The organism is Comamonas brasiliensis (genome assembly GCF_018292285.1).
Classification (GTDB): domain Bacteria; phylum Pseudomonadota; class Gammaproteobacteria; order Burkholderiales; family Burkholderiaceae_C; genus Comamonas; species Comamonas brasiliensis.
Genome location: NZ_JAANES010000005.1, coordinates 114,672 through 170,220, shown reverse-complemented (window position 1 = coordinate 170,220; position 55,549 = coordinate 114,672). Strand labels below are relative to the sequence as shown.

Here is a 55,549-nt window from a genome sequence, read left to right as displayed (position 1 = left end):
TCACCGCCGGCAGCGGAGATGATGCCCGCATAGGGCGCGCCACTGGCAAAACCCACCATGCCGTCTCCGAGGATCAGATGCACATTGGACAGGCGCATGGGACGCAGATGGCTGCGTGCCTTCTCGTGCAGGCCACGCAGCCGCTCTATCGAATAAACCTCTTTGGTGAGCATGGACAGCACCGCGGCCTGATAGCCACAACCGGTGCCGATTTCCAGCACGCGCCCTTGCCCGTTGCGGGCCGCATCGGAGTCGAGCAGCAGCTCGATCATGCGGGCCACGATGCTGGGCTTGGAGATGGTCTGACCCAGGCCGATAGGCAGACTGGTGTCTTCATAGGCCTGGTTGACCAGAGCACTGTCGACAAAGCGGTGGCGCTCCACCGTGGCCATGGCCTGCAGCACGGCGGGATTGCTGACGCCGGCCGCACCGATGCGCTGGGCCATGCGGGAGCGCACCGTGGAGGAATCCAGCCCCACCCCCACGGGCGAAGCGGCCACACGCAAGGGATTGATGGGTTTGGGGGCAACGGGCGGCCGCGCCGCACTGGTGCCTGTCTGCACGGAACGTGCAATCCAGCCCGGCACCTGAGGCGGACGACGCTCGCTCACGATGCCGCCGTTGGTGGTGTGGACGAACCCGCCAGCTTGCTGGCTGTCTGCGCCCAGTAGCCCAGGTTTTCATGATCGGTGAGATCGACCTTGAGCGGCGTCATGGACACATGGCCATGGGCCGTGGCATGAAAATCCGTGCCTTCGGAATCATCCTTGGCAGCGCCGGCGCTGCCGATCCAGTACATGGTCTCGCCGCGCGGACTTTGCTGTTGAATGGCCTGCTCGGCCGCATGGCGGCGCCCCAGGCGGCACAGCTTGACGCTTTTGAGTGCATCCAGCGGCATATTGGGAATGTTCACATTGAGCAGCCACGGCAAGACACCAATCAGTTGCTGGGACTGCATCTCCTGGACCATCTGACGCGCCGTGGCGGCCGCTGCTTCGAGCTCGGCCCAGCCTTTGTCCACCTGCGAGAAGGCAATCGACGGAATGCCGAACAGATAGCCTTCCATGGCCGCCCCCACGGTGCCCGAGTAAATCGTGTCGTCGCCCATGTTGGCGCCGTTGTTGATGCCCGAGACCACCAGATCGGGCCGGTAGCCCAGCAAGCCGGTCAGCGCGATATGCACGCAGTCTGCAGGCGTGCCGTTCACGTAGCGAAAGCCGTTATAGGCCTGGTGCACATACAGCGGCGCGTTCAGCGTCAACGCATTGGACTTGGCGCTGTTGTTGTGCTCGGGCGCCACCACTTCGACGTCTGCCACGGTGCGCAGCGCATCGTGCAAAGCCACGATGCCTGGGGCCTGGAAGCCGTCGTCATTGCAAATAAGAATCTTCATGGATGAGGCGGATTGTAGGCGGCTCCAAGGTCACGACAGAGACACGCGGCATTCGCACCACACTTCTATCATCTGCGAGCCGATTCCCCCCAATCTCACCTCAAGAAGATCAGGAGACAAGATATGCACGCATGGCTTTGCACCACCCCCACCGGCGTCGAGACCCTGAAATGGACCGAGCAGCCCACACCACAGCCAGGCCCGGGCCAGGTGCTGCTGGAAGTCAAGGCAGCCAGCCTGAACTTTCCCGATCTGCTGATCGTGCAGAACAAATACCAAATCAAGCCGGCCCTGCCCTTTGTGCCGGGCTCGGAATATGCCGGCGTGGTGCAGGCCGTGGGCGAAGGCGTCAAACATCTCAAGGTGGGCCAGCATGTGGCCTGTCTTTCGGGCACGGGCGGGTTCGCCACGCATACGCTGGCACCAGCCGCCATGTGCATGCCGCTTCCGGTCGACTTCCCCTTTGTCGATGCCGCCGCCTTCATCATGACCTATGCCACCTCCCACCATGCGCTGATCGACCGCGGTCAGCTCAAGGCCGGCGAGACCGTGCTCGTGCTGGGCGCCGCGGGCGGCGTTGGCACGGCAGCCATACAGATCGCCAAGGCGGCCGGCGCACGGGTGATTGCAGCGGCCTCCACCGACGAGAAATGTGCGCTGTGCAAGGCGCAAGGTGCGGACGTCACCATCAACTACAGCCAGGGTGATCTGCGGGAAGCCATCAAGGCCGCGACCGACGGCAAGGGTCCCGACGTGATCTACGATCCCGTGGGCGGCGAGTTTGCCGAGCCGGCCTTCCGCTCCATTGCCTGGCGCGGCCGCTATCTGATCATCGGCTTTGCCTCCGGCCCCATCCCCTCGCTGCCGCTGAACCTGCCTCTGCTCAAGGGCGCTTCCCTGGTCGGCGTGTTCTGGGGTGACTTCGCCAAGCGCGAGCCTCAGAACAATGCAGCCATGATGCAGGAGCTGTCTCAATGGTGGGCCCAGGGCAGGATCAAGCCCGTGATCGACCGCACCATGCCCATGAGCGAGCTCTTCGCCGCCTATGAGCGCATGGGCTCGCGCCAGGTACAGGGAAAGCTGGTGCTGGTCAACGCGTAAAGCTGCGGTAAACCGCGGCGATGCCTGTGGAGTCGGGGAGATACTTCCAGCCACTGGCTACAAAAACCCCACACCACAGCATCGCCATGTTTTCTCGTCTATACACGCCCGTGCCGGAGCGCCGGCGCTTTCTGATTGCCTCCAGCCTTGCCACGGCCGTGGGCGCCCTGCCTGCCTGGGCCCGTGCCACGGAATCGCTGGCCCACAACCCGTTCACCCTGGGGGTGGCCAGCGGCGACCCGGAGCCCGACAACATCCTGATCTGGACCCGGCTGACAGCACCTCTGGACTATCTGGGCACAGCGGCCGCTCCAGACCTGGCAGCACAGACCGTGCATTGGGAAGTGGCCCATGATGCCCAGTTCCGCCAGACCGTGGCCCATGGGCAGACCCAGGCCAGGGCCGAATGCGGCCATGCCGTCCATGTGCAGGTCAACGGCCTGAGCCCTGACCGCTGGTATTTCTACCGCTTCCGCTGTGGCAACGCCTTCAGCACCACCGCACGCTGCCGCACCGCCCCGGCGGCCGGAGCCGATGTGCGCAAGCTGCGCCTGGCCGTGGCCTCCTGCCAACGCTGGGAGCATGGCTTCTACAGCGCCTGGGCCGATGCCGCGCAGGCCTCGCCCGATCTGGTGCTGTTTCTCGGCGACTACATCTATGAATATGCGCAACCGGCCAAGCCCGATGGACTGGCGCGTGCGCAGCCGCTGCGTACTGCCCAGACCTTGCAGGACTACCGCGACCGCTATGCACTGCACAAGAGCGACCCCCATCTGCAGGCCGCCCATGCCGCGTGCAACTGGTCCGTCATCTGGGACGATCATGAGGTTGAAAACGACTATGTCGCCCAGTACGGACGCGGTGACAGCGCTCACTTTTTAGCAAGGCGCATGGCAGCCTGGCAGGCTTTTTATGAAAACATGCCGCTGCGTGACAGCGCATTGCAGCGCAACTTTCAAGGCCTGGCGCTGTACCGCAGCCTGCAGTGGGGCAAGCTGGCCAGACTGCATCTGCTGGACGGCCGCCAGTACCGCGATCTGCAGGCCTGCCGCCCCGAGGGCAAGGCCAGCACTGGCACCGTGGACCCAGCCGAATGCCCTGCCCTGCAAGATCCGGCACGCAGCTTCCTGGGCTGGGATCAGGAGCGCTGGCTGGCCCGGCGGCTGCAGGACGATGCTCGCCAGAGGGCCGAGGCCACCCGCTGGAGCACCGTGGTGCAGACCACCTTGTTCGCGGCCCGCAAGCATCCCAATGGCCGGCAATCGACCGACAGCTGGGACGGCTACCCTCAGGCCCGCCAACGCCTGGTGCGCCAGATTGCCGAGAGCCAGCCGCGCAACAGCGTGCTGCTCGGTGGAGACATTCACCAGAACTATGTCTGCGCCATTGCAACCCAGGCCGATCAGGCTCCGGACAAGGCCAATCCGGTGATCGCCAGCGAATTCTGCGGCACCTCCATCAGCTCGCACAGCGGCACGACGCAGGCCAGGGTAGATGCCATCGTGGCCCACAACCCCCAGGTGGTTTTCGCACGCTGCGAGGAGCGCGGCTACAGCCTCATGGAGATCACGCCGCAGTCCATGAGCACCGAGCTGCGCGCCGTGAGCAACCCGCTCCAGGCCGACAGCAGCCTCTATACGCTGGCACGCTTTGTGGTGGAAGATCGCCGCCCCGGCCCTGTGAAGATCGCCTGATGCGCTGCGGCATACTCGGGTCATGCAAAACACACAGGCCTCGAGACCCGAAATTCCCCTGTGGCGCGGCACGGCGGCAACCCTGTTGATTGCGGGATTGCTCGCAGGCTGCGGCCTGCCGCCCATGCCGGATCGCACTGCCACACAGGCGCTGAGTGCCGAACAGGCCCTGCAAACCCGGCTCGGCCAGGCTCTCGAGCCGCTGCAGCAGGCGCATCCGGGGCAAAGCGGCATTCACATGCTGGCCGATGCCCATGACGCCTATGCTGCCCGCGCCCTGCTGGCCCGAGCCGCGCAGCGCACCCTCGATGTGCAGTACTACATCTGGCGCAACGACACCACGGGCCATTTGCTGCTCGACGAGCTGCTGCTTGCGGCAGACCGCGGCGTGCGTGTGCGCCTGCTGCTGGACGATGGCGGCACCGGCGGCATGGACGCCATGCTGGCAGCCCTGGACCAGCATCCGCTGATCGAGGTGAGGCTGTTCAACCCTTTCGCTTTGCGTACACCCAAGGTGATCGGCTATGTGACGGACTTCGCGCGCACCCAGCGGCGCATGCACAACAAGAGCTACACGGCCGACTCCGCCGCCACCATCGTGGGCGGACGCAATATCGGTGACGAGTACTTTGCTGCCTCCGATGGCGTGCTGTTCGCCGACCTCGATGTGGTGGCCACGGGCTCGGTGGTCAGTGAGGTGGCAGCGGAATTCGACCGTTACTGGAACAGCCCCTCCGCCTACCCGGTAGCCAGCCTGCTGCCCGCCATGCCGCAGCAGGCCGTGGACAAAGTCTATGCAGGCCTGCACGCCGATGTGAACCGCCCGGAGTCCCAATCCTATGTGCAGGCCGTGGGCCGCAGCCGCTTCAGCACCGACTTGCTGGCGGGTCGACTGCCGCTGCAATGGGCCGAGACCTCCCTGGTCAGCGACGACCCGGCCAAGGTCCTGCGCGAAGCAGCGCCCGAGGACTTGCTGCTGTCCCAGCTCCAGCCGGTGATTGGCAAGCCGCAGCAGTTGCTGGAAGTGGTGTCGCCCTATTTCGTGCCCACCCAGGCTGGGGTCGACGCCTTTGGACTCCTGCGCCAGCAAGGGGTGCGGGTGCGCATTCTGACCAACAGCCTGGAGGCGACCGATGTGGCCGTGGTGCACGCAGGCTACGAGAAATATCGCAAGCCGCTGCTGAAGATGGGCGTGGAACTCTACGAGATGCGCCGCCAGATCGATCTGCGCAGCCAGCCCGCAGCTACCGGGCCGGACAAGACGCCAAAGAGCGAGCCTGCCGAAAAGACTCCCAAGCGCGAAGCACCGTCACCTGCCGCGCTGAGCGGCAGCTCTGCCACCACGGGCAGCTCCGGCGCCAGCCTGCATGCCAAAACCTTCGCCGTCGACGGCAAGCAGCTCTTTGTCGGCTCCTTCAACTTCGATCCGCGCTCGGCCGTGCTCAATACCGAAATGGGCGTGGTCATCCAAGACCCGGCTCTGAGCCAGCAGGTCAGCACCAGCCTGGATCAGCATCTGCCGCGCATGGCCTACAAGGTGCAGCTGGACGCGCAGGGCAGGCTGAGCTGGACGGGCCAGAATCCGCAGCCGCCCCATGAAACCCAGGTTTTCAGTGCGGACCCCGGCACCAGCTGGTGGCAACGCTTCATGGTGCGGGTGCTGAGCTGGCTGCCCATCGAAGGGCTTTTGTAGCTCAGTCCAGACGGATGGAGGGGCGCAGCCGCGCATTCATCAGGTCGATCAGCCACAGCAGGCCACCGCGCCAGAAGCCGTAGAGCCGCGCCTGGTGCGAGCGGTACAGCATGATGTGGCTGAGCATGGCCATGCGGCCACGGATCACGCCGCCATTGAACAGGCCGAACTTTCCCAGCGAGCCATAGGCGTCGTAATGCGCGAGGGACACCAGGGCGCCAAAGTCGCGGTAGGCAAAGCCTACGGGTTTGGCACCGGGACGCTCCAGCACATGAGGCAGGGTCTCGATCAGATAGCGGGCCTGCTGGTGGGCCACCTGGGCTGTGGGAGGCAGGGCCTCCTGCTTGCCCGGCAAGGTATAGCTGGCACAGTCGCCCAGGGCATAGATATCGGGGTCGCTGGTCTGCATCTCGTCATTGACCAGCAGCTGATTGCTGCGCGTGGTCTGCAAACCCAGTTGCATCAGGAATTCCGGCGCCTTGACCCCGGCTGCCCAGACACGCAGGCTGGCGGGAATCAACTCGCCATTGGCCAGCTCGAAACCCTGCTCGGTCGCACGGCTGACGCGGCCACCGACGATCACGGAAACGCCCAGGGCCTGCAGCCGCACTCGCGTGGCTTCGGAGATTTCTTCAGGAAAGCTGGGCAGCAAGCGCGAGCCTGCCTCTATCAGCACGATGCGGAACTTGGCCGCCTCACCCAATGCGCCGTAGGCCGTGGCACTTTCTGCAAGCTGGACAAGCTCTGCCGCCAGCTCAACCCCCGTGGCACCGCCGCCCACGATGGCAACCTGCAACTGCTCCCCGCTGGTCATGCAGCGCACCATGCGCAGCCGGATTTCCTGGTTGAAGGCATCGGCCTTGCGCCGCGAGTCGATCATGAAGCAATGCTCATGCACGCCGGGCGTGCCGAAGTCGTTGGCGCCGCTGCCCACCGCAATCACCAGCTTGTCATAGGCAAGACGCCGACCCGCTACCAGTTCGCGGCCATCGGGGGCATAGATGGGGGCCAGCAGAATCTCGCGTGCCTCACGGTCCAGGCCGCACATCTCGCCGGGCTGGTAGGCAAAGTCGGCATCGGTGGCCTGGGCAAGATAAGTGGTCTGCTGCTGGGCCAGATCACGGGTGCCGGCGGCAATCGTGTGCAGCATGGGCTTCCAGACATGTGCGGAGTCGCTGTCCACCAGCGTCACCGTGTCGATGCTTTCGCTCTTGAGCTTGCCCAGGGCCGTGGCCACTTCCAGCCCCGCCACGCCACCGCCCACGACCACGATGCGGGCCCCATTTCCATCGCGTGGAGGCTGTGGCTTTCGAGCTTGCTGCTCCCGGGATTCGATGACGGGCTGCTCGCCCTGTTCTGCTTGATTGACTGCGTTTTCCATGAACGACCCTGACTCTGCGTCTGTTGTGACCGGACGCCAGAACATCCCAAGATATCTGGCACGCATTGATTGTTCTTCAATTTTTATAGCAGGAAACTCAATATGGACAAGGCAAATACTAATGATATATATCTTTTATAAGACTTGAGCTGTACGAATGCAAGGTCTGCCTTGAAAGCTTTCAATTTTCTGAATAGCTCTGGCTGCAAGCAATGCCAATCAAGCGTGGAGCGCTATCAACTTCTTGAGCGCCATGTCGTACGACGTGGCCTTAAAGCTCCATTCGACGAACAGCGCTTGTCAAGCAACGGCAAAACCGCTGCTCCAACCATGCAATTTGCGTTTGTCAATATACGAAACGTATACAGACCTTATGATGCTCGACCATGGGAATCGTCAAAATTTCAGACCAGTTGCACGACCAGATTCGTGTCTCCAGCGCGGCCCTCGGCCGCTCCATCAATGCCCAGGCCGAGCACTGGCTGCGTGTAGGCCAGTTGGCCGAGCATCACCCCCAGCTCAATTACGAAGGCATCTGCGCCCTGCTGCTGCAACAAGCCGAGCGCGAGCTGCAGCCTGTCAGTGCGCATGAAGCCGACGCCGTCGTGCGCCGCCCTCGTCCAGTGCGCCTGGTGGGAGGCATGCAATGAAGCGCGGCAAGCAGAAAGTCGTGCCCATTCATGACGCGACCGACATCTACCTCTCGCGCAAGGCAGGCGGCCTGGCGGCCAAGGTGCTGGCCATGCTCACGCCTCATGTGCAGCCCGGCGTAAGCACCGAGGAGCTGGACAAGATCTGTCACGACTACATCGTCAACGAGCTGAAATGCACGCCCACCAATGTGGGCTATTACGGCTTCCCCAAGACCGTGTGCACCTCCGTCAACCACGTGGTCTGCCATGGCATCCCCGATGCCAAGCAGGTCCTCAAGGACGGAGACATCGTCAATGTCGACGTCGCAGTGACCACGCCCGAAGGCTGGATCGGCGACACCAGCCGCATGTACTACGTGGGCCAGCCCAGCAATCTGGCCAGGCGCCTGGTCAACACCACCTATGAAGCCCTGGTGGCCGGCATCCGCGCGGTCAAACCCGGAGCCACGCTGGGCGATGTGGGCCATGCCATCCAGACCGTGGCCCAGCGTGAGCGCTTCTCCATCGTGCGCGAGTACTGCGGTCACGGCATCGGCAAGGTCTATCACGACGAACCTCAGGTGCTGCACTACGGCACGCCCGGCCAGGGACTGGTGCTGCAGCCCGGCATGATCTTCACCATCGAACCCATGCTCAACGCCGGCAAGGCCGCCACACGCGAACTGTCTGACGGCTGGACCGTGATCACCAACGACAAATCGCTGTCCGCCCAGTGGGAGCATATGGTGCTAGTGACGGAGACCGGGTTTGAGGTGCTGACCCCCTGGCCCGAGGGCACAGGCGACTACCCCGCCATCTGATCAAGTGCGGCAAACCGGGCGTATTGCCTTCGGCGAGGTGCGCACAGCTGCCGGATTTTGGCAATAACGGCCAGAAGCGGTTCGGGGTCTTGGAACCAGCCTGGAAACAGCCCGGCCCCAGCCGCACTAAAGTGCCCGGCATGACAAATTACCTGTATCTGGGCCTGGCCATCATCTGCGAGGTGATTGCTACCTCCTTCCTCGCCAGGTCGGAAGGCTTCTCCAGGCTCGGCCCCACTGCTGTTGCCCTGGTGGGCTATGCGATTTCGTTCTATCTGCTGTCGCTGACGCTGCGCACCGTTCCCACAGGCGTGGCTTATGCGATCTGGTCCGGCGTGGGCATCGTGCTGGTCTCAGCCGTTGCCTATTTCTGGCAGGGCCAGAAGCTCGATGCCCCCGCCCTGGCCGGCATGGCCATGATTGTGGGCGGCGTGCTGGTGATCAATCTGTTTTCAAAGACCGCCGGTCACTGATCGCCCTCGCCGCCGACGTCCTCCACTGACTGCGTCAGATCCTGCAGCCACTGCATGCTGGCGCGCAGTTCCTCGGGCCGGATCTCATGGGCGCCTGGATACTCGTGATAGCTCAGCTGCAAGGGCAAGGAGGCCAGGCGATCACGCACGGCATGGGCGCTGGTCAGCGGAATCACATTGTCATAAGTGCCGTGGCTGACCCAGGCCGACTTGCCCTCGAATGCGGCAGCGGGCGCGTGCAGCGACGCGATCTCGGGCAATAGACGGCTGTGCCAGACCAGTGCGGCACGCAAGGTCTGGGGCTGGGTCAGCAACTGGCTCAGACTCATGATGCCGCCCTGGCTGAAACCTCCCAGCACCACCCGCTCGGGCGGGATGTCCAGTTGCTGCGCGGCCTGCTCCACCGTCTGCTGCAGCAAGATACGCGCCTGCTGCTCCTGCGGCACATTGATATGGCGCGTGCCATCGGCATCCACAGTGAACTGAAACCAGGCATAAGCGCCCATGCCCATGGCAAAGGGCGCACGCAGACTGAGCACATGAAATTGCGGCGGCACATAGGGCACCAGGCCGAACAGATCCTGCTCATTGCTGCCCACGCCATGCATGAGCACCAGCAGCCAGGCAGGCCGGCCGGCGTCAAGCTGCGCGGGCCGCTCCAGATAAGTCAAAGGCAATGTGCTCATGGACAACTCCCGAAGGCAGCACGGAATTTGATGGGAAACAGGCTGTAGCGCTTTTGCATTCTGCGACTGCAGCTATCAAAACAATATAGCGCAGACCCGCAGCCGACTGACCGATCCGCACTCGGCCCGACAGAGTACGCGCATGCCTTTTGATACAGTTGACTGACCTGAGCGTGGCTTTGCCGCTACACAAGCTCAGTCATGCACCCGCCCGCGCAATGCCTTGATGCCGGCGCGCAGGCTTTTACCCTGCAAGCGCCTTTGCTGCGAGCCCCAGGTCGGCTTGGTGGGCTTGCGCGGGCGCGGCGGCCTGGCAACCATGGCCACCAGCGCATTGAGGCGCTGCAGCCCATCCCACAGGTTGTGCTCCTGGGTGCGGTATTTTTGCGCCTTGATGACCACCACCCCATCGGTGGTGATGCGCGAATCGCCCAAAGCCAGCAAGCGCTGCTGCACATCGGGCGGCAGACGCGAGGCCCGGACATCAAAGCGCAGATGTACGGCGCTGGCCACCTTGTTCACATTCTGGCCGCCCGGGCCTTGAGCGCGCACGGCGCTCCATTGCACATCGGCCTCGGTCAGCTCGAAGACGGCGGCATTGCTCACGACAGAGCCTCCTGCAGCGCGGCGCAGAAGGTGGCCGGATCCTCGTGCTGCACCCAATGGCCGACATTCCGCATCACATGCCAGTCCAGCGCCCCCCCGCACTGGCGCTGCATCAGCAGTTGCAGCTCGGCCAGGCAGCCCGCATACAGAGGGTCATGCTCACCATAGATCGCCGCCACCGGCACTTTGATACGGGTCAGAGCCCGGGCCAGCACATCGGTGCGCGACAGCCGTCTGCGCGGCAGCCGGTCACGAGCCACATTGAGCGCATGCAGCGCCAGCGTTTCCTCATCGATCAGCGCCGCGTCATGCAGCATGAGGGCCGCGATATTGTGGCGATGGGCCTGCATCTGTGCCTCCTGCCCCTGCAGGTGGCGCCAGCCCAGCAGGCGCACGCTGCGGCCTTCGGTCATTCCCATGCCGGGAGCGCCTACCACCACCAGCCTGCGGGCCAGCTCCGGATGCTCGGCGGCCAGCAGACCGGCGGTCATGCCGCCAAAGGAAAAGCCGACCAGATCGCAGACCGGCCCCATATCGGCATTGCCCAGCAGTTGCCGGATGCCACAGGCCAGAGGCTCCAGCATGGTGTCCACATCCATGCCGCCGGGCACGCCATCGGATTCGCCAAAACCCGGCAGATCGGCCAGCCACAGGCTGTAGCCCGCCTCGGTCAGCGGCTCAATCACGCGCAACCAATGCGTCCAGCTGCCACTGCCGCCATGCAGCAGCACCAGCGGCAAGCCGCGCTGCGCCACCCCGGCCGGGGGCTGCCAGCCATGCCAGACCATCAAGCCGCTGTCGGCAGCATCTCCAAGCCGGGTCTGCACGCGCTGCGCCGTGGCCTGCAGCCGGGCAATCGTTGGCGGTACGTCGACACCCAGCTCCTGCGAGACCTGCTCCAGGGAACAGGCTGCTTCAACCGCCGATATCACCACTGCGCCACCGCATCGATGGCCAGGCCGTAACCGGCCACGCCAAAACCGCACATCACGGCACGCGCCGTGGCCGACAGATAGGAATGATGGCGAAAGCTTTCGCGTGCATGGACATTGCTGATGTGCAGTTCCACCAGTGGCACGGCCGTGCCCTTGACGGCATCGAGAATCGCCACACTGGTATGGGTATAGGCTGCGGCGTTCATGATCAGGGCCTGCAACTCTCCCTTGGCGTGCATCCGGCCTGCCTCGTGAATCCAGTCCACCAGCTCGCCCTCATGGTTGCTCTGGCGGAACTCAAGCTTCAGGCCATGGCGCAGGCAAGTTTCCTCGCAGAGCTTCTGGACATCGGCCAACGTGGCCGAGCCATAGATGGCGGGTTCGCGCATGCCCAGCAGATTGAGATTCGGGCCATTGAGGACATAGACGGTTTTCACGGAAGCACTCTCCTGATTTTTGAGGACTGCCCCGGATTATGCGAGCGCGGCACCCGGCCTGCAGGCATAAAAAACGGCTGCCTGGGCAGCCGTCTGTGGTGCAGAGTCTTTCAAGGCTCTGCCATCGATGCCATCAACGATAGTGATGATGGTGATGACCACGCCAGCGCGGGCCGCCACCGTAGTAGATCGGGCCGGGCACGACCATCACGGGTGCGGGACGATACACGGGCGGCGGCGGCGCATAGTAGACCGGTGCCGGAGGCGCATAGTAGACGGGGCGTGGCGGCATATAGACCGGAGCCGGTGCCACATAGGGCGTGGCGTAAACGGGAGCGCCGACACCCACAGCCACGCCGGGCACGCCGATGCCGACCGACAGGCTGACGCCGCCATGCGCCTGGGCGCCTGCAGCAGCCATCAGGCCTGCCACAACGATAGAGCCAGCGGCAAGCAGCTTGGCCATGCGGGGGGAAGTTGTTCTGGACATCACAATCTCTCCTCTGTTTATGAGTCACCGAGGGCAAGCCTGCAGATCTGTGCAGCGCCTTCGGCCCTTGGGGATATAACGTTTCAGAGTCCCGTCAGGATGGCACGGTTCCTCAAAAACATTGTGTCCAAATGCACACGAGGCAAAGCTGCAGTGTCCGCAGATCGACATGAGGTCATGGCAGCCGGCCTAAAATGGTGCAATGAGCTCTGCTGACGCCTCCAAATCCAACAACTCCGCCCCTGAAGCGGTCAAGCCCACCAACTTCCTGCGCCAGATTATCGAATCGGATCTGGACAAAGGCACTTATGCCACCCGTCACTGGGGTGGCGCGCCCGGCGATGCCCAGCATCACCAGAGCGGCCAGGTCGACGAAGCCAAGATCCGCACCCGCTTTCCGCCAGAGCCCAACGGCTATCTGCACGTGGGTCATGCCAAGTCCATTTGCCTGAACTTCGGTCTGGCACGCGACTTCGGCGGCGTCTGCCATCTGCGCTTCGACGACACCAATCCGGAAAAGGAAGATCAGGAATATGTGGACGGCATCATCGATGCCGTGCGCTGGCTGGGCTTTGACTGGAAGGATGCCGACGGGCACGAGAACCTCTATTTCGCCAGCAATTACTTCGACTTCATGTACCGCTGCGCGGTCTACCTGATCGAGCAGGGTCTGGCCTATGTGGACGAGCAATCGGCCGACGAAATGAAGGCCAACCGCGGCGACTTCACCCGTCCCGGCGTGAACAGCCCCTTCCGCGACCGCTCCGTGGCCGAAAACCTGCAGCGCTTTGCCGACATGAAGGACGGCAAGCTTGCCGATGGCGCCGCTGTGCTGCGCGCCAAGATCGATATGACCGCGCCCAATATCAATCTGCGCGACCCGGCCATCTATCGTGTGCGCCATGCCGAGCACCACAACACCGGCAACCAGTGGTGCATCTACCCGATGTATACCTTTGCGCACCCCATCGAGGATGCCTACGAGCACATCACCCACTCCATCTGCACACTGGAGTTCGAGGATCAGCGCCCCTTCTATGACTGGCTGCTGAACCATCTGCGCGAAGGCGGTCTGATCGACGCTCCCCAGCCCCGCCAGTACGAGTTCTCGCGCCTGAACCTGACCTATGTGATCACCAGCAAGCGCAAGCTCAAGCATCTGGTGGACAACCAATTCGTCACCGGCTGGGACGACCCGCGCATGCCCACCGTGGTCGGCCTGCGCCGCCGCGGCTACACGCCTGAGTCCATTCGCAACTTCTGCGAACGCATCGGCGTGACCAAGGACTACGCCTGGATCGACTACGGCACGCTGGACGGCTGCCTGCGCGAAGACTTGGAAAACAAGGCCCACCGCGCCATGGTCGTGCTGGACCCGGTCAAGCTAGAACTCAGCAACTGGGCCGAGGTGTTTGGCAGCGCCGAACATCTGGAGAACTGCCACCTGCCCGCCCTGCCCCACGCTGCAGAAGGTGAAACCGTGCCGGAGCGCCGTTTCACCCTTGGCCGTGAAGTGTGGATCGAGCGCGAAGACTTTGCCGAAGTGCCGCCCAAGGGCTACAAGCGCCTGTTCCCCGGCAACAAGGTCCGTCTCAAGGGCGGCTATGTGATCGAATGCACGGGCGCCGAAAAGGATGCCGACGGCAATGTGACCAAGGTGCTGGCCACCTTGGTGCCCGACACCAAGAGCGGCACACCGGGCGCCGACAGCGTCAAGGTCAAGGCCGCCATCACCTGGGTGGGCGTGGCCGACGGCCTGCAGGCCGAAGTGCGCATGTACGACCGTCTGTTCACCGACCCGCAACCCGATGCCGGCGGCAAGGATTTCCTGAGCCTGCTGAACCCCGACAGCCTGAAGGTGGTCACCGCTTATGTGGAGCCTTCGCTCAAGGCCGCCCAGGCTGATGACAAGTTCCAGTTCGAGCGTTTTGGCTATTTTGTGGCCGACCGCAAGGATCACCGCAGCGACAAGCCCGTGTTCAACAAGATCACCGGACTCAAGGACAGCTGGGGCAAGTAAACGCTCCAGCCAGTTTCAGCAAGGCTGCCAGGATTCACTGGCGGCCTTTTTTTATGGCGCAAACCGCTGCGGCATTTATACCGAGAACAGCCATTCGGTTCTCCGATCGGGAAATGGATGGCGCCCCCAAATAATTGTTACATATTGAAATAAATACCATCGGTATTGATTTTCAATACTCGATGAACATTTTCCTAAAATGTTCTGAAATTCAGAGCATTTGATTATTTTCTTTCTAAAATCCTGCTCACCGCAACATTACCAATCCGCAATTCATTCGCGGATTTTTTATTTTCATCAAAGGTCAAGAATGAACAGAAAAGCAGGAGCAGGCATTGCAGCGGCCGTCGCCGTGATCGTGGCAGGAACACTGGGCACCAGCTATTACATGGGCGGCAAGCTGCAGCAAAGCTTTACCGAAGGCCTGGACAAATGGAGCGAGCATGGCGTGAAGATTCAGGTCACCAGCTATGACCGCGGCGCTTTTTCTTCCACTGCCAAAACGGTATGGACCCTGGACAGCGGCGACGAGCCAGTCCAATTCACCGCCGAGCACAAGATCAGCCACGGCCCGCTGCCCCTGGGCCATGCCGCCGAGATTCACACCAGCTTCAATCTGCCAGAGAATGCGGACCCGGAGCTGAAGACCGCGCTCAATGGACGCTCTCCGCTGGAAGTCGACACCAAGGTCGGCTGGGGCCGCAGCAGCTCCAACGTCATGACATCGCCAGCCGTGAGCAGCAAGATCAAGGACAGCGAAATGAGCTGGGGCGGCATGAAGATCGTCTGGGACATGCCCGCCGACATGAAGGCCGCCAAGGGCACGGGCAGCTTCGCCGGCCTGCAGTTCAAGGACGAGGAAGGCAGCGTGACGCTGGACAAGGCCGATATGCGCTTCGACATGAAGCAGCCCCCGGGCCAGCAGTTCTGGACCGGCCCGTTTGCCATGACGATTGCCAAGATTGCCGCCACCAAGCAGGAAGAGGAAGGCAAGAGCTCTGCCAGCCACTTTGAGGGCATCACCATGGATTCGGACACCATCCTCAAAGGCGAGGTTGTGGAAATGACGCTCAAGACCGGCATCAAGACCGCCAAGCTCGAAGACAAGCAGGCTGATGACCTGGTGCTGGACATGGCGTTCAACAATGTCGATGCCAACTGGATCAACCAGGTCGTGGAAATGAGCAAACGCAAGAACCCGCTGCTCGGTGCCGCAGGCGAGGCCGGGGACGATGAAGGCGCTGACGAGCAGCAAAGCGGCGATCTGCGCGAGAAAATGCTCAAGTCGCTGACACAGGCGCTGGCACGCCAGCCGGCGATCGAACTCAAACGCCTGTCCATGCGCACCCCCGATGGCGTAAGCGAGTTCGCGGCTGCCATTCAATATCTGGGCGATGGCGAGAAGATGGGCACGCTGCTGCAGGACCTGAAGGTCAGCCTCAAGGCCGATATGCCCAAGCCCTTCATGGAAAACATGATGCTCTCGCGCAGGCGCTCCAGCCTGCTGGCCGTGTTTGAAAGCGAGAGCGAGTACAAGCCCGAAGATATCGAGGAAGCCGCCAAAGCCCAGACTCAAGCCAGCCTGGACATGCTCAAGGAGCAAGGCATCTTCGAAGACAAGGACGGCAAGATGCGCACCGAGATCGTCTATGCCAAGGGTGAATTCCAGGTCAACGGCAAGCCGCTGGACGCCATGGGCACGAGCACACTCATGGGCACCATGACCGAATGATGTGACCGGCGTACTGCGTCACGGATCGCTCCAGGGCCTGCCTCGCGCAGGCCTTTTTCATGGAAAAAAATCGCCCCGAGCGTGGAGATACAGGCGAGAAACCGCCCTCTGCATGCTTTGCCCAAAATTTTTGTTATTTCAGCCTTTAAGCCTTACCCACACTACGAAAGAAGCTATCAAAATCTACATTTTCTCCTGGAGCATGGCCTGCAGTCACTCGCTTTATTTGCTTACAACACTCTGTCAACAACGGCTCAAAACTGGCGTTAAAACAGCATCCGCCAAAGCACCGTGATTTTCACGGCGCGGCGCAAGGAGCGTCAGATGTCGCATTTCCCCAGGACCCGGCCCCAACAGCCGGAACTGCAGCCAAACACGGTCGCCCGCCTATGGCATCCGGGCATGATTGCCCTGGCCGCCGCCATGGCGCTGAGCGCCTGCAACGACAAGGATTCGCCGATCAAGGCGGACAGTGCGCCCTCGGCCTCGGCATCGGCCGCCATGTCCGATGCCCCACAGCCTCAGCCCGCAGCCTATGTGCCACCCGGTGCTGACGCGCTCTACCGGATGGTGGCGCCGATTGCGCTTTACCCGGACAAGCTGGTGGCCCAGATCCTGGCCGGTGCCACCTATCCAGACCAGATCAGCGCCGCCGAAACCTGGTTGGGGCAGAACCCCGGACTGCAGAAGACGGCGCTGAGCAACGCCGTCAACGCCCAAAACTGGGACCCTTCCGTCAAATCACTGACCCAGTTTCCCAACGTGCTGGAACAGCTGGCTTCCAACCTGCCCTGGACCACGGCGCTCGGCAAAGCCTATTACAACGATCCCTCGGATGTAATGAACGCCATACAGGTCATGCGCAACCGGGCCTACAAGGCCGGCACGCTCAAGACCTCCAGCCAGCTCAAGGTCAACCTGGCGTCCACGCCTGCCGCCGTGGCCTATACGCCAGGAGCCGTGGTCACACCGCTGCCCGACCCTGTCATAGAGCCACCGGAGCAGTTTATTGAAATCAGCCCCTCCCAAGTTGATACGGTCTACGTTCCTCAGTACGACCCGGCTGCGGTCTACGGTGAGCCGCTGCCCGTATATGGCGGCTACCGCTATGTGGAGGTGCCGCCTTCGGCTCCCGTGGCCGGCGTGCCCGTGATGGCCGGCCTCATGGGCTTTGGCACCGCCATCGTGCTGGCCGGGTCCATGGACAGGCATCCGTCCTGGGGCTGGAATGCCTGGAATATGCACTGGGGCGATCCTGAAAGGCCCTGGCGTCACGGCGAGCGTCCCCCGCCCCCGCAGGCCCGTCCGGCCGTGGTCTACAACAACACCACCTATATATCGCAGTCGCGAACCGTGGTGCAGAACATCCATCGCACGGACAACACCTATATCAACAGCATCCATGAAAATGCCACAGGCGAGCGCCGCGAGCCGGCCATGCAGCCCCAGTCGGCAGGCGTCCTTGCGGGGCCGGGGACAATGGCTGCGGGCGCAGCCGTCGGTGCCGCCGCCATGGCAGCCGGTGGCCATGGCCTGAACCAGCGCCAGCCAGCACAGAGCCCCCTGGCTACACAGCTACCGGGCAGGCCGGGCTTTGCCCAGGGACCAAACCAGGCTCCAAACCAGGCTCCAGGCGGGCCGCGCGCGTCCAATGGCAATGCCTTGATGCCACCCCAAGACCCGCATGATCGCCATCCACCGCAGGCACCGCAGATGCAGGCTGCCATGGCCGAGAAAGCCATGCAGCAACGTCCACAGGAGCCAACCCAGCGCCAGCAAGCAATGCAGCAAGTCCGCGAGCAGCAGGAGCGCCAGCGACAAGCCCAGATGCAGCAGCAGCGCGCCCAGGAGCAGGCTCAACGCCAGCAGCAAATGCAGCAAGGCCGTGATCAGCAAGAGCATCGGCAGCAGGCACAAATGCAGCAGATGCAACAGCAGCNCGCCCANGAGCAGGCNCAGCGCCAGCAGCAAATGCAGCAAGCCCGAGAGCAGCAGGAGCGCCAGCANCAAGCCCAGATGCAACAGCAGCGCGCCCAGGAGCAGGCCCNGCGCCANCAGCAAATGCAGCAAGCCCGTGAACAGCAAGAGCATCGGCAACAGGCACAAATGCAGCAGATGCAACAGCAGCGTGCCCAGGAGCAGGCTCAGCGCCAGCAGCAGATGCAGCAAGAGCGCCAGCAGCAAGCCCAGATGCAGCAACAGCGGGTGCAGGAACAGGCCCAACGCCAGCAGGCACAGATACAGGCTCAACAGCACCAGGCCGAGCAGCAGGCCCGCATGCAGGCGGCGCGCGCCGAGGGCCGCTCACGCGGGGATCGCGAGCACCGCTGAAACGTCGCTCGCCCTCATGCCAGGCCGCCTTTCACGCAGGCGGCTTGTGAGTGCGCGGCCTGCACGGCTGTATAAACAAGGCCATGCGTTTTTGCGCCACTCACTGCAGCAGGTCTTCATGTACAACCCCAGCCATTTCAAGGTCGACGACCCCACCGCCCTGCATGCCCTTATCCAGGCTCACCCGCTGGGTTGCCTGGTCACCCAGTCCGACGCGGGACTGGATGCCAATCACCTGCCGTTCGAGTTGCTGCAGGACGAGGATGGCTTGCTACGCCTGATCGCCCACGTGGCGCGCGCCAATCCTGTGTGGCAGCAGATCAGGGACGACAGCTCCGTGCTGGTGATCTTCCGTGCCGAGCAGGCCTATATCTCTCCCAGCTGGTATCCCAGCAAGCACGAGACCCACGAGCAGGTCCCGACCTGGAACTACCGTGTGGTCCATGCCCATGGCCGCATCAGCGTGCGCGACGATGAGAAGTTCGTGCGCGGCGTGGTGGGCCGGCTCACCCGCCGCCACGAGGCCAGCAACAATGCCCAGGCCCCATGGAAGATGAGCGACGCTGCGCCCGACTATCTGCAGCGCATGCTCGGCGCCATCGTGGGCCTGGAAATTAGCGTTGACCGCCTGGAAGCCAAGTTCAAGCTGAGCCAGAACAAGCAGCAGCGCGACCGGCTCGGTGCAGTCCAGGCCCTGGAGCAGCGGGGACAGCTGGACCTGGCCCGGAACATGCGCCAGCCCTGATCGCGCTGCCGGTCTTCAAGGCACAGCCAGCGTAAAGCTCACGTGTCTGTATCGCCTTTAGCTCCGCTATCGATAGCAATACAGCACAATGCCTGCACAACACGATAAGCACCATGCCGACCGAGAAACTTACCAGCCCCTCTCTCCCGCCCGAACGCCGTCGCCTGCTGCAATGGATGGCGCAAACAGCGCTGTTTACCGCCGCACCGGCCTGGGCAGCACGCAGCACCAGCTCGGACAGCGCGCTCTGGCCGCAGGACAGCAGGGTTCCCGGTGGCGTCGCGCGCCTGTCGCTGGGCCCGGCTTCCGCACGCCCCCTGGTCACAACCGCAGAGTCCGAGGTTCTGGTGGTGGGCGACATGATCGAGTGGACCGCACTGGTGGGCATACCGCTTGCCACCACACCGGGCGAGCAAAGCGTTGGCGTGAAGACCGATGGCCGTTCGCGCAGCATGAGCTTTACGGTGCGCGACAAACAGTATGTGGAGCAGCGCCTCAAGGTCTCACCCAAGACGGTGGATCTGTCTGCCGAAGACAATGCCCGCTACGAACGCGAGGCCGCCCACCTGAAGACCGTGATGGCCACCTTCACCGAGCCGCCACCTTCCGGCAGCCTGCACATGCGCGTGCCGGTGCCGGGCCGCCGCTCCAGCAGCTTCGGCCTGCGCCGTGTCTTCAACGGCCAGTCACGCAATCCGCACAGCGGTATGGACATTGCCGCCCCTACGGGCACGCCAGTGCGCGCACCGCTGCCCGGCAAGGTGATCGATGTGGGCGACTATTTCTTCAACGGCGGCACGGTCTGGCTGGACCACGGCGGCGGCCTGCTCACCATGTACTGCCACCTGAGCCAGGTGGATTGCAAACCGGGCGACCAGTTGCAGACGGGCGATGCCTTTTGCAAGGTCGGAGCCACCGGCCGCGTGACCGGACCCCACCTGCACTGGAGCGTGATGCTGAACCGCGCCATGGTGGATCCGGCGCTGTTCATCTGAACGGATCTCGCCGACAAAAAAGCGGCTCCCCGAGCCGCTTTTGACTATATTGCTATCAAATAAGGACCTCAAACTCATACCCATCAAGCGCTACAGGCCGATTTAATCGAAACTATGGCGCATCCTGATCCTGCTTCAGATAGTTCTCCACCAGCTCGAAAAAACTATCGTAGAAGCTGCGTTTGGAAATGGTCTCGCTGCCGACCTTGACCAGTGAATCGTTGCTGGAAGAAAAGGGCAGCGACAGCGACCCCAGAGCACTCACACCCACGCTGGCCGAGGTCGCGCTCTTCTTGAGCGAATAGCGATCCTGCAGCGCCGTCGCGAAACCCAGGCTGACCATGCCGTCGCTGGTCTGCGGCACACAGACCACACGGAAATTGATTTCCAGGTTGGTCTCTGTATTGGGCTGGAAGTTCTTGCGCCCTTCGATCAGCTCCTGCGTCCTGGCCGTGGCGATATAGCCCTGGCTCAGCAAGGCGCGGCGCGCGGCCTCGCAGGTCTGTGCCGGTGTCGCATCAAAGCCGCGAGAGAAGGTGGAACTGGAGTCGAAAGTCTCCTGCACCGGCATCTGCTGCGGTGCAGTGGCCGAGCAGGCGCCCAGCAATCCCGCCAACATGCCAACAGCACCCAACCGCCCCCAATTCAGACCGAACAAAGCAACACCACCTAAGCGCACAGAAACTCCTTGATGCCCGGACCATATTCTCTTCCACAGCCCTAGCTTCGAAGCGTAGCAGCTTGGCAAAGGCTAATTTGACGAAGCGCTGTCTGGCCGTACGGATTTTTGCGATCTTTACCGGTCTTTCATCCTTCTGGTTTTGCCACGCCCGTCAGCGAGCTGCATTTGTTGACACTCTGAGGCCATGGAACGTCAAAACAATGACCAAGGTTGGGTTAAGGTCAGATACAACCCGCAGGGAACTGATATGGTCAGCCAGACTCTTTTTGTGCTGACACGGTTTGCCGTATTCCTCCATTCCCCCAAAAGGAAACTCTATGAAATTTCGCTGGACCTGGTGCCTTCCCCTTGTTGCTTCCATGACGCTGGCCGCCTGCGGTACGACAGGCGGCGGTGCAGACAAGCCCGGCCCCTCCGGCCCTACAGGCCCCGCAGGTGATGCCGCATCGCTGACCGCCTATCACTGGAAGCTGCAGCAGGCCTACACGCCTGCCGGCAATGAGGACCAGAGCTGGTTCCTGAGCTCCAGCCAGGCCCCCATCGAGCTGGACTTTGTGGACCAGCGCGTCGTCGTCAAGAATCTGTGCAACGTCATCTCGTCGGCCTACAGCATCGAAGGCCAGCGCATCAATCTGCAACGCGGCATGAGCACCTTGCGTGCCTGCAACGACAACCAGCTGATGATGCTGGAGCAGCAGGTCGCGCGCATTCTGCCAACGGCCAAGCAGTGGAAAGTGCAGCTCGCCGGCTCCGCCGCAGAGCAGCCTCGCCTGACGCTGCAGTTCATCGACGGCACGCGCTGGCAGCTCAACGGCAAGCCCACCGCCCAGACCCAGTACGGCAGCGCGCCCGAGCGCATCTTTCTGGAGGTGGCCCCCGAGCGCAAGGCCTGCAGCCACGGCGTGATCAAGGACTACCAATGCCTGCAGGTGCGTGAAATTCGCTATGGCGACAACGGCGTCAAGACCTATACCGGTCAGTGGGAAAACTTCTACAGCGAGATCGAAGGCTACAAGCATGAAGCCGGCGTGAGCAATGTGCTGCGCATCAACCGCTTCAAGCGCCAGAACGTGCCCGCCGACGCATCGAGCTATGTCTATGTGCTGGACATGGTGGTGTCTTCGGCCATCGCCGACAAGCGCAAATAAGCCAGCACCCTGGCACCGAAAAGCCGGCCATGGTGCCGGCTTTTTTGCATTCTCATGCGCCGATGTTTCACGCCCGCGCGCGCATCCGTCACGGTTTGCTGCCGGATGCGATTTCCGTTTGGCCATAGCCACTTAGAGTGGCATTGCCTGAACGCAACCGCTCGGCAAGCACGATGGCAGGTTATGCCCAGCGACTGTGGAGCCGCCTGTGGACAAACCTCGGGAAAACGGAGCAAAGCCGCACCGGTGCTAGCTTGGGCCGCAGCGATCAAAAAATACGCAGCGTCCGGTGGTCCTTTGATGTTTCACGGACAAAAAACCGACATCGTTCGGATGTCGGCAAGAGAGGAAGACACTGACCTCTCACACACACTCTTTGCGCTGACCCCTGCCTGCGCTGCATGCCGGGCAGGAGCCGGCAGATTCAACGCAGGCGGAAGCGGCCTTCGACAAACATGGAGGAACGATGACCGGTTTCGCACTGGTTGTCGGCATAGGACCAGAAGGCCTGCACAGTACCTTTGGCCGAATCGATGACCTGGCTTACCGTGAAGCCGGTTTTCTCGATCCAGTTCAGAAAGTGCAGATGGTCGCTGAGTTGCAGATAGCTGAGGTTCTCGCAGCCCTCGGAGATATGCCCCTGCGAGTCCACCACGCGCCAGCGCATCTGCCCGCTGGCGGTATAGCGGACCTGGGCCTGACTGTCCGGGAATTCAATGACTGCTTCGCGGCCCAGAAGAGTTCCTGCGTATTGCATCGAAAGCATGGACATGATGTCACTCCTTGAGAGAAAGCTTCGCTATTCATAAAGCCAAACCGTTTGCGTGAAGCTATGATGAATCCGCGCCGTTTTTTTGCGTGTGGGAAAGTGACTCATGCCTTCGTCGGTAAACATTTTTTGACAAACAAGGCTTCTCTCCTGCACGGCTTGACGGCCAATCCGCAGCCTGCTTGCCGGATACGAACTGCAGCAGAAGTGAATGCTCATGGCGGCCACAAGTTGTGCAGAAAACAAGGCGATCGCGCATACTCGGCCCTCTGACCTTTCAGGTCGCCGAGGCAGAAGGCCAGCCCAGGCCTTCCCCAGCCTCCCCGGCCGCATTCACGGATCTCACCTTGTCCAGCCCCGTCCCACCCAGCGCCCCCCAGGCCTCCACTGTTGCGCCCTTGCGCGACCCCGCTTTTGTCAATTTCGTGCTGGCACGCATGCTGGCCATGTTTGCCCAGCAGATGCAGGCCGTGGTGGTGGCCTGGCAGGTCTACGACATCACACGCGAGCCGCTGTCTCTGGCCTATGTGGGGCTGGCGCAGTTCCTGCCCATGGCGGGCCTGCTGATTCCCGCCGGTGATCTCAGTGACCGCATGAGCCGCAAACGCCTGCTCGGCATCAGCTGGCTGGTGGCCGCGGTGTGCTCGGGACTGCTGTGGCTGCTGGCCGAGAGCGGAGCGCACGATGTGCACTGGATCTATGCCGTGCTGGTGCTGTTTGGCTGCAGCCGGGCGTTCAGCGGACCGGCGCTGCAAAGCCTGCTGCCGCAGATCGTCGCCCGCGAGCAACTGGCCAAGGCCCTGGCCACCAACAGCATGCTGATGCGCATCTCGGCGATTGCCGCTCCCGTGCTGGGCGGCCTGCTCTATGCACTCGGTGGCGGCGTGCTGACCTATGCGGTCTGCGGCATCGCCCTGATTCTGGGAGCGGTCCTGCTGAGCCAGGTCCCCGTGCGCTTTGCCAGCCCCATGATCGGTATCGACGGGCAAACCACCATGTGGCAGCGTTTTGCCGAAGGTCTGCATTTCATGCGCACCCGCCCCATCATCCTGGGCACCATCTCGCTCGATCTGTTTGCCGTGCTGCTGGGCGGCGTGGTGGCATTGCTGCCCGTCTATGCACACGAGGTGCTGCAGGTCGGCCCGCAAGGCCTGGGCCTGCTGCGCTCCTCCATGGCCGCGGGTGAGGTCTGCATGGGCCTGTGGCTGGCGTCTCGCCCCATCAACCGCCACGTGGGCAAGGTGATGTTTGCGGCCGTGGCCGTGTTCGGACTGGCCAACCTGGTGTTTGCGCTATCGCACTGGTTTGTGCTGTCCATGCTGGCCTTGGCCGTGGCCGGTGCAGCCGATATGGTCAGCGTCTATATCCGGGGCGCACTGGTGCAGTTTTCCACACCCGACCATATGCGCGGCCGCGTGAATGCGGTGAACATGCTGTTCATCGGCTCTTCCAACGAGCTCGGCGAGTTCCGCGCGGGCAGCAGCGCCTCCTGGTTCGGTGCGGTTCCCGCCGCCATTCTGGGCAGTCTGTGCACGCTGGGCGTGGTGGGCGGCTGGATGACGCTGTTCAAGCCGCTGCGCGATGTGGACAGGCTGGAGGATGCCGCACGCGTGAGCGGTGTCGCCGCCCCCGCAGCCACTTGAGCCAGCCTGGCTGACGGCGATTCATCGATCGACGCTGCAGCCTGTTCCCATCCAAAAAGCCTCGCCGGTGTCGCGAGGCTTTTTTTCATGGCTGCAGGGGTTTACAGCAGCTCGGCGCGCAGCTGGTCGGCGCTCTTGGGCGAGAGCAGGCCGGGGGCCACGTCAAACACGGTCTTGCCGCCGTGCTGGCCGCTCTGGGCCATGCGGTGCACGGCACGGGCATAGGCCACCAGCACGCTGGAAGTGAACTCGGGGTTGCTGTCCAGCTGCAGACGGTATTCGATGACCTGCCTGTTCTCGGCACTGGTGTTGCCGCTGCGGATCACAAACCCGCCATGGGGCATGCGGGCATGGTCGCGGGCCAGTTCCTCGGCACTGATGAAATGGACCGTGGTGTCGTACTGGTCGAAGTAGTGAGGCATTTCCACGATGGTCTTGCGCACGGCCTCGGCATCGGCCCCCTGCTTGAGCACCACATGGCATTCACGCTGGTGCTTTTCGCGGGTGGACAATTCAGGGCGCACGCCGGAGCGCACCTTGTCGACAGCCTCCTGCACGGGGATGGTGTACTGCACGCCGCCGGCCACGCCTTCCACGCGGCGGATGGCATCGGAATGGCCCTGGCTCAGGCCCTTGCCCCAGAAGGTGTGGGTGGTGCCGTCAGGCAGCAGGGCTTCGCCGAGCACGCGGTTGATGGAGAACATGCCCGGGTCCCAGCCCGCCGAGATCAGGGCCGTGCACTGTCCGCCCCGGGCGGCCTTGTCCACATTGGCAAAGTGCTCGGGGATGCGGGCATGGGTGTCAAAGCTGTCGACCAGATTGAAATGGGCCGCCAGCTCGGGCGCCTGCGTGGGCAGATCGTCCTTGGAGCCGCCGCAGAGAATCAGCACGTCGACCTGGCCTTTGTGCGACAGCAAGGCGTCCATGGAGTGCACGGACGTGCCGGCATCCAGGGGCTTGAGTCCGGAAGGGTCGCGACGGGTGTAAATCCCCTTGAGCTGCATGTCGGGGTTCCTGGCGACAGCAGCTTCCACGCCGCGGCCCAGATTGCCGTAACCGACGATAGCAACGCGGATAGGGGATGGGGTCGATGCCATGACGAGCAGTTCCTTCAAAGAAAACAAAGTTTCCATTATTGCCCTGCGACGCACCAATCTGGGGCAACAACTCCGGCACTCTCAGTCCGATGTGTGTGAACGCCCACGCCATGAATGCAGCAGGCCGTCGAGGATCAGCAGGCCCACGGCGGCAAAGATCAGCGCGTAGCTGGTCTGCTGCTGCGGCTCCATGCTCTCGCCCAGCAGCCAGGCCACCACGACCAACAGGACGGGTTCCACATAGGACAGCAGTCCGAACAGACCCAGCTGCAGCCAGCGACTGGCAATCATGTACAGCGCCAGCGCCACGGCGCTGACCATACCCAGCAAGGGCAGCAGGGCCCATAGCATCGGATGGCCCGCCACCAGCGGCCAGCTGCCGGGCGCGCGCAATGTGAAGCCGACGGCCACCGGCACCAGCATGGCCATGTCGATCCAGTGACCGGCCAAGGTATCGGTCTGCAGCCAGCGACGCAGCGAGAAATACACCGTGTAACCCAACGCCACCACCCAGGTCTCCCAGGACATCCCGCCCGCCTGCCAGAGCTCATGTGCCACGCCCGCAGCCGCCACCAGTGTGGCCAGGCCCTGGCCGGGGGTCAGGCGCTCGGCAAACAGCAAGCGCCCGGCCACGACCATCACCAGCGGCAGCAGAAAATAACCAAGCGACACCGGCAGCGCACGCCCGTTCATGGGGGCCCACATGAAAATCCAGAGCTGCACGCCCAGCAGCGCCGAGCTCAGCACCAGCAGCAGTCCAAAGCGGGGCTGGGCCAGGGCTCGCGCCAGCAAGGTGCGCACCGCCGCTACCTCTTTGAGAGCGAACAGCAGGGCCGTTGTGAAAGGCAGCGTCACCAACACGCGCCAGCCAAAGATCTGCTCGCCATCGAGCGGGGTGAGAAAAGGCGATAGGTAATACAGCGAAGCGAACAGCATGGACGCGAGTACCGAAACCACCACGCCCTTGAACATCACAGACACGAGATCAAGCCTCCAAATGGCTGCCAGCCTTGATCCGTCATGCGCTGGCAGCAGTCTCCCACAATGGGCCGACGTCGAGCGGCCCGCACCGATTCTCGGCGACAGCGCGGCCTGCCGGCAGGCAGACCCTGGTCAGCAAAGCTTTGCACTGTGCGCTAGAGTGCGGCTCGCCCTGTACTGCCTGCCCACTTCATGCCCGACGCCGCCCACAATCCCTTTTTGCATATCCTCTGGCAGGACGAGCATCTGGTCGCGGTCTACAAACCCGCCGGCTGGCTGGTGCACCGCACAGGGCTGGATGCGCACGAGACCCGCTTTGTCATGCAGACGCTGCGTGACCAGCTGGGCCGCCACGTCTGGCCCGTGCACCGGCTGGACAAGGGCACTTGCGGTGTGCTGCTCATGGCGCTGAACAAGGAAGCGGCCCAGGCCCTGGCGGCCCGCTTTGCAGCCCATGAAACCCGCAAGGAATATCGGGCCCTGGTGCGCGGCTGGCTGCCCGAAGCGGTGGAAGTCGATCACCCCCTCAAGCCCGACGATGCGCCCGAGGATGCTCCGGTGCAGGAGGCGCACACGCGCCTGCGCTGTCTGGCACGCCTGTCCTGGCCCGAAAGCTGGGACGGCCGGCACCCCGAGACCCGCATCAGCCTGGTCGAGGCCCTGCCCACTACGGGCCGCCGACACCAGATCCGCCGCCACCTCAAGCATGTGGCCCACCCCATCATCGGCGACGCCACCCACGGCAAGGGGCCGCTGAACCGCTGGTGGGCCGAGCGCCTGGGTCAGCAGCGGCTGTGGCTGCATGCCAGGGCACTGGAGATCGCCCACCCCGTGAGCGGCCAGCTCCTGCGCTTCGAGGCCGACTGGTCTGCCCTGCCCCAGGTGCAGGAAGCGCAGGACTGGCAAAAGCTGCTGGCCCTGCCGGGCTGGCAGCCTACCCCATAAAAATAGCTTCCAGCCCTTTTATATAAAGCGCTGAAAGCTATGATTTTTAAAATCAGACGGACTTGGGCGTGGCACGAACCCACTTGCCTTCCTCGTCGAACTGCAGGCTGGGTGCGGCCGCAAACTCGTATTGCGCCTCGGGATCGGCCTTGAGCTCGCCCTGCAGCAATTCCACCAGACGCTCGTTGCCCATTTTGAAGCCACAAGCTTGGGCGTGACCGCCGCCTCCAAAGCTCTCGGCCAGAGGAATGCAGTTGAACTCCGAGCGCGAGCGCAGGCCCACCTTGGTGCCCTTGTGATTGGCATGCCACATCAGGGCAAAGCTGCCGCTCTGGCGTGCCAGCAGGTCGCCCACCTGGCTGTGGAACATGCCGGGGCAGTTGACCATCAGGCCCTGCCTGCCGTTGAACACCAACACCTGGGCGCCGTCGGCGATATCGACGCATAGCTTCTGGAATTTTTCGTCCATGGCACCGCCGCGGGCCATGTAGACGGCTTCCTGCTCAGGCGTGAAAGCTGCGATCTCGGCCCAGCGCTCGAAGCTGCGCACGGGCTCCATGTCCAGTGCCGCCAGAAAGGCCGCGCTTTCGGGGAACTCCCATTTCCAGATGTCGCGGTCCTCGATGTAGCGAATCAGGCCGGGCACGGGCTTGTCGGCCTGGAAAAACTCCCAGGCCAGGCGTGCGCCGGACTTGTTCATATCGAAATGGATCACGCCGCACTGGCACTGGTAGCCGCTGAGCTTCTCGGCCGCGCTCTTGTGGTGGTCCAGCACCACGAGCTTGGCCACGCGCGACTCGATCTCGGCCATCAGTGCGGGCTCGAAGGCAAAGTCCAGCACATAGACGGCGCGACCGGCCAGCTCGCCCAGATCGTCGGCCGTCTGAATCTCGCCGTGGTCCAGGCCGCGAAACTCGGCCTGGCCTTCATAGAACAGCCAGGCCGCGAGCGCCGCGCCAAAACCGTCGGGGCAGCGACGACCATGGTAGAGGATGAGGGGCTTGGGATCGTTGCGATCGGGACGCACCAGCAGTTGCTGGAACAGGGAGATTTTGGCGTTCTGTGCGGTCATAAGCTCGTATTTTCGCCGTTTGCGCCGCAGCAAGCTGGTGCGCAGGACATTGCCGCAGCATCAGACCGTTGCCAGAGCCACTGCCCGGGCCCGCAAAAACATGACTGACGGGACATTCGCCTCCGAGCGCTACAGAGATCGGGCCTGGTGAGTCACCGCTTGCTTTTTTCTCGGTTAGCACAAACGCTGAAATCCCTGATTTCGGTATCTACCTAAGCCCCCACTCCTCGCGTACGCCTATGATGGGGGTCTTGCTATTGAAATGCTGCGGTCACCGGCAGGCCCGCGACGCTTGCCTGCCACGACAGTTACAGCGCTGGGTGCTCCGCGGCCCCTGTATGCGATCTACACCCGATATCACTCCTCACCTCGGTACGCTGCTCAGTTTTCGCCGCGACCTGCATGCCAATCCTGAGCTCAAGTACGAAGAGCACCGCACCGGCGACAAGGTCGCCGCATACCTCACGGCCCTGGGCCTGACCGTGCATCGTGGCCTGGGCCAGACTGGCGTCGTCGCCAGCATCTACGGCAAGGGCCGCAGCAAGGACAACCCCGGTCGCAGCATCGGCATCCGCGCCGACATGGATGCCCTGCCCGTCACGGAAATCAACACCTTCGAGCACATCAGCCAGAACAAGGGCCGCATGCACGCCTGCGGCCACGACGGCCACACCACCATGCTGCTGGGAGCCGCGACCACGCTGGCGCAGCAGCCCGACTTTGACGGAACGGTGCACCTGATCTTCCAGCCAGGCGAAGAAGGCGGTGCCGGCGCCAAGGCCATGATGGATGACGGCCTGTTCGAGAAATTCCCCTGCGAGGCCGTGTTTGCGCTGCACAACTGGCCCTCGCTGCCGGCCGGCCAGATGGCCGTGCGTGTGGGCCCCATCATGGCCTCCACCCTGCGCTTCCAGATCAAGGTGCACGGCAAGGGCGGCCACGCCGCCATGCCCCACACCACGCTGGACCCGATCCCCGTGGCCTGCGCCATCGTCAGCCAGCTGCAGACCCTGGTCTCACGCAGCACCGACCCCCTGGATTCGGCCGTGCTCACCGTGGGCAAGATCACCAGCGGCACCGTGGAAAACATCATTCCCGATGACGCCATCATCGCCGGCACCGTGCGCACCCTGAAGAAGGAAACGCGCGAGATGTTCATCGAAGGCATCAAGCGCATCAGCGAGCATGTGGCCGCAGCCCACCTGTGCAGCGCCGAGTTCACCCTGCGCCCCGGCTCCTATCCCAACACCACCAACCATGCCCGCGAAGCCAAGTTCATGGCCGCCGTGATGCGCGAGGCCGTGGGTGAGGACAAGGCCTTTGACGACGTGTTGCCCGCCATGACCTCGGAAGACTTCGGCTTCATGCTCGAGGCCGTGCCCGGTGCCTATGGCTGGATCGGCAACGGTCCTACCAACGGCCAACCCGGCGTGAGCCTGCACAATCCGGCCTACGACTTCAACGATGACAACATCGGCCGCGGCTCCCGATTCTGGGATCTGCTGGCGCGTCGCTACTTCGAGCAGCCGGCAGCCTGATCACGGCCAACCACGGCATTCATCGCTGAAAGCCCTCAACCAGCAATGGTTGCGGGCTTTTTCACGTCTTGGCATCCGTATCGGGCTCGCCCAGTACCTCGACCTGCCAGCGCTGCTGCGGTATGGGCATCCCGAGCAGCATGCCCTGCAGCACGATATCCGGGTTCCATCGCGTCAGCTGCAGCGCCTGTTCGGACAGCTCCACGCCTTCGGCCACCACGCGCAGCTGCAAGCGGTGCGCCACCAGCAGCATGGCCTCCACCAAAGCCGCGTCCTTTTCGGAGCGATGGCTGCCGCTGACGAAGCTCCTGTCGATCTTGAGTTCCTGGATCGGCAGATGCTGCAGGCTGTACATGCTGGAATAGCCGGTGCCGAAGTCATCGAGAGAGATCTCTATCCCCAGGCCGCGCAGAGCCAGCATGCGCCGGCGCGCCTGGTCCAGATCCCGCAGCAAGGTGCCTTCGGTGATCTCCAGCGTCAGCTGGCGCGCATTGGCACCGGTCTCCCTCAGTATCTTGTCCAGCGTGGCCATGAAGTCCTCATGCCCGAACTGCTGGGCGCTGACGTTGACCGACAGACGCAGACCGCGCTCCGCCATTGCCGGTCTCGCCAGCAGCGTACAGGCCTGACGCAGCACCCAGTCACCCAGACGCACGATGAGCTCGGACTCCTCGGCCACCGGAATGAACTCTCCCGGACTGACCAACCCCCATTCCGGATGCTGCCAGCGCACCAGCGCCTCGGCGCCCACACAGCGGCCGCGCGCATCGGTCTGGCTCTGCAGATACAGGCGCAGCTCTCCCTGGGAGATGCCGTGGTACAGATCCTTGGCAATGCGCACGCGCCGGTAAACATCCTGAGCCATGCGCGGCTCGAACAGGACCACGCTGCCCGGCCCGCCCTGCTTGGCCTCATGCAGGGCCACGCTGGCAAAGCGCAGCACGTCATGGCTGTTGCCGCCCTTGAGGGCCGGCTCCAGCACCGCGCCGCCTATGCAGCAGCTGACAAACTCGGTCTCGATCCAGCTATTGAGGGAAAACGGCTTCTGCAAGGCCTTCTTCAAGGTCAGCGCGTACTGCTGCAGCTGCTCCTCCACGCCCTGGGCATGCTTGTGCAGACTATCGAAGACGATGGCAAATTCCGCAGCCGCGATACGCGCAATCCAGGCATCGTCAGGCAGCGCCTCGACCAGTCTGGCCCCCATGGCCTGCACCAGCTCATCGCTGTGCTGCATGCCATGCACATCGTTGAAGACGGAAAAGCGATCCACATCCAGAAGCAGCAGGCCATGGCAGGCGTCCTGGCGGGCCAGGTTCAGCTCGCGCAGATGCAGGGTCAGCGAATGGCGGTTGGGCAGGCCCGTGAGCGGGTCCAGATAGACCAGGTCATGGATGCGGCGCTCGGCCAGCACACGCTCGGAGAGATCGCGCTTGAGCTCCACATAATTGACGACCTCGCCCTGCGGCGTGCGAATCGGCGTCACCAGCACCGATTCGCGCAAGGCCTCGCCCTTGCTCGTGCGATTGGTCATCTCGCCGCGCCACAGCGTCCCCGTGGCCAGCTGCTTGAGCGCGCGCTGACGATGACTGCGATCCATGCCCATGGTGGAGACCAGCTCGGTCGACTGGCCGAGCACCTGCTCGCGCGCATAGCCCGAACGGCTCAGAAAGGCCTCGTTGACATACACGACCTTCAGTTGGGGATCGGTGATGACGATGCTCTCCGGGTTCTGCTCGACCGCCCGGTAGAACTTGCGCAGCTCGTTCTGACTGGCCTCCAGCGCAGCCAGCGTTTCCATGCTTTTCTGAACGCGTCGTCCCAGGCTGGCCCTGGCCTGCAGGCAAATGATGAGCACCAGCATCATCATGCCCACCACATGTATCAGCGCCAGCAGGTGCTCGGTTGCCGACAGCGCCGCAGCGGGCATGCCGATCTGGGGCGCCAGCCACCACAGGGCGGCAACGACCAAGGTGGACAGGCCCAGCATCGCCAGGGCGGCACGCGTGCCCTGCACCCAGACCGCAACCACCAGCCAGGCCGGGAAAGCCATCACGGCGGGCCCGTAAAGCCCTCCCGTGTGCCAGGCCCAGAGCAGGCTCAACAGCCAGTTGCCCCAGACAAAACAGGACACGGCCCAGGCCCATTTCCTGGTCTTGGCCAGTCCCATGCACAGCAGCGACAGCAGCATGACGCCGCCGGACAGCGCCAGGTCCATGTCGTCCACAGCGGGTGCCAGCAACCAGACCAGACTCATCATGGCGCCCAGGACCCACATCCAGAGACAGCCCAGCCACACCATGCGACGCATGGGCAACCTGTATCTGGCCTCGACAAAATGACGCCGCATGCAAGCCCTTTAGCATTCAGACTGAATGATGAATGCTAGGGGTAGTTGCCAATTAGTTCAATCGCCCTGGCAAGTCTGATTCAGAAAATCTGCACGCCAGGCCTGCCTGCCCGATGCCATCTGCCTGCGCCGCCCGGGGCCGGGCGTCAGCCGCAAGCTCAGGGCTGCCGGCGGCGCGCGCTTCGGCGCGCCTTGGTCTGGGCGTCCTTTCTGGCCTGGCGCTCCACATCCTTTTGCTGGCCCTCGGCAAGCCAAGCCTCAAATTCAGCTGGTGTCTCCAGCGTGATGCGGCCGATGCTCACATCGCGGAAGTCCGTCAGCACCAGCTCGGCCGCCTTCTGCAGATTCACGCGGCCGCCACTCATCACGGCACCGCGCTTTTTGCCGATCAGCGTCAGCAACTCGTCATCGTGCAGCGCCGCAATGTCCTCGGCCGAGATGCCCAGCTTGTAGCGCGCCTCCAGCATGGGGGCATAGTGCTTCTGCAAATACAGCAGCAGCTCCAGCGCCACCAGGTCTTCGTCGTAGGCATTGCGTCCCACGGCGCCGCTGGCGGCCAGGTTGTAGCCGCTTTTCTCCACGATGATGCGCGGCCACAGCATGCCCGGCGTGTCCCAGAGGTAGAAATCGTCGGCCAGCACGATGCGCTGCTCCAGCTTGGTCACACCGGCCTCGTTGCCGGTCTTGGCCTGGGTCTTGCCGCTCATGGAGTTGATCAGCGTGGACTTGCCCACATTGGGTACGCCGCAGATCAGCACGCGCATGGGCTTGGCCAGACCGCCGCGCGAGGGCGCCAGCAGCTTGCACTGCTCGATCAGGCGCTTGGTGGGCGCCGGCTCCGAGGCGTCCAGCCCGATGGCGCGGGTCTCGCTCTGGGCGTTGTACCAGTCCATCCAGGCCTTGGTCTGGACGGGATCGGCCATGTCCTGCTTGTTGAGTATCTTCAGGCGCGGCTTGTGGCCGGTCATCTCCTGCAGCAGGGGATTGGCGCTGGAGCCAGGCAGGCGCGCATCCAGAACCTCGATGACCACATCGATTTCCTTGACGCGCTCCGTGATGGCCTGACGCGTCAGATGCATGTGACCGGGAAACCATTGGATGGCCATAGCGCAGATCTTTCTTGTTGTGCGGGGTGTGGGCACGCAATCGGCGCAAACACCCTTTTATGTCGGTGAATTCAGGCGCGCAAGGATAATCTGCCTCTGCCTTTCTGACCTGTCCGCTCGCTTATGCCCCTGCCATCCGCCCCCCAAAAGCCCAAATCCCGCAACGAAATCCTGATCAAAGGCCTGACGATTGCGCTGATCGGCATCATCATCTTGCTGGCTCCGGTGTTCAAGCCCGAAAGCGGCATCGCCCAGCTGTTTGCCCAGTCCCACATCGTGGGCTGGTTCGCCCTGGTGCTGGGTCTGGCATTCATCGCCCAGTTTCTCTGGGTTCGCTTCAGGAAATGAGCGATGCAGCCCTGCTGCAGCCGCTGACCCAGGCTCGCAGCCAGATCGCACTCTGGCAGCAGCGCGCCGCGGCAGCGGAGGTTACGCTGCGCCAGCCGCCACCCGAGCCCACGAGCTGCTGCGGGCGCGGCTGCAACGGCTGCGTCTGGGAAGGCTATTACGGTGCGCTGTCTTTCTGGCTGGAAGATGCGTCCGAAGCCCTGATCGCAGGCTGAAATCAGGCTGCCAAAACTTATGCCGTTTCGGCTTCCAGCGCAGGCAGGGTACGCGGACGAGCCTCATCTTTCATAGCATCATCATCGAAATCGATATCGACGATCTCGTTGCCCAGCGACGGGTAGCTGACCCGGAAACGCCCTGCCCCGGCCTCCAGTCGCTGCGCCTGATGGAATAGCTCGCGCGCCGCCGCACTGGACTCCGCCACCAGGCCCGCGTTCTGGCTGGTCATATGGTCCAGGGCCTGCACCGCCTCGCTGATCTGGGCAATGCCCTGGTTCTGCGCCTGGGCTGCCTCGGTGATCGATGCAATCAGACCGCTGACCGTGCGCACATCGCGCACGATATGCTCCATGCGCTGACCGGCCTGCAGCGCCAGCGTCTGGCCCGACTTCATCTGCCGGGTGGAATGGTCCATCAGCTGGCGGATCTGCTTGGCCGCTTCGGCACTGCGCTGGGCCAGCTCGCGTACCTCGGCTGCCACCACGGCAAAGCCGCGGCCCTGGGTGCCGGCCCGCGCCGCCTCCACTGCGGCATTCAGCGCCAGGATATTGGTCTGGAAGGCAATTCCGTCTATCACCCCCACAATGGCGGCCACCTGCTGGCTGCTCTGCGCCATGTGCTCCATGTTGCGCACCACCTCCTGCACCACGCTGCCGCCGCTGGCCGCCGCCTCGGCAGCGCTGCGCGCACTCTGGTCGGCATGGCGCGCACTGTCGGCCGAATGAGTGACCAGGGTGACCATGTTTTCTATGCTGCTGACCGTGGCCTTGAGCTGCTCTGCCGCATGGGCCGTGCGATCGGAGAGGTCGCTGTTGTCCTGCGCCATCTGGCTGGATGCGGCGGCCACGGCCTCCACGCCGCCCTGCACCTCACCCACCAGGCCCCGCAGCTGGCGCGTCATCAGCGCCAGCGACTGCATGAGCCGACCCAGCTCGTCGCTGCGCCCCGTTGACGGCGGCGAAAAACTCAGATCGCCTGCCGCAATCGTCTGCGCCAGCTGTACGGCCTCGCTCAGGGGAGTGGTGATGGAGCGAATCGTCGCCAGCGACAGCAGCGCCCCCACCAGACCCATGAACAGGCCCACACCCACGGCCATGCGCTTGGCGACGGCGGTTTGCTCGCGCCCTTGCTGCTCGGCATCCAGGCGCTGCTGCTGCTGGGCCTCGATGAAGGCATCCTGGGCCTGGACATAGCGCCTGGAGGCCGGGATCAGTTGCTCGTCCACCAGCTTCTGCGCCTCCCAGGCCTTGCCCAGATCGCGCGCCTGATAGGCCTTTTCATAGATATCGAGCACGGCCTTGCGCTCCTGCTCCACCTTGGTCAGCCCGCCCCGATCCACCTCGGTCTGGGCATCGGCCTGCACCTGCTGCTGCAGACCTGCGGCCTGCTGCATCAGCCCGCGCGCTTTCTGCGAAAGCTGAGCGATCAGATGCTCCTCCGACGAGAGCACGCTGGCCAGCGCGGCCTCCACACTCTGCAGTGTCAGCGCCTGCCAGCGCAGCGCCAGATTGATGCGCTTGTCCGTGGCCTGCACCGCTGCGCTGACCCGCTGCTCCACATTCTGCAAATAGCTGAACAGGCCGCCTGCCACCAGCACATTGCACAGCAACAGCCCCAGGAACAAGGCCCACATCTTGCGAGCCACCGAAAGGTTCTGGAATTTCTTCAACAACATGAGCACACCGCCGATCAAGCGCGGAGCGCAGTGCCCCGCCGATCGTTACGATATGAAACACAGATGACGAGGCTGTGACACCACCGCCCGCGCAATGGGAAAAGCGCTTGCAACCCGCAGGCCGCAAGCGCTTTCAGCGACTGAGCTCAGACAATCAGCGCAGGCTGGCAGGGTCCATATAGCGCTGGCGCCACTCTTCGAACGTCATGGTGTCGGCGGCCTCGATGGCCTGCTGCGCGACCACCGACTCCTGGCTCATCTGCTCGTAGCGCGCCTGCTGCTCGGCCGTCCAGGGCATGGCCAGCAAGGCATCGCGCGCCTTGGCGGACTGCGTGGTCATGAAGTCGATGAAATGGTTGTCATAGGCGCCGGTGAGCTCCTGCAGCACATGGGCCGAGGGCGTGGACTGCGCGTCCTGCATGCGGGCCAGGGCCTGCTCCAACGCGGCGCTGTAGTCGCCCGTGCCATGCGCGGCATCCAGCGCCTGGGCATAGGGACGGCATTGCTCCAGCACTTCCTGCGCCCATTCGGTCAGCAGCACCTGCTGGCCGTTGCGCACCAGCGTCAGGCCCGGCTCCCGGCCCTGCTCGGCGGCCAGATGCTGGTTGTGCTTGAGGTCGGCGATTTCCTGGGGCGTGTCATCGGGGCTGTCGCTGTGCAGGCAGTGCAGCAGGAAGACGTCGATCATGCGCATGGTGGCCGGGGCGATGCCCACGGTTTCATACGGATCGATGTCCATGAGCCGCACTTCCACATACTCCACGCCGCGCTCGCGCAGCGCGTGCAGCGGGCGCTCGCCACTCTTGACGGTGCGCTTGGGGCGGATGGTGCCGTAGAACTCGTTCTCGATCTGCAACAGACCCGTGCCCAGCTGGTTGTAGTCGCCCCCGGGGTTTCTCACGCCCAGCTGCTCGTAGGCCGGGTAGGGACGGGTCAGCGCCTCATGCAGCGAGTCCGCATAGCCCTCGAGTCCGTTGTAGCTGACATTGATGCTGGACTGCGCATCGCTCTGATAGCCCAGACGCCCCATGCGCAGCGAGGTCGCATAGGGCAGATACAGTGCGTTCCTGCCGTCGCCCAGCGGCTGCAGGCGATGCTCGCGCCCTTCCACAAAGCAGGGACACAGCGCAGGAGAGGCACCGTACAGGTACAGCAGCACAAAGGCGTTGCGGCGGAAGTTGCGGATCAGCGCGAAGTACTGGTCGCTGCTCACTCCGGGCAGCGACCAGTTGTAATGAATCCCCGAGATGGTCTGCATGCGGCGGCCATAGCGGTGCCCCAGACCCATGCGGTAGACGCTCTTGGAGCGGCCCGAGTGCGAGCCGCCATAGCGGCCCAGCGGAATCGTCTCGTCCGTGGGCAACCGGCAGGGCATGCTGGCGTTCCACATCAGCTCGCCGCTTTCGCTGAGGTTGCGCAGCACGAACTGATGGACTTCGGTGAGCTCGTCCAGGCATTCCTCGACACCCAGGCGCGCGCCGGTGATGAGTTCCAGCTGGGACTCGCTGTAATCGGTGGTGATGTGCGGGTGCGTAAGAGCCGAGCCCAGTTCCGCAGGGTGCGGCGTCAGGGCCAGCGAGCCCGTGGCCAGTGCCCGCAGTCCCTCTTTCTCGATGCCGCGACGAATGCCCAGCAGCCTTTCGGCGGTGGGCATATTCACGGCGGCCTGCGATGTCTTCATTGTTTTTACCTTCTTAGTGAAGACGCTGACGACAAACCTCGTCTGCCCAATCGCGCCCAGACGGCGAATGATAGAGAAACAAGGCGCAACGCGAAGGCGGCTGGCCGCTTAACCACGTTTTTCGGCCTGTTGAGCTGCTACAAGCCCGTGGCTGTGCCAGAAATTTGTCAGGTTAACCGAAGCCCTGGCATGAGCACATGCTCACTCCCAAACGGAAAAAGCCCTCGCAAGAGGGCTTTTTTCAGCTGTGCTAATCGCAGCTGGCAGCCGTCGCTGCCGCCGGCACGGGCCAAAAAATGCCGCGAGCTTGGCTTTGATCAATGTCCATGCGCTTTCATGGCCTTGCCCACTTCCACCTGCCCCTGGACGGCACCGCTGGCCGGCACCTGCTGGCCCTCGCTGGCCGTGACTTCGGCCAGGCGCGCGGCCAGCTCCTCGGGAACGTTCTCGCCCATGCCCAGATAAATGCCCTCGGTCATGGTGATGTGTGCGGCCTCGAAACCGCCGGCACCTGCGCAGACAATGGTACGCGTGGGCGCGCTCTCGTGCGCCAGCACCAGCATGGCGGGCACCACGGCCTCCGGCTTCAAGGCTTCCAGTACCGGCTCGGGCAGCAGGCCCGCCGTCATGCGTGTGGCCGCCGTGGGGGCCAGAGCGTTGACCCGGATATTGTGCTTGGCGCCTTCGATGGCCAGCGTCTGCATCAGGCCCACCTGGGCAAGCTTGGCCGCGCCATAGTTGGCCTGGCCGAAATTGCCATAGAGGCCCGTGGACGAGGTCGTCATCACGATCCGGCCATAGTTCTGCTCCTGCATATAGGGCCAGACGGCCTTGCAGCAGTTGGCCGCGCCCATCAGGTGCACGTCGACCACCAGGCGAAAGTCGGCCATGTCCATCTTGGCAAAGCTCTTGTCGCGCAGAATGCCGGCGTTGTTGACCAGGATGTCCACGCGCCCCCAGGCCGTGATGGCCTGCTTGACCATGGCCTGCACGGCTTCGAAGTCGGTCACGGAGGCCGCGTTGGCAATCGCCTCGCCGCCCGCCGCACGGATTTCATCCACCACCTGCTGCGCCGCCGTGGCCGAGCCGCCCGAGCCGTCCACCGCGCCGCCCAGATCGTTGACCACCACCTTGGCGCCGCGCCTGGCCAGGGCCAGCGCGTGCAGACGCCCCAGACCGCCGCCCGCTCCCGTCACGATGGCCACACGACCTTGAAAATCCATTGCCATGATGTCTTGCTCCTTGCTTGTGCATTGATGCAATCACTTTAAGCCCCCATGCTGCAGCGCAACGTAGCGTTTGCGACTGCCTGCGGGTAAGTCTGGAGAGTGCTATTAATTTGGAAGCATTTACCGCAATCAATCACTTGATTTCAATATCAAAACTATTCAAATTTCAATATTTGCAAGCGCTAGAAGCTCTTTTTTCAATAGCAAATATCAGTCATCCACAAGCGACGGGCTTTTCCCCAATTTTTCTCAACAAGCCTGTGGACAAGCCTGAATAGCTTTTGCAGCAATGTTTCAAATGATTGATTTTTCAGGATTTTTACAAAATGCCTGTTTTTTGATCAGACCACCGCCGACAGACGGCCACTTATCCCGTCCTACGCTGGACATCCTTGTGAACAACTGCACCTGCCCCATGAATAAGTCAGGCAAGTCGTTGATTTATAAAGTTACATTTTTCGGCGCTGAAAAAACAGGCAATCCGTACCGGGCCCACGGCCTTGGCAAACCGGCTACAACAACGGGTTTTGCAAAGAATCACCACAGCGCCTCATGTCCAACGCCTCTGCTTTTGCCCCTCCCTTCTTCATCGCCAAGTGCGAGCCCAGCGGCCAGCAGGTCGACGCCTGGGCCGACCAGTCCCTGCTGGACTCGCTGGAGAGCGGCGGCGTGAACTGGCCCAGCTCCTGCCGCAACGGCACCTGCCGCACCTGCATGGGACAGCTGGTATCGGGCAGCGTGCACTACGACATCGAGTGGCCGGGCGTGACGACCGAGGAACAGGCCGAAGGCTATGTGCTGCCCTGCTGCGCCTATCCCGACAGCGATGTGGTGCTCAAGGATCATGAGTATCTGTAAGCCACTCTGAGCCGCCTTGCCGCTTCCCCCAAGGGGGACGGCATCCTCCGGGGCCGCTCTTGCCGGACGCCGCGCATTGGAACTGCGCCCGGTTCTTGCACTGCATCATGGTTTCAGGGTCGGCTCGCGCGCTCAAAGCCCGCTCTGCAATAGAATGAGCGCTTTCCGCTAGGCCTTGCCCTGCAGAAAGCGGCTCCGCCCAGGCGGCCCCCGCCTCACACGTTCTTTGGAAGTCCTGCCTGCGCCCGTGGCGGCGTCGGCAATGCCTCACTGGTGCGTGTCATGCGCCAGCCGCCGACTGCAGTGCATCGCATCCAGTTCACGTCCAAGAAGGCATTCCATGAACAGCTCCCTCCAACCCGTGCCCATCTCGCCCGTCGAAGAAATCGTGGCGGAAATGCGTGCCGGCCGCATGGTCGTTCTCGTTGACGAAGAGGACCGTGAGAACGAAGGCGATCTGGTTCTGGCGTCCGACCATGTCACGGCGGAGGCCATCAACTTCATGGCCCGCTTCGGCCGTGGCCTGATCTGCCTGACGCTGACCCGCGAGCGCTGCGAATTCCTCAAGCTGCCGCCCATGGCCGCTCGCAACGGCACCGTGTACAGCACGGCCTTCACCATCTCCATCGAAGCCGCCGAAGGCGTGACCACCGGCATCTCGGCCGCCGACCGCGCGCGCACCATCCAGGTGGCCGTGAACAAGAACAGCCAGCCCAGCGATCTGGTGCAACCCGGCCATATCTTCCCGCTGCAGGCCGTGGACGGCGGCGTGCTCATGCGCGCCGGCCATACCGAAGCCGGTTGCGATCTGGCCGCGCTGGCAGGCTGCACGCCCTCGGCCGTGATCTGCGAGATCATGAAGGACGACGGCACCATGGCCCGCCTGCCCGATCTGCAGCTGTTCTGCGCCGAGCATGGCATCAAGATCGGCACGATTGCCGACCTCATCGAATACCGCAGCCGCAACGAATCCCTGCTGCAGAAAGTGGGCAGCCGCCCCATGCAGACGGCCCATGGCGAATTCATCGCCCATGCCTTCCGCGACGTGCCCAGCGGCTCCGTGCACCTGGCACTGGTCAAGGGCGAATGGCAGCCCGACACCACCGTGCCCGTGCGCGTGCACGAGCCGCTGTCGGTGCTCGATGCGCTCGAAACCGGCCGCAACCAGCATTCCTGGTGCCTGGACGAAAGCCTCAAGTACATCAACGGCAATGGCCAGGGCGTGGCCGTGCTGCTCAACTGCAGCGAGTCCGGCGAACAGCTGCTGACCCAGTTCGAAGGCAAGGCCCGTTCGGCCCAGGCGCCTGAGCGCGGCCGCATGGACCTGCGCACCTACGGCGTGGGCGCGCAAATCCTGCGCGAGCTGGGCGTGAGCAAGATGCAGCTCATGGGCCAGCCCCGCCGCATGCCCAGCATGGCGGGCTACGGCCTGGAAATCACGGGTTACATCCCCAAGGAATAAGAGACGGAACACCAGATGCAAAACGCAGAAAAAGGCCAAGGCCAGAACCTCAACGGCGCCGGACTGAAGATCGGCATCGTGCAGGCACGCTTCAACGAAAGCATTACCAACACCCTGTTTGCCTCCTGCCGCGACGAGCTGCTGGCACTGGGTGTGAAGACCGAGAACATCGACCATGTCACCGTCCCCGGCGCACTCGAAGTGCCCGTGGCGCTGCAGACACTGGCCGACACCGATCAGTACGACGCCCTGGTGGCGCTGGGCTGCATCATCCGTGGGGAGACATACCACTTCGAGCTGGTAGCCAACGAATCGGGCGCAGGCGTGACACGCCTGAGCCTGGACTACCGGCTGCCGATCGCCAACGCGATCATCACCACTGAAAACATGGAGCAGGCCATCGCCCGCCAGGTCGAGAAGGGCCGCGACGCAGCCCGCGTCGCCGTGGAAATGGCCAATCTGCTCAACTCCTACGACGATCATGAGTGAAGAACAATCCAGCGAGTCCGGCTCGCGCCGCCCACCCCAGAAGCGCACCGGCCTGACCAGCACCGGCGCACGCAAGGCGGGCTCCAAGTCCAACCGCAGCCGCGCACGCGAATTCGCACTGCAAGGTCTGTATCAGCACATCGTGGGCCGCAATGCGGTGCTCGACATCGACCGCTTCACGCGCGATCTGGCCGGCTTTCACAAGGCCGACGTGGTGCACTACGACGCACTGCTGCGCGGCTGCGTGGAAAACGAAGTCTCCCTGGATGCACTGATCACGCCCAAGCTCGATCGCGGCCTGACAGAGATCTCGCCCATCGAACATGCCTGCATGTGGATTGGCGTGTACGAGTTCCAGAACTGCCCTGACGTGCCCTGGCGCGTGGTGCTCAACGAGTGCATCGAGCTGGCCAAGGAATTTGGCGGCACCGACGGTCACAAGTATGTCAACGCCGTGCTCAACGGGCTGGCTCCCGAGCTGCGTGCCACCGAAGTGGCGCATGACCGCGCCAACAAGTCTGCCAGCTGAAGCGCTTGACCTGCAGCGCCGCGCCTGTGCGGCCCTGCTGCCGCTGCATGCATAGTCAAGGCAAACACTGCAACAGGGCCGCTGGTGCTATCGTGCACCCGCTGGCTGGTTGCAGTTTTTTTATGGGCGCAAAGCTGCTGCAGCGCACGCCCTGCAGTTGCCAGATTGCTCCCGAACGCTGATTGATTGAAAGAATAACGTCGTCCATGTCCGTCATCGAGCTTTCCCGCCGCGCCCAACGCATCGAGCCTTTCTACGTCATGGAAATGGCCAAGCACGCGCAGGAAGTGGCCCGCCAGTCCAGCGCCAGCGGCACGCCCATGATCTACCTGAACATCGGCGAGCCGGACTTCAGCGCCCCGCCTCTGGTGCAGGAAGCGGCTGAGCGCGCCATCCGCGGCGGCCGCACGCAATACACCCAGGCACCGGGCCTGCCCGAACTGCGCGAGCGCATCAGCGCCTGGTACGCCAGCCGTTTCGGCGTGGACGTGCCGGCGCGCCGCATCATCATCACGGCCGGCGCCTCGGCCGCACTGCAGCTGGCCTGCCTGGCACTGATCGACGAGGGCGACGAGGTGCTGATGCCCGATCCCAGCTACCCCTGCAACCGCCACTTTGTCTCGGCGGCCGAGGGCAAGCCGGTGCTGATTCCCTCTTCGGCTGCGGAGCGCTTCCAGCTCAGCGCCGCCAAGGTCGAAGCGGCCTGGGGCGAGCGCACACGCGGCGTGATGCTGGCCTCGCCGTCCAACCCCACGGGCACCTCGATTGCTCCCGACGAGCTGCGCCGCATCCACGACGTCGTGCGCGCCAAAGGCGGACTGACCATCGTCGATGAAATCTATCTGGGCCTGTCCTACGACGAAGCCTTCGGCCAATCGGCCCTGAAGCTGGGCGATGACATCATCTCCATCAACAGCTTCAGCAAATACTTCAACATGACGGGCTGGCGCCTTGGCTGGATGGTGGTGCCCGAATCGCTGGTCGCGCCCATCGAGATGCTGGCCCAGCATCTGTTCATCTGCGCCAGCACCGTCTCGCAATATGCGGCCCTGGCCTGCTTCGAGCCCGAAAGCATCGCCGAATACGAACGCCGCCGCGCCGAGTTCAAGGCCCGCCGCGACTACTTCATCCCGGCTCTCGAATCGATCGGCCTGCCCGTGCCCGTCAAGCCCGACGGCGCCTTCTACGCCTGGGCCGACTGCCGCGCCGCGGCCGAAAAGCTCGGCGTGAAGGGCAGCTGGGACTTTGCCTATGCGCTGATGAACCAGGCTCACCTGGCCATCACCCCCGGCCGCGACTTCGGTCAGGCCGAGACGGCGAACTATGTGCGCTTTTCCACCGCCAACTCCATGGAGCAGTTGCAGGAAGCCATTGCTCGCATGAAAAAGCTCTTCTGCTGAATCCGTGATGATGCAGAGCCAACCAGCGCCCTTGCCTGACGGTGCCGATGCCATGCAGGCCGCAGCAGCCGGGGTGTTCACATTCCCGATGCGCGTTTACTGGGAAGACACCGACGCCGGCGGCGTCGTGTTCTATGCCAACTACCTCAAGTTCTTCGAGCGTGCCCGCACCGAGTGGTTGCGCTCGCTGGGGATCGCCCAGCAAAAGCTGCGGGAACAAACCGGCGGCATCTTTGTCGTAACGTCTGCGCAGCTTGAATATCTGCACCCGGCGCGACTCGATGACCAACTCTTTGTTACCGCTAGCTTGAAAAGTGCCGGCCGTGCTTCGCTCACAATCGAGCAGCAGGCGCTGCTGGTGCATACCGACAGTCAGTCCCAAGAGTCCACGCCGCTGTGCACGGGCTCGATCCGAATTGGGTGGGTGGATGGCACGACCATGCGCCCCGCGAGAATTCCGAACCATATCCTGGAGCAACTTTCATGAACTCCCAAGACATGTCCATCCTCAGCCTCATCATGCAGGCCAGCTGGGTGGTGCAACTGGTCATGCTGATCCTGGTGATCGCATCCATAGCGAGCTGGGCCACCATTTTCCGCAAGGCCCAGACCTTGAAGCGCGTGCGCACGCTCAACGACAACTTCGAGCAGGACTTCTGGTCGGGCACCAGCCTCAACGACCTCTACGCCTCTGCGGCGCAGAATGCCAAGACCGGCGGCCCCATGGAGCGCATCTTTGCCAGCGGCATGCGTGAATACCAGAAGCTGCGCGAGCGCCGTATCGGCGATGTCGCCACGCTGATGGACGGCACGCGCCGTGCCATGCGCGCGAGCTTCCAGCGCGAACTCGACGAAATCGAATCCGGCCTGTCCTTCCTGGGCACGGTGGCCTCGGTCTCGCCCTATGTCGGCCTGTTCGGCACCGTGTGGGGCGTGATGCACGCCTTCACCGGCTTTGCCAATATGGAGCAGATCACGCTGGCCACCGTAGCCCCCGGCATTGCCGAAGCCCTGGTCGCCACCGCCATGGGTCTGTTTGCAGCCATCCCCGCCGTGACGGCCTACAACCGCTACGCCCACCACATCGACCGTATCGCCAGCCAGGAAGAGACCTTCATCGAGGAGTTCTCCAATATCCTGCAGCGCAATGTCGGTGCCACCGCCAGCGGCTCCGCCTCCGGCCATTGAGATGAAGCAGGCCCTGAGTCGCTTCGCGCCTGCCCCCTCCCTCTTCGGCAGGAGGGCGACAGCTTCGCTGGGGCAGCCCCTGCTGCGCGGCAGCCCTTGCCGGGTGTCTCGGGCCTGCGCTGAGCAGTCTATTTGTAAGGAGTGTGATCCATGCCAGCCATGAGTTCACGCGGCCGCAATCGCCGCACCGTCAACGAAATCAATATGGTGCCCTTCATCGACGTGATGCTGGTGCTGCTCATCATCTTCATGGTGACGGCGCCCATGCTCACGCCGGGCTCCATCAACGTGCCCAGCGCGGGCAAGTCCTCGCGCCCGCCGACCAAGAACATTGCCTATGTGCTGCTCGACAAGGACGGCAGCATCCAGTTCAAGAACGGCAGCAACACCCAGACCATCAAGCTCGACGACCTCAAGGGTCTGGCCCAGTCCTGGCAGCAAGGCCAGGGCGAGGACAGCGCCATCCAGATCATCGCCGACAAGGGTCTGCCTTTTGACGACGTCATGAAGGCGCACACCACGCTGTCCAAGGCCGGCGTCAAGCGCATTGCCTTCGGCGTCGTTTCCTCTTCCAGCAATTGATCCCCTACAGGAAGCTCTGCCTCCGGCCGCGACTTTGATGCATTGAAGCCGCAGCCCGCGCAGACCACCAATTCACCATGCCTAACCAGCAAGATCGCGATCAGTTTGCCCCGCCCCGCCCCAAAGGCCGGGCGCGCTCATGGTCGCTCGCCCTGGCCGCGCACGGGTTGCTGATCGCGGCCCTGCTGTGGACGGTGCGCCCCCCTAAAGAAGCCGACGAAGCCATGGTCGAAGCCGAGGTCTGGAGCAGTTCCGCGCCCGCCTCTGCCGCCGCCGTGACACCGCCGCCCCCTGCCCCGGAGCCCACTCCGGAACCGCCCCCGGCACCCGAGCCGCCGCCACCTCCACCGGAGCCCGTGGTGGCACCGCTGCATCCTCCTGCTCCTGCCCCCAAGGTCCAGGCCCCTGACGACGATCATGAGGCCGAGATCGCCCTGGCCAAGAAGAAAAAGCAGGAGCAGCTGAAGAAGGAAAAGGCGGAGCAGGAAGCCCGCGAACAACGCGAAAAAGAGCGCAAGGAAAAAGCAGAGAAGGACAAGGCCGAGAAGGAAAAGGCCGAAAAGGCTCAGCTGGAAAAGCAGAAGGCTGAAAAGGCGGAGAAGGAACGCAAGGAAAAGCTCGAGCACGAGAAAAAGGAAAAGGCCGACAAGGCTGCCAAGGACAAGGCCGAGAAGGAAAAAGCGGAAAAGGCTGAAAAGGAAAAGGCCGACAAAGCCGCCAAGGACAAGGCTGCCAGGGAAAAAGCCGAGAAGGACAAGGCCGATAAGGAAAAGGCAGCCAAGGAAGCCAAGGAGAAGGCGGCCAGGGACGCCAAGGATGCCAAGGCAGCCGATGACCGTCGCAAGGCCGAGCTGGCACGCCTGCAAGGGCTGGCTGGCGGCTCCGGCGGCAGCGATCAGGCCGGCAGCGGTGGCAGCCGCACGGGTGGTGCGGGCAGCAGTGCCAGCGGCGGCCCCTCGGCGGGTTATGCGGCCAAGGTGGCAGCGCGCGTCAAGCCCAACATCGTCTACCCCGATGCGGTCAGCGGCAATCCGCGTGCCGAAGTTCGCGTGCGCACGGCACCGGACGGCACCATCACCAGCGCCACGATCTCCAAGTCCAGCGGCAACGCGGCCTGGGACGACGCCGTGGTCCGCGCCCTGCACAAGACCGACAAGCTGCCGCGCGATATCGACGGCAAGGTGCCGTCGGATCTGGTCATAGGCTTCAGACCCCAGGACTGACGCGGAACTGCGCCCTCGCCGTCCCCCAAGCCCCGCAGGCATCGCCTGCAGGGCTTTTCTCTATCTGTGGTCAATCCACAACGCGCTGAGCTGCACGACTTGCGCCGCCGTCCGCCAGTCCATAGCATGCCTTTCTTTGCCGCAATCCACGACGGATTGCGCGCTTTCACACTCACGCAAAGGAGAGAGCCATGTCCCAGACGACAAATCCCTTTGCAGTCGTGCCCGCCTAAAGCCTTCTAGCGCTTCCCGCCACGCTGCAGACCTCGCCCGGCCCATCAACGGTATGGAGTCAGGCCTTGCGCTGCGCGTGAATTTCCGGATGCCTCTCGGCCGAGCATGTCGCGACTGCCTATCGCTGATTTCATGCATTCGACCAAGGGCCATTCATGGGCAATTCTTTTTCGGACACCTATATCAAGGTGTTCGCCAACCGCAGCGTCTGGATCGAGGACGCTGCCATCCAGCAACTTCACACCACCGCCGCCAATCTGGACGGCATCCGCGCCGCCGTGGGTCTTCCCGACCTGCATCCGGGCCGGGGCTATCCGGTAGGCGCGGCATTCTTCTCGACAGGACGCTTCTACCCGGCCCTTGTCGGCGGCGACATAGGCTGCGGCATGTCCCTGTACGCAACCGAGCTGGCCGTGCACAAGACCTCGGGCGCCAGGCTCGAAAAAGCCGTGGGCAATATCGACGGTCCTCTGCCTCAGGAGCTGCTGGAGACCGTGGACATGGAGCAGCTGCAGCAGATTGCGCAGACCAGCGGTGTCGCCGGTCTGGCCTATCTGCAGGAGAGTCTGGGCACCATCGGCGGCGGCAACCACTTTGCCGAACTGCAGCAGGTCGAGACCCTCTATGAGGAAGGCGCGCTCGACAAAAAGCGCGTGCACCTCATGGTGCACAGCGGCTCGCGCGGCCTTGGCGGCGCCATACTGCGCGAGCATGTGCAGCGCTTCAGCCACGACGGCCTGGCCGCCGGCACCGAAGCCGCAAGGCAATACCTGCTACAGCACGATGCTGCCATTGACTATGCGCGGCTCAACCGCAGCAGCATCGCCCAGCGCCTGCTGCGCGCGATCCGCACCCAGGGCGAGGCGGTGCTCGACATCACGCACAACCATGTGCTGCCCCACCACTGGCAGGGCCAGGACGGCTTTCTGCACCGCAAGGGCGCCACGCCGGCAGACCGGGGTCTGGTCGTCATTCCGGGCTCGCGCGGCGACTACAGCTATCTGGTGCGGCCCGTCTCCGGTCGGCACGAGGCCCTGGATTCGCTGGCCCACGGCGCCGGCCGCAAATGGGCGCGCACGGACTGCGTGGGCCGGCTGCGGCCCCGCTTCACGCTGGACGAGCTGCTGCGCACGCGCTTTGGCAGCGCCGTGGTCTGCGCCGACCGCGAGCTGGTCTACGAGGAGGCCCCTCAGGCCTACAAGGATGTGGACTCCGTGGTCGCCAGCCTGCAGCAAGCCGGCCTGGTGGAGCTGGTCGCGCGCCTCAAGCCCCTGCTGACCTACAAGAAGGGAGCCCTGCAATGCTGCTGATGCAACTGAGCTCGGCCCATGGTCCCGCAGAGTGCGAATACGCGCTGCAGCTGACCCTGCGCAAGCTGCTGCAGGCCTGCGCCGCTGAGGATCTCGCGGTCGAGGTGCTGGAGGAGCTCCGCACCCCGGCCGGCTACCGGTCGGTGCTGCTGCGCTGCGAGCGCGAGACGCCCGCACTGCGCGAATGGCTGGGCACCATCCAGTGGATCTTCGCCAGCCCCTTCCGGCCCCGGCATCCGCGCAAGAACTGGTTCGTCGCGGTGCAGCGCTGCGAGCCGCCGCGCCAGCTGGCCATGGACGGCGAGATCCAGTTCCAGTCCTGCAAGGCTTCCGGCAAGGGCGGCCAGCATGTCAACACCACGGACTCGGCCGTCCATGCCCTGCATGTGCCCAGCGGGATTGCCGTCAAGGTCATGAGCGAACGCAGCCAGCATGCCAACAAGCGGCTGGCGCGCGAGCTGCTGGCCATCAAGCTGGCGCAGCACAATGCGCGCAGCCAGGGGCAGGCCCAGCGCCTGCGCAGCCAGCAGCACTGGGAAGTCGAGCGCGGTCAGGCGGTCAAGGTTTTCCGCCTGTAACCGTCCCGTGACGACATTGCCGCCCGCCTCGCGAACGCCGGGGCGGCGGCCATGTCGCTGCGGCCCCAGCCACTCAGAAGCACAGGTAGACCCCCAGGGCCAGCAGACTGAGCATCAGCAGCTTTCTGAAAAGCTCGGGCGAGAGTTTTTCGCGCAGCAACTCGCCCCAGTGCATGCCGGCCAGCGCCGGAATCAGCATCAGGGCCGAAGCCAGCAGTCCCAGCCCCAGATCCTGCGCCTGCGCACCCAGGCCCTGGCCCTGCCAGAGCAAACCGGCTCCCAGGGCCAGCGTGGAAGTGGTAAAGCACAGGCCCATGGCCTGCATGAGCGCGGGACGGGACAGGCCCAGTGACTGCAAAAAGGCCACGGCAGGCACGACAAAGACCCCGGTCACGGCCGTGATGGCGCCCGTCAGCAGGCCGCATGCCGCGCCCAGCCAGGCCTGGTGCGGCGCCGGCGTCTGCCAGCGCAGGCCCGACAGCCCCCACAGCGCATACATCGCCAGCGCCAGACCCAGCGCCGGCCTGGCTGCGGGCAGGCTGCCGACTCCGCCCCAGAGGGCCACACCGCCCAGCGTGCCCAGCACAATGCCCAGCTGCATCCAGCCCAGACGCTGCAGCAAGGGCCGCAAACCCGCCACGGGCCGCATCTGCACCAGATTCGTCACCAGCGACGGCAAAAGCAGCAAGGCCGCCGCCTGCGCGGGCGGCATGAACACCGCCAGCAAGGCCATGGAAACCGTGGGCAGGCCCAGACCCACCACGCCTTTGACACAACCCGCCAGGCCAAACACGGCAATGGCTGCCGCAGCCATCCAGCCTTCGTTCCACATCATCAATCCTTCGTATTGTCCGAATCTTTAAACACCGGCAAGATCTATCCTTCTCTTGCTTAGCGCTGATAATCCTTCGACACAAGACTCTTTACCAACGGGATTATTCAAATCCAGACTTCGTATAAACCTTAGGCTTGAACCCCATGCGCTTTGACCTGACCGACCTCCAGTTGTTTGTGCACATCCTCGACAGCGGCACGCTGACGGCAGCGGCACAGCGCAGCCATCTCACGCTGGCCTCGGCCAGCGAGCGCGTGCGCGGCATGGAACAGCTTCTGGGCACGGCGCTGCTCATCCGCAAGGCACGCGGCGTGCTGCCCACGGCTGCGGGTCACACCCTGGGCCAGCATGCGCGCCAGGTGCTCAGCCAGATGCAGCTCCTGCGTGGGGCCATGGGTGAATTCGGCGCCGGCCTGGCCGGCCAGATCCGGCTGCGCGGCAATACCTCGGCCGTACGCGAGCATCTGCCGCTGGCCGTCAGCGGCTTTCTGCGCCAGCACCCGCAGATTGCGCTGGAGCTGCAGGAATGCCCGAGCAGCGAAGTGCTGGCCGGACTGCGCCAGGGCCTGTGCGATATCGGCGTGGCTGCCTGGGATGCCGAGGACAGCAGCGCCCTGGCAGGCCTGCACTGCCAGCCCTGGAGGCCGGACCCGCTGGCCGCCGCCTTGCCGCAGGGCCATGCGCTGGCCGCACGCCCGCAACTGAAACTGGCCGAGCTGCTGCACGAGAACTGGGTCGGCCTGCCGCGCGAATCCGCCCTGCAGCAGCTGCTGCAGAAACAGGCCTTGCGGATCAATGACAGGCTGCTGCGCATGCAGGTCCAGCTGCAGCATTTCGAGGGACTGTGCCAGCTCGTGGGCCAGGGCGTCGGCATTGCCGTGCTGCCGCTGGCCGCCGTGCAGCGCCACGCCGCCGCCACCGGCGTGGTGGCCGTGCCGCTGTCCGACGCCTGGGCGCAGCGCCAGCTGCTGCTGTGCACGCCCGCCGCGACGACCTCCCTCTCATTGCCCGCGCGGCAGTTGCACGTGCAACTGCTACAGACCGCGTAGCCTTAGCAAGCCACGGTGAAAAGCGCTATGCGGGACAATAGCGCCATCATGACCCTCAAAGCCCCCGAACTGCTGCTGCCTGCCGGCTCGCTCGACAAGATGCGCGCCGCCTACGACTTTGGTGCCGACGCCGTCTACGCCGGCCAGCCGCGCTACAGCTTGCGCGCGCGCAACAACGAATTCCGCCTGGAGCAGATCGGCCAGGGCATTGCCGAGGCGCATGCACGCGGCAAGAAGTTCTTCCTGACCAGCAATCTGATTGCGCACAACGACAAGGTCCGCACCTATCTGCGCGACATCGAACCCATCATCGCCATGAAGCCCGACGCCATGATCATGGCCGACCCCGGGCTCATCATGATGGTCAAGGAAAAGTGGCCCGAGCAGGAAATCCACCTGTCCGTGCAGGCCAACACCACCAATCACGCCACCGTGAAGTTCTGGCAGAAGATGGGCGTCTCGCGCATCATCCTGTCGCGCGAGCTGAGCCTGGACGAGATCGAGAAGATCCGCCAGGAATGCCCCGACATGGAGCTGGAAGTGTTTGTGCACGGCGCGCTGTGCATTGCCTACTCGGGCCGCTGCCTGCTGTCGGGCTACTTCAACCGCCGCGACCCCAACCAGGGCACCTGCACCAACGCCTGCCGCTGGGACTACAAGACGCATGACGCGGCCGTGGACCCCAACACCGGCGAGGCGCTGGGCCAGACCATGGAAAACGGCTTCAACTTCGAGGAAGCCAAGAACGATCTGGACAACCAGTTCACCAGCACCTGCGGCGACCAGCAGCGCCACCCCAAGGCCGATGCCATCTATCTGCTCGAGGAAAAAGGCCGCCCCGGCGAGATGATGCCCATCATGGAAGACGAGCATGGCACCTACATCATGAACTCCAAGGACCTGCGCGCCGTGGAGCATGTGGAGCGCCTGACCAAGATCGGCGTGGACTCGCTCAAGATCGAAGGCCGCACCAAGAGCCTGTACTACGTGGCCCGCACCGCCCAGACCTACCGCCGCGCCATCGACGACGCCGTGGCCGGACGCCCGTTCAACCCGCATCTGATCACCGAACTCGAAGGCCTGGCCAACCGCGGCTATACCGGCGGCCTGCTGGAGCGCCGCCCTGCCAACGACTACCAGAACTACGAAACCGGCCACAGCGTGCTGCAGCGCAGCCACTTCGTGGGCGCGGTGCGCGGTTATGCCGACGGCATGGCCGAGATTGAAACCATGAACCGTTTCGCCGTGGGCGACACCATCGAAGTGATTCATCCCCAGGGCAACCGCCAGGTCAAGCTGGAGAAGATGTTCAACCTCGAAGGCCAGCCCGTGGAAGTCGCACAAGGCAACCCCGTGCGCGTGCGCATTCCGCTGGAAGGCCCTGTGGAAGGTGCGCTGATTTCGCGACTGCTGTAAGCTCGACCGGCTTTGCTTTTCCAACGCCCCATTCGCTGGGGCGTTGCTCTTTTGTCTATAGCTGCTTTCGCTCACCCTCTCTTGAATTCACATTGATTTCATGCTGAAAACGAATGCCAACAAGCGCAAGCAGCTCCTCAATTTAAAGAACACACATGGAACTGAAGATTGACGAAGGCCTGAAGGCCTATATCGACCCTCTGACCCCGGACGAGCACGAATCGCTGGAGCGCAGCATCCTCGCCGAAGGCTGCCGCGACTCCCTGGTGGTCTGGGGCGATCTGCTCATCGACGGCCACAACCGCTACGGCATCTGCCAGAAGCACGGCCTGCCCTTCAACACCGTGCAGGCCACGCAGTTCAAGAACATGGACGACGTGCATCTGTGGATGATCGACCAGCATCTGGGCCGCCGCTCGGTCTCGGACTTCCAGCGCGGTGTGCTGGCGCTGCGCAAGCGCGAGATCATTGCCGAGCGACGCGCTGCAGCAGCCGCTGCCGTGAACGCCGCCAAGGCCGCCCAGCCGGCCAGCGAGGAAGCCCCCTGGGAAGGCGAGACCGACCCCGTGGTGGCCCAGGCCCTGGCCAGCGTGGCCAAAGTGCCCGACGAAGCGCTGGATACGCGTGAAGCCCTGGCCCGCGCCGCTCGCCTGTCGGCCGGTCAGGTCAAGATGATCGAGACCATCCAGGAAAAGGCCGCGCCCGAAGTCGTGGCAGCGGTCAAGGCAGGCGAACTCTCGCTCAATGCCGCAGCCGTGGTCGCCACCCTGCCCGAGGAAGAGCAGCAGGCCGTGGCCGCCGAAGGAGCCGATGCGCTCAAGCAGGCCGCCAAGCGCGTGCGCGACGCCAAGAAAAAGCCCAAGGCCGCCAAGCCCGAAACCGAAGAATCGGCAGAAGCCGCGCCAGCCGCCAGCCCCGAAGAGCTGCAGGCCCGCGTCACCGAGCTGGAGGCCGAGAACGAGCGCCTGCGCCTGCAGGTCAAGACCTTGCAGGACCTGCTGGCCGAACAGGGTTAAGTCGCGCTAGCCGCGATGGCCCCTGCCTGCCGCTCAGAATGCGTCGAAACCATGGGCGCGCAGGCTTTGGTGCTTAAGCTGCACGGCCCTGGGCTGGCGTTCTTGCGGCATGCGATTTTCGGCGGCAGCCACGCTGCTCCCTGCCAGCACATCGCCGCTGGCGGTTTGACGGGACCGCACCGCCCGCCAGGTCGGCGGCACGGCCCCGAGACCACCGGACACGGTTGATCAGGCCTCGGCCGTGAAGCCCACCTGCTTGACGATGGGCGCCCACTTGGCCAGGTCTTCCCTGATCAGCGCTGCCAGCTCGGCGGGCGAGGACGACATGGCCTCCAGGCCGAACACGGCCAGGCTGTCGACCACATCGGGACTGGCCAGGGCCTGACGCATCTGGGCGTTGAGCCGCTCCACCTGATCGGGCTTGGCCTTGGCCGGCAGGAAGAAGCCGAACCACTCGCTGTGGGCCATGTTCTTGTAGCCCTGCTCGGTATAGGTGGGCACCTTGGGCATGAAGCGGTTGCGCTTGGCGCCGCTCACGCCCAGCAGGCGCATCTTGCCGCTGGCCGCGTGCTGCATGGCATCGCCCACGGGGCAGCTCACCGCGGCGATGTTGCCGCCCATCATGTCCATGAGCGCGGGCTGCGAGCCGCGATAGCCCACGTGCTTGAACTCCACGCCCACCTGCTGGCCCAGCAGGGCGCCGACGAAGTGCGGCGTGGAGCCCGCGGCGGGCGAACCGAAGCTGGCGCCGTCGGGATGGGTCTTGACCCAGGCAAAGAACTCGGGGACGGTGGTCACGCTGGCCGGCACCATGGGGCCGACGGCAAAGCCGAAGTCGAAGATGCAGCCCACGGTCACGGGCGTGAGATCAGCCACGGGGTCGTAGCCCAGCTTCTTGTAGATGTGCGGGTAGATGGTGAGCATGGAGGTGGGCGTCTGCAGCATCACCGAGCCATCGGCCGGGCGGCCCTTGACGTAGTTGATGGCGATCTGCCCGCCCGCGCCCGTGCGGTTCTCCACCACCACAGCCTTGGCATAGGCGGCGAGCTTGGTACCCACGCGGCGGCAGATGGCGTCCGAGGTACCACCGGCCGCGAAGCCGGTGATGATGTTCAGATTCTCGAGCGGCGCCTGGGCCAGTGCCGGCAAGCCCAGGCCCGAAAGCAGCGCTCCCGCGCTGCCCGCACCTGTGGCCTGCAGCCATTCACGGCGGTTGAAGTTCATATTGGTCTCCTTGGTGTTTTGAGTCGTCGTTGATTCTGTCCTTCAGGCCCTGGAGTGGCTTCCCCCTCCCGGGTCGCTGCCCTTGCCTCTGTGCGCATCACTTGCTGTCGCGCAGCCAGGTCACCGCCCCCGAATGCGTGACCGCGCCCTGGTGGGCCGGGCGCACGGTCAGCGCGTATTTCTCCAGCAGCCCGCACAGGGGGCGCTGCTGCGCGCGGCGGGCCCGGGCGGCTTCCAGCCGCGCGGCAATGACGGCGGGCTCCAGCTCCACCGTGATGCTGCGCGCGCCGGCCCGCGCATCGATGGCGATGATGTCGCCGTCCTGCAGTGCGGCAATCGGCCCGCCGTCAGCGGCCTCCGGCCCCGCATAGCCTATGCACAGGCCGCGCGTGGCGCCCGAGAAGCGCCCGTCGGTGAGCAGTGCCACCTTGTCGCCCATGCCCTGGCCGTAGAGCAAGGCAGTGATGCCCAGCATCTCGCGCATGCCGGGGCTGCCCTTGGGGCCTTCGTTGCGTATCACCAGCACATCGCCGCTCTCGTAGGCCATGGCCTGCACGGCGTCCTGTGCCTGTTCCTCGGAGTCGAAGACGCGGGCCGGGCCGCGGTGCACCAGTGTCTTGAGCCCTGCGGTCTTGAGCAGGGCACCGTCCGGGCACAGATTGCCCTTGAGCACCGTGAGCCCGCCGTCCGCCGAGATCGGGTTGCCGGCCTTGCGCACCACTTCGCCGTCGGGCTCGGCGGCATCGGCCACCTCCTCGGCCAGCGTGCGGCCCGTGAAGGTGAGCGCATCGCCATGCAGCAGGCCCTGCTCCAGCAGGGTGCGCAGGATGACGGCCGCACCGCCGATGTAGTAGACATCGCGTGCCAGGAAGCGGCCGCCGGGCTTGAGGTCTGCGATCAGCGGCGTGCGCGCGAAGATCTCGGCCACATCGTCGAGGTGAAAGCGTATGCCGGCCTCGTGCGCGATCGCCGGCAGGTGCAGGGCCGCATTCGTGGAGCCCCCCGTGGCGCAGACCACGGCGCAGGCGTTTTCCAGGGCCTTGCGCGTGACGATGTCGCGCGGCAGCACGGCCTCGCCCCTGGCGCTGGCCCAGACCATTTCCATGAGCTGGCGGCCCGCGCGGCGCATCAGCGGCGCGCGTTCGCTGAACACGGCCGGCACCATGCTGGAGCCTATGGGCGCCAGGCCCAGGGCCTCGCTGACCATGCCCATGGTGTTGGCCGTGAACTGCCCGGCGCAGGCCCCGGCCGAGGGCAGGCAGGAGCGCGTGACGGTGTCCAGTTCCTGCAGGGTGGAGGTGCCGGCCAGCACCTTGCCTATGGTCTCGTAGGTGTCGACCACGTTGAGGTCGCGCCCCGAGACGCTGCCCGGCATCTGCCCGGGCAGGGCCGAGCCGCCATGCACGAAGACGCTGGGCACATTGCAGCGCACCATGGCCATCATCAGGCCCGGCAGGTTCTTGTCGCAGGCGCCCACGGCAAAGATGCCGTCCCACTGGTGGCCGCGCACC

52 protein-coding genes (2 of these 52 only partly in view) are annotated in these 55,549 nt (G+C 63.9%); 31 read left to right on the top strand and 21 right to left on the bottom strand.

Going from position 1 to position 55,549, the window contains the following annotated elements:
• Together DJFAAGMI_RS19910 and surE are read right to left on the bottom strand one after the other, a co-directional pair.
• Positions 1–611, bottom strand: partial view of a protein-L-isoaspartate(D-aspartate) O-methyltransferase gene (locus DJFAAGMI_RS19910; protein ID WP_034376608.1) — the 5' portion only. Its footprint begins 175 nt before the window's first position; only the first 611 of its 786 coding nucleotides appear in the window; it begins with the start codon at positions 609–611; its stop codon lies beyond the left edge, outside the window.
• Positions 608–1,393 (bottom strand): 5'/3'-nucleotidase SurE, encoded by a 786-nt coding sequence (gene surE / locus DJFAAGMI_RS19905; protein WP_167008387.1) that lies wholly within the window; start codon positions 1,391–1,393, stop codon positions 608–610. The genes DJFAAGMI_RS19910 and surE overlap by 4 nt, the downstream gene beginning before the upstream one ends.
• A gap of 123 nt (positions 1,394–1,516) precedes the next feature.
• Here surE and DJFAAGMI_RS19900 point away from each other — a divergent pair, with 123 nt between their 5' ends.
• The 3 genes from DJFAAGMI_RS19900 (at position 1,517) to DJFAAGMI_RS19890 (ending at position 5,881) form a co-directional block, all read left to right on the top strand.
• Complete coding sequence (locus tag DJFAAGMI_RS19900; protein ID WP_043005454.1) at positions 1,517–2,494, top strand: NADPH:quinone oxidoreductase family protein; 978 nt, start codon at positions 1,517–1,519, stop codon at positions 2,492–2,494.
• Between the two features lie 86 nt (positions 2,495–2,580).
• Positions 2,581–4,188, top strand: coding sequence for an alkaline phosphatase D family protein (locus tag DJFAAGMI_RS19895; RefSeq protein ID WP_211458613.1), 1,608 nt, complete (start codon positions 2,581–2,583; stop codon positions 4,186–4,188).
• 22 nt (positions 4,189–4,210) lie between these two features.
• Entirely contained in the window at positions 4,211–5,881 is a 1,671-nt protein-coding gene (locus tag DJFAAGMI_RS19890) for a phospholipase D family protein (protein WP_211458610.1), read from the top strand.
• Position 5,882: 1 nt separating this feature from the next.
• On the opposite strand, the gene DJFAAGMI_RS19885 is transcribed toward DJFAAGMI_RS19890, so the two are convergent.
• Entirely contained in the window at positions 5,883–7,262 is a 1,380-nt protein-coding gene (locus DJFAAGMI_RS19885) for an NAD(P)/FAD-dependent oxidoreductase (RefSeq protein ID WP_211458608.1), read from the bottom strand.
• A gap of 386 nt (positions 7,263–7,648) precedes the next feature.
• Between DJFAAGMI_RS19885 and DJFAAGMI_RS19880 the strand changes: the two genes are divergently transcribed.
• The 3 genes from DJFAAGMI_RS19880 (at position 7,649) to DJFAAGMI_RS19870 (ending at position 9,188) form a co-directional block, all read left to right on the top strand.
• Positions 7,649–7,912 (top strand): ParD-like family protein, encoded by a 264-nt coding sequence (locus DJFAAGMI_RS19880; protein WP_211458606.1) that lies wholly within the window; start codon positions 7,649–7,651, stop codon positions 7,910–7,912.
• Entirely contained in the window at positions 7,909–8,715 is an 807-nt protein-coding gene (gene map, locus DJFAAGMI_RS19875; RefSeq protein WP_211458605.1) for a type I methionyl aminopeptidase, read from the top strand. Before DJFAAGMI_RS19880 ends, map begins: the two co-directional genes overlap by 4 nt.
• A 140-nt stretch (positions 8,716–8,855) precedes the next feature.
• A complete protein-coding gene (locus DJFAAGMI_RS19870) occupies positions 8,856–9,188 on the top strand; it encodes an SMR family transporter (protein WP_003063858.1) in 333 nt (110 codons plus the stop codon).
• Here DJFAAGMI_RS19870 and DJFAAGMI_RS19865 read toward each other — a convergent pair.
• The 5 genes from DJFAAGMI_RS19865 to DJFAAGMI_RS19845 form a co-directional block, all read right to left on the bottom strand.
• Entirely contained in the window at positions 9,182–9,874 is a 693-nt protein-coding gene (locus tag DJFAAGMI_RS19865) for an alpha/beta hydrolase (protein WP_211458604.1), read from the bottom strand. The two genes, DJFAAGMI_RS19870 and DJFAAGMI_RS19865, sit on opposite strands and share 7 nt — an antisense overlap.
• 195 nt (positions 9,875–10,069) lie before the next feature.
• Positions 10,070–10,480 (bottom strand): alternative ribosome rescue aminoacyl-tRNA hydrolase ArfB, encoded by a 411-nt coding sequence (arfB, locus tag DJFAAGMI_RS19860; protein WP_087081805.1) that lies wholly within the window; start codon positions 10,478–10,480, stop codon positions 10,070–10,072.
• Positions 10,477–11,415, bottom strand: a complete 939-nt coding sequence (locus tag DJFAAGMI_RS19855; protein ID WP_211458603.1) for an alpha/beta fold hydrolase — start codon at positions 11,413–11,415, stop codon at positions 10,477–10,479. Before DJFAAGMI_RS19855 ends, arfB begins: the two co-directional genes overlap by 4 nt.
• Positions 11,409–11,852: a type II 3-dehydroquinate dehydratase gene (gene aroQ / locus DJFAAGMI_RS19850; protein WP_211458602.1), complete on the bottom strand. Its 444-nt coding sequence runs from the start codon at positions 11,850–11,852 to the stop codon at positions 11,409–11,411. Before aroQ ends, DJFAAGMI_RS19855 begins: the two co-directional genes overlap by 7 nt.
• Before the next feature lie 133 nt (positions 11,853–11,985).
• Positions 11,986–12,318 carry a hypothetical protein gene (locus tag DJFAAGMI_RS19845; protein WP_043005464.1) on the bottom strand — a complete coding sequence of 111 codons (333 nt, stop codon included), beginning with the start codon at positions 12,316–12,318 and terminating at the stop codon, positions 11,986–11,988.
• A gap of 226 nt (positions 12,319–12,544) precedes the next feature.
• Between DJFAAGMI_RS19845 and DJFAAGMI_RS19840 the strand changes: the two genes are divergently transcribed.
• The 5 genes from DJFAAGMI_RS19840 to DJFAAGMI_RS19820 all read left to right on the top strand — a co-directional run bounded on the left by DJFAAGMI_RS19840 (position 12,545) and on the right by DJFAAGMI_RS19820 (position 20,165).
• Positions 12,545–14,362, top strand: coding sequence for a glutamine--tRNA ligase/YqeY domain fusion protein (locus DJFAAGMI_RS19840; RefSeq protein WP_211458601.1), 1,818 nt, complete (start codon positions 12,545–12,547; stop codon positions 14,360–14,362).
• 310 nt (positions 14,363–14,672) lie between these two features.
• Positions 14,673–16,094: a YdgA family protein gene (locus DJFAAGMI_RS19835; RefSeq protein ID WP_211458600.1), complete on the top strand. Its 1,422-nt coding sequence runs from the start codon at positions 14,673–14,675 to the stop codon at positions 16,092–16,094.
• 324 nt (positions 16,095–16,418) lie between these two features.
• Positions 16,419–18,425 carry a DUF3300 domain-containing protein gene (locus DJFAAGMI_RS19830; RefSeq protein ID WP_211458599.1) on the top strand — a complete coding sequence of 669 codons (2,007 nt, stop codon included), beginning with the start codon at positions 16,419–16,421 and terminating at the stop codon, positions 18,423–18,425.
• Positions 18,426–18,543: 118 nt separating this feature from the next.
• Positions 18,544–19,170, top strand: a complete 627-nt coding sequence (locus DJFAAGMI_RS19825) for an FMN-binding negative transcriptional regulator (RefSeq protein ID WP_211458597.1) — start codon at positions 18,544–18,546, stop codon at positions 19,168–19,170.
• A gap of 113 nt (positions 19,171–19,283) precedes the next feature.
• Positions 19,284–20,165, top strand: a complete 882-nt coding sequence (locus DJFAAGMI_RS19820) for a M23 family metallopeptidase (RefSeq protein ID WP_211458595.1) — start codon at positions 19,284–19,286, stop codon at positions 20,163–20,165.
• Positions 20,166–20,277: 112 nt separating this feature from the next.
• Here DJFAAGMI_RS19820 and DJFAAGMI_RS19815 read toward each other — a convergent pair whose 3' ends face one another.
• A complete protein-coding gene (locus tag DJFAAGMI_RS19815) occupies positions 20,278–20,784 on the bottom strand; it encodes a DUF2242 domain-containing protein (protein ID WP_052223941.1) in 507 nt (168 codons plus the stop codon).
• Positions 20,785–21,164: 380 nt separating this feature from the next.
• Here DJFAAGMI_RS19815 and DJFAAGMI_RS19810 point away from each other — a divergent pair, with 380 nt between their 5' ends.
• On the top strand, positions 21,165–21,995 hold the full coding sequence (locus DJFAAGMI_RS19810) for an META and DUF4377 domain-containing protein (protein ID WP_211458593.1): 831 nt from the start codon (positions 21,165–21,167) through the stop codon (positions 21,993–21,995).
• A 424-nt stretch (positions 21,996–22,419) separates the two neighbouring features.
• Here DJFAAGMI_RS19810 and DJFAAGMI_RS19805 read toward each other — a convergent pair whose 3' ends face one another.
• Positions 22,420–22,767, bottom strand: a complete 348-nt coding sequence (locus tag DJFAAGMI_RS19805; RefSeq protein ID WP_043005470.1) for a MoaF-related domain-containing protein — start codon at positions 22,765–22,767, stop codon at positions 22,420–22,422.
• A 344-nt stretch (positions 22,768–23,111) separates the two neighbouring features.
• On the opposite strand from DJFAAGMI_RS19805, the gene DJFAAGMI_RS19800 reads away from it, so the two are divergent.
• Complete coding sequence (locus DJFAAGMI_RS19800) at positions 23,112–24,407, top strand: MFS transporter (RefSeq protein ID WP_211458591.1); 1,296 nt, start codon at positions 23,112–23,114, stop codon at positions 24,405–24,407.
• Between the two features lie 101 nt (positions 24,408–24,508).
• Here DJFAAGMI_RS19800 and DJFAAGMI_RS19795 read toward each other — a convergent pair whose 3' ends face one another.
• Both DJFAAGMI_RS19795 and rarD read right to left on the bottom strand, forming a co-directional pair.
• Positions 24,509–25,504, bottom strand: coding sequence for a diaminopimelate dehydrogenase (locus tag DJFAAGMI_RS19795; RefSeq protein ID WP_211458589.1), 996 nt, complete (start codon positions 25,502–25,504; stop codon positions 24,509–24,511).
• 81 nt (positions 25,505–25,585) lie between these two features.
• On the bottom strand, positions 25,586–26,476 hold the full coding sequence (gene rarD, locus DJFAAGMI_RS19790; protein WP_211458799.1) for an EamA family transporter RarD: 891 nt from the start codon (positions 26,474–26,476) through the stop codon (positions 25,586–25,588).
• 201 nt (positions 26,477–26,677) lie between these two features.
• Here rarD and DJFAAGMI_RS19785 point away from each other — a divergent pair, with 201 nt between their 5' ends.
• Positions 26,678–27,430, top strand: a complete 753-nt coding sequence (locus tag DJFAAGMI_RS19785; RefSeq protein ID WP_211458587.1) for a pseudouridine synthase — start codon at positions 26,678–26,680, stop codon at positions 27,428–27,430.
• Between the two features lie 52 nt (positions 27,431–27,482).
• Here DJFAAGMI_RS19785 and DJFAAGMI_RS19780 read toward each other — a convergent pair whose 3' ends face one another.
• Positions 27,483–28,502 (bottom strand): DHH family phosphoesterase, encoded by a 1,020-nt coding sequence (locus DJFAAGMI_RS19780; RefSeq protein ID WP_211458585.1) that lies wholly within the window; start codon positions 28,500–28,502, stop codon positions 27,483–27,485.
• Positions 28,503–28,840: 338 nt separating this feature from the next.
• Between DJFAAGMI_RS19780 and DJFAAGMI_RS19775 the strand changes: the two genes are divergently transcribed.
• The gene (locus DJFAAGMI_RS19775; RefSeq protein WP_211458583.1) at positions 28,841–30,040 is read left to right on the top strand and encodes a M20 aminoacylase family protein; all 1,200 of its coding nucleotides are present in this window, start codon (positions 28,841–28,843) and stop codon (positions 30,038–30,040) included.
• Between the two features lie 61 nt (positions 30,041–30,101).
• On the opposite strand, the gene DJFAAGMI_RS19770 is transcribed toward DJFAAGMI_RS19775, so the two are convergent.
• Together DJFAAGMI_RS19770 and ylqF are read right to left on the bottom strand one after the other, a co-directional pair.
• Entirely contained in the window at positions 30,102–32,387 is a 2,286-nt protein-coding gene (locus DJFAAGMI_RS19770) for a putative bifunctional diguanylate cyclase/phosphodiesterase (RefSeq protein WP_211458582.1), read from the bottom strand.
• A gap of 158 nt (positions 32,388–32,545) precedes the next feature.
• Positions 32,546–33,493, bottom strand: a complete 948-nt coding sequence (ylqF, locus tag DJFAAGMI_RS19765) for a ribosome biogenesis GTPase YlqF (protein ID WP_211458581.1) — start codon at positions 33,491–33,493, stop codon at positions 32,546–32,548.
• A gap of 123 nt (positions 33,494–33,616) precedes the next feature.
• On the opposite strand from ylqF, the gene DJFAAGMI_RS19760 reads away from it, so the two are divergent.
• Complete coding sequence (locus DJFAAGMI_RS19760; RefSeq protein ID WP_003053269.1) at positions 33,617–33,841, top strand: hypothetical protein; 225 nt, start codon at positions 33,617–33,619, stop codon at positions 33,839–33,841.
• Positions 33,838–34,056, top strand: coding sequence for an oxidoreductase-like domain-containing protein (locus DJFAAGMI_RS19755; RefSeq protein ID WP_211458580.1), 219 nt, complete (start codon positions 33,838–33,840; stop codon positions 34,054–34,056). Before DJFAAGMI_RS19760 ends, DJFAAGMI_RS19755 begins: the two co-directional genes overlap by 4 nt.
• A gap of 17 nt (positions 34,057–34,073) precedes the next feature.
• Here the strand turns inward: DJFAAGMI_RS19755 and DJFAAGMI_RS19750 are convergent, their stop codons facing one another.
• From DJFAAGMI_RS19750 to DJFAAGMI_RS19740, 3 genes are all read right to left on the bottom strand, one after another.
• Positions 34,074–35,735, bottom strand: a complete 1,662-nt coding sequence (locus tag DJFAAGMI_RS19750; protein ID WP_249334569.1) for a methyl-accepting chemotaxis protein — start codon at positions 35,733–35,735, stop codon at positions 34,074–34,076.
• Between the two features lie 154 nt (positions 35,736–35,889).
• Positions 35,890–37,416, bottom strand: coding sequence for a glutamate--cysteine ligase (gshA, locus tag DJFAAGMI_RS19745; RefSeq protein ID WP_211458578.1), 1,527 nt, complete (start codon positions 37,414–37,416; stop codon positions 35,890–35,892).
• 317 nt (positions 37,417–37,733) lie between these two features.
• Positions 37,734–38,645, bottom strand: coding sequence for an SDR family NAD(P)-dependent oxidoreductase (locus DJFAAGMI_RS19740; protein WP_211458577.1), 912 nt, complete (start codon positions 38,643–38,645; stop codon positions 37,734–37,736).
• Between the two features lie 552 nt (positions 38,646–39,197).
• Between DJFAAGMI_RS19740 and DJFAAGMI_RS19735 the strand changes: the two genes are divergently transcribed.
• From DJFAAGMI_RS19735 to prfH, 11 genes are all read left to right on the top strand, one after another.
• Positions 39,198–39,503, top strand: a complete 306-nt coding sequence (locus DJFAAGMI_RS19735; protein WP_211458575.1) for a 2Fe-2S iron-sulfur cluster-binding protein — start codon at positions 39,198–39,200, stop codon at positions 39,501–39,503.
• A gap of 340 nt (positions 39,504–39,843) precedes the next feature.
• Positions 39,844–40,965: a bifunctional 3,4-dihydroxy-2-butanone-4-phosphate synthase/GTP cyclohydrolase II gene (gene ribBA, locus DJFAAGMI_RS19730; RefSeq protein WP_003053263.1), complete on the top strand. Its 1,122-nt coding sequence runs from the start codon at positions 39,844–39,846 to the stop codon at positions 40,963–40,965.
• A 15-nt stretch (positions 40,966–40,980) separates the two neighbouring features.
• Entirely contained in the window at positions 40,981–41,454 is a 474-nt protein-coding gene (ribH, locus tag DJFAAGMI_RS19725; protein WP_003053262.1) for a 6,7-dimethyl-8-ribityllumazine synthase, read from the top strand.
• Positions 41,447–41,983 (top strand): transcription antitermination factor NusB, encoded by a 537-nt coding sequence (nusB, locus tag DJFAAGMI_RS19720; RefSeq protein ID WP_043005483.1) that lies wholly within the window; start codon positions 41,447–41,449, stop codon positions 41,981–41,983. The genes ribH and nusB overlap by 8 nt, the downstream gene beginning before the upstream one ends.
• 206 nt (positions 41,984–42,189) lie before the next feature.
• Positions 42,190–43,383 (top strand): pyridoxal phosphate-dependent aminotransferase, encoded by a 1,194-nt coding sequence (locus DJFAAGMI_RS19715; protein WP_211458573.1) that lies wholly within the window; start codon positions 42,190–42,192, stop codon positions 43,381–43,383.
• Positions 43,384–43,390: 7 nt separating this feature from the next.
• Positions 43,391–43,870: a tol-pal system-associated acyl-CoA thioesterase gene (gene ybgC, locus DJFAAGMI_RS19710; protein ID WP_407713784.1), complete on the top strand. Its 480-nt coding sequence runs from the start codon at positions 43,391–43,393 to the stop codon at positions 43,868–43,870.
• Positions 43,867–44,571, top strand: a complete 705-nt coding sequence (gene tolQ / locus DJFAAGMI_RS19705; protein ID WP_043005484.1) for a protein TolQ — start codon at positions 43,867–43,869, stop codon at positions 44,569–44,571. The genes ybgC and tolQ overlap by 4 nt, the downstream gene beginning before the upstream one ends.
• 150 nt (positions 44,572–44,721) lie before the next feature.
• Positions 44,722–45,153 (top strand): biopolymer transporter ExbD, encoded by a 432-nt coding sequence (locus DJFAAGMI_RS19700; protein ID WP_012839211.1) that lies wholly within the window; start codon positions 44,722–44,724, stop codon positions 45,151–45,153.
• Between the two features lie 77 nt (positions 45,154–45,230).
• Positions 45,231–46,376, top strand: coding sequence for a cell envelope integrity protein TolA (gene tolA / locus DJFAAGMI_RS19695; protein WP_211458570.1), 1,146 nt, complete (start codon positions 45,231–45,233; stop codon positions 46,374–46,376).
• Between the two features lie 389 nt (positions 46,377–46,765).
• Positions 46,766–47,920: an RNA ligase RtcB family protein gene (locus tag DJFAAGMI_RS19690; RefSeq protein WP_211458568.1), complete on the top strand. Its 1,155-nt coding sequence runs from the start codon at positions 46,766–46,768 to the stop codon at positions 47,918–47,920.
• Entirely contained in the window at positions 47,911–48,498 is a 588-nt protein-coding gene (gene prfH / locus DJFAAGMI_RS19685; RefSeq protein WP_211458566.1) for a peptide chain release factor H, read from the top strand. Before DJFAAGMI_RS19690 ends, prfH begins: the two co-directional genes overlap by 10 nt.
• Positions 48,499–48,571: 73 nt before the next feature.
• Here prfH and DJFAAGMI_RS19680 read toward each other — a convergent pair whose 3' ends face one another.
• Positions 48,572–49,330 carry a sulfite exporter TauE/SafE family protein gene (locus DJFAAGMI_RS19680; protein WP_211458797.1) on the bottom strand — a complete coding sequence of 253 codons (759 nt, stop codon included), beginning with the start codon at positions 49,328–49,330 and terminating at the stop codon, positions 48,572–48,574.
• Positions 49,331–49,476: 146 nt separating this feature from the next.
• Here DJFAAGMI_RS19680 and DJFAAGMI_RS19675 point away from each other — a divergent pair, with 146 nt between their 5' ends.
• From DJFAAGMI_RS19675 to DJFAAGMI_RS19665, 3 genes are all read left to right on the top strand, one after another.
• Entirely contained in the window at positions 49,477–50,382 is a 906-nt protein-coding gene (locus DJFAAGMI_RS19675) for a LysR substrate-binding domain-containing protein (RefSeq protein ID WP_211458564.1), read from the top strand.
• Between the two features lie 27 nt (positions 50,383–50,409).
• Entirely contained in the window at positions 50,410–51,798 is a 1,389-nt protein-coding gene (gene trhP, locus DJFAAGMI_RS19670) for a prephenate-dependent tRNA uridine(34) hydroxylase TrhP (protein ID WP_034407466.1), read from the top strand.
• A 155-nt stretch (positions 51,799–51,953) separates the two neighbouring features.
• Positions 51,954–52,814, top strand: coding sequence for a ParB N-terminal domain-containing protein (locus tag DJFAAGMI_RS19665; protein WP_211458562.1), 861 nt, complete (start codon positions 51,954–51,956; stop codon positions 52,812–52,814).
• A 228-nt stretch (positions 52,815–53,042) separates the two neighbouring features.
• On the opposite strand, the gene DJFAAGMI_RS19660 is transcribed toward DJFAAGMI_RS19665, so the two are convergent.
• Complete coding sequence (locus tag DJFAAGMI_RS19660) at positions 53,043–54,038, bottom strand: Bug family tripartite tricarboxylate transporter substrate binding protein (protein WP_211458560.1); 996 nt, start codon at positions 54,036–54,038, stop codon at positions 53,043–53,045.
• A 97-nt stretch (positions 54,039–54,135) separates the two neighbouring features.
• On the bottom strand, positions 54,136–55,549 hold the 3' portion of the coding sequence (ilvD, locus tag DJFAAGMI_RS19655; RefSeq protein WP_211458559.1) for a dihydroxy-acid dehydratase. Its footprint extends 401 nt past the window's final position; the window shows 1,414 of its 1,815 coding nt (coding positions 402–1,815); its start codon lies off the right edge, out of view; the stop codon is at positions 54,136–54,138.

Coding starts and splice junctions, on each gene's coding strand:
- surE (WP_167008387.1), bottom strand. CDS start 1,393: ATGAAGATTCTTATTTGCAATGACGACGGCTTCCAGGCCCCAGGCATC.
- DJFAAGMI_RS19900 (WP_043005454.1), top strand. CDS start 1,517: ATGCACGCATGGCTTTGCACCACCCCCACCGGCGTCGAGACCCTGAAA.
- DJFAAGMI_RS19895 (WP_211458613.1), top strand. CDS start 2,581: ATGTTTTCTCGTCTATACACGCCCGTGCCGGAGCGCCGGCGCTTTCTG.
- DJFAAGMI_RS19890 (WP_211458610.1), top strand. CDS start 4,211: ATGCAAAACACACAGGCCTCGAGACCCGAAATTCCCCTGTGGCGCGGC.
- DJFAAGMI_RS19885 (WP_211458608.1), bottom strand. CDS start 7,262: ATGGAAAACGCAGTCAATCAAGCAGAACAGGGCGAGCAGCCCGTCATC.
- DJFAAGMI_RS19880 (WP_211458606.1), top strand. CDS start 7,649: ATGGGAATCGTCAAAATTTCAGACCAGTTGCACGACCAGATTCGTGTC.
- map (WP_211458605.1), top strand. CDS start 7,909: ATGAAGCGCGGCAAGCAGAAAGTCGTGCCCATTCATGACGCGACCGAC.
- DJFAAGMI_RS19870 (WP_003063858.1), top strand. CDS start 8,856: ATGACAAATTACCTGTATCTGGGCCTGGCCATCATCTGCGAGGTGATT.
- DJFAAGMI_RS19865 (WP_211458604.1), bottom strand. CDS start 9,874: ATGAGCACATTGCCTTTGACTTATCTGGAGCGGCCCGCGCAGCTTGAC.
- DJFAAGMI_RS19845 (WP_043005464.1), bottom strand. CDS start 12,318: ATGGCCAAGCTGCTTGCCGCTGGCTCTATCGTTGTGGCAGGCCTGATG.
- DJFAAGMI_RS19840 (WP_211458601.1), top strand. CDS start 12,545: ATGAGCTCTGCTGACGCCTCCAAATCCAACAACTCCGCCCCTGAAGCG.
- DJFAAGMI_RS19835 (WP_211458600.1), top strand. CDS start 14,673: ATGAACAGAAAAGCAGGAGCAGGCATTGCAGCGGCCGTCGCCGTGATC.
- DJFAAGMI_RS19825 (WP_211458597.1), top strand. CDS start 18,544: ATGTACAACCCCAGCCATTTCAAGGTCGACGACCCCACCGCCCTGCAT.
- DJFAAGMI_RS19820 (WP_211458595.1), top strand. CDS start 19,284: ATGCCGACCGAGAAACTTACCAGCCCCTCTCTCCCGCCCGAACGCCGT.
- DJFAAGMI_RS19815 (WP_052223941.1), bottom strand. CDS start 20,784: ATGTTGGCGGGATTGCTGGGCGCCTGCTCGGCCACTGCACCGCAGCAG.
- DJFAAGMI_RS19810 (WP_211458593.1), top strand. CDS start 21,165: ATGAAATTTCGCTGGACCTGGTGCCTTCCCCTTGTTGCTTCCATGACG.
- DJFAAGMI_RS19805 (WP_043005470.1), bottom strand. CDS start 22,767: ATGTCCATGCTTTCGATGCAATACGCAGGAACTCTTCTGGGCCGCGAA.
- DJFAAGMI_RS19795 (WP_211458589.1), bottom strand. CDS start 25,504: ATGGCATCGACCCCATCCCCTATCCGCGTTGCTATCGTCGGTTACGGC.
- rarD (WP_211458799.1), bottom strand. CDS start 26,476: ATGTTCAAGGGCGTGGTGGTTTCGGTACTCGCGTCCATGCTGTTCGCT.
- DJFAAGMI_RS19785 (WP_211458587.1), top strand. CDS start 26,678: ATGCCCGACGCCGCCCACAATCCCTTTTTGCATATCCTCTGGCAGGAC.
- DJFAAGMI_RS19780 (WP_211458585.1), bottom strand. CDS start 28,502: ATGACCGCACAGAACGCCAAAATCTCCCTGTTCCAGCAACTGCTGGTG.
- DJFAAGMI_RS19775 (WP_211458583.1), top strand. CDS start 28,841: ATGCGATCTACACCCGATATCACTCCTCACCTCGGTACGCTGCTCAGT.
- DJFAAGMI_RS19770 (WP_211458582.1), bottom strand. CDS start 32,387: ATGCGGCGTCATTTTGTCGAGGCCAGATACAGGTTGCCCATGCGTCGC.
- ylqF (WP_211458581.1), bottom strand. CDS start 33,493: ATGGCCATCCAATGGTTTCCCGGTCACATGCATCTGACGCGTCAGGCC.
- DJFAAGMI_RS19760 (WP_003053269.1), top strand. CDS start 33,617: ATGCCCCTGCCATCCGCCCCCCAAAAGCCCAAATCCCGCAACGAAATC.
- DJFAAGMI_RS19755 (WP_211458580.1), top strand. CDS start 33,838: ATGAGCGATGCAGCCCTGCTGCAGCCGCTGACCCAGGCTCGCAGCCAG.
- DJFAAGMI_RS19750 (WP_249334569.1), bottom strand. CDS start 35,735: ATGTTGTTGAAGAAATTCCAGAACCTTTCGGTGGCTCGCAAGATGTGG.
- gshA (WP_211458578.1), bottom strand. CDS start 37,416: ATGAAGACATCGCAGGCCGCCGTGAATATGCCCACCGCCGAAAGGCTG.
- DJFAAGMI_RS19740 (WP_211458577.1), bottom strand. CDS start 38,645: ATGGCAATGGATTTTCAAGGTCGTGTGGCCATCGTGACGGGAGCGGGC.
- DJFAAGMI_RS19735 (WP_211458575.1), top strand. CDS start 39,198: ATGTCCAACGCCTCTGCTTTTGCCCCTCCCTTCTTCATCGCCAAGTGC.
- ribBA (WP_003053263.1), top strand. CDS start 39,844: ATGAACAGCTCCCTCCAACCCGTGCCCATCTCGCCCGTCGAAGAAATC.
- ribH (WP_003053262.1), top strand. CDS start 40,981: ATGCAAAACGCAGAAAAAGGCCAAGGCCAGAACCTCAACGGCGCCGGA.
- nusB (WP_043005483.1), top strand. CDS start 41,447: ATGAGTGAAGAACAATCCAGCGAGTCCGGCTCGCGCCGCCCACCCCAG.
- DJFAAGMI_RS19715 (WP_211458573.1), top strand. CDS start 42,190: ATGTCCGTCATCGAGCTTTCCCGCCGCGCCCAACGCATCGAGCCTTTC.
- ybgC (WP_407713784.1), top strand. CDS start 43,391: ATGATGCAGAGCCAACCAGCGCCCTTGCCTGACGGTGCCGATGCCATG.
- tolQ (WP_043005484.1), top strand. CDS start 43,867: ATGAACTCCCAAGACATGTCCATCCTCAGCCTCATCATGCAGGCCAGC.
- DJFAAGMI_RS19700 (WP_012839211.1), top strand. CDS start 44,722: ATGCCAGCCATGAGTTCACGCGGCCGCAATCGCCGCACCGTCAACGAA.
- tolA (WP_211458570.1), top strand. CDS start 45,231: ATGCCTAACCAGCAAGATCGCGATCAGTTTGCCCCGCCCCGCCCCAAA.
- DJFAAGMI_RS19690 (WP_211458568.1), top strand. CDS start 46,766: ATGGGCAATTCTTTTTCGGACACCTATATCAAGGTGTTCGCCAACCGC.
- prfH (WP_211458566.1), top strand. CDS start 47,911: ATGCTGCTGATGCAACTGAGCTCGGCCCATGGTCCCGCAGAGTGCGAA.
- DJFAAGMI_RS19680 (WP_211458797.1), bottom strand. CDS start 49,330: ATGTGGAACGAAGGCTGGATGGCTGCGGCAGCCATTGCCGTGTTTGGC.
- DJFAAGMI_RS19675 (WP_211458564.1), top strand. CDS start 49,477: ATGCGCTTTGACCTGACCGACCTCCAGTTGTTTGTGCACATCCTCGAC.
- trhP (WP_034407466.1), top strand. CDS start 50,410: ATGCGGGACAATAGCGCCATCATGACCCTCAAAGCCCCCGAACTGCTG.
- DJFAAGMI_RS19665 (WP_211458562.1), top strand. CDS start 51,954: ATGGAACTGAAGATTGACGAAGGCCTGAAGGCCTATATCGACCCTCTG.
- DJFAAGMI_RS19660 (WP_211458560.1), bottom strand. CDS start 54,038: ATGAACTTCAACCGCCGTGAATGGCTGCAGGCCACAGGTGCGGGCAGC.